This is a genomic window from Marinospirillum alkalitolerans (genome assembly GCF_045055655.1).
Taxonomy (GTDB): domain Bacteria; phylum Pseudomonadota; class Gammaproteobacteria; order Pseudomonadales; family Halomonadaceae; genus Marinospirillum; species Marinospirillum alkalitolerans.
Window position 1 is genome coordinate 1 of sequence record NZ_JBANFI010000010.1, and the last position, 47954, is coordinate 47954.

The window sequence follows — 47954 nt, forward strand, 5'->3', positions numbered from 1 at the left end:
TTAGCTTTCAGAGTTGAGATCAATGTCAGGCGCGACAATAGCCAAAACTCGAACAAGATTGTCCAAAGCTCGCAAGTAAGCCTTGCATTCATACCAACCAGCTAAGGTCGTTGGTATGTCCCCGTCACAAAGATACAGGGCCGGGTTCGTGGTGCGCGTAAGCCAGTTTAAAAGAGGAGCGTAAACTTTAAGGACGCCGACATAGTGCTGTCTGGACCTGCCAAACTCACTTACGCTCCGACAGGCATTTTTGCCTCGACCCTCAGCCAAGCTCTTAAGCACTTGGTAGTGCATACTGTTGAGCATCACCACCGGGATCAGGGTTATCTTTATGGCCGCCCAGAGCCAGCAGAAGATTGGCTGCAACGCTGGCAGAAGCAAGGTGGCTGTTAAGAACTTGGCTCAGTGCTGCGTCTATAACGTTGCAGAGCATAAACCACCAGCGCTTGAATAACGGCCACCACCACGAGCACAGGTGCAAAGGGTTGGTCCCAGATCAGCGCGAGGACCCAAGCCACCAGAAACGCTAGCCCGCTGAGCAGACTACTGAGCAGCAGAAAGTGGTTGTAGCCCCGTGCCAGCAAGGCGGCTGTCCAAGCGGGTAGCAGCAGACAAGCCAAGGCTGCGGGTAAGCCAAGCGTCATGCTGCCGAGGACCACCAGCATCAGACGCCAGCCTAGATCGACCAGACGGCCGCAGCGGTTGATGAGCTTTTGCTGGCGCTGATGCACACCAAGTTGGCTCCATAACCAGATGCGGTAAAGCCAGGGAAGCAGTAACAGGCTAATGAGGGCCAGGGTGAGTATCCAGAGAAGGTCATTCAGAGTCAGAAAATAGACCTGGCCTTCTGTCCAGCGAGCAGCCGCCAAACTGGCCTGAGAGAAATGACTGGCGAGCAGAGTCGAAGTGGCCAGAGCCAGCACAAAGATCACCAAGGCGAGGCGCTCCTGATCTTGGTAGCGCTGTAACACGCCCATCAGGATCGCTGCACACCCTAGCGCCGTGGGCACCAAAGGCCAGACTAATACACTCGCAACCAAGCCACCGGTTGATGCGCCTTGGGCCAGTGCTAGGCCTTGCCAGGCTGAGCCGCGTAGAAAAAAGGCGGCACCACCTAGCCCTAGCAGCAGAGACATCAATACACCACCCACGAAAGGCCAAAGCAGCAGGCTGTCTAGAGCTTCAGTCAACATGCGTTAGTTCCTCTATCGTCAGGGGTTGGGCACCACTGGCCTGAATAAAGTCTTGATCATGACTGGCCATCAATAGGCTTTGGTGAGGCTGGAGCTGGGAGAGCAAGGTCAGACTTTGGCTGCGGACTTTGGCATCCAAATGATTACTAGGTTCATCCAAAAGAATGACCTCGGCACCTGCAGCCAGCACTGAGGCCAGACGTAGCAACTGCCATTGGCCGCCACTGAGTTGATCTAGACGTTGATTGAGCAGGTGTTCTATCAAAGGCAAGTGACCAGGCTGAATCCCCATTGCCTGCAACCAATCGTGACCCTTGAGTGGCCAGAGTGCAGGACGCTGATGCTCTTGTGCTAGAAATACCCAGCGCACACCTTGGCTCCAGAGGCATTCACCGCCTATGGGGGTGAGTTGATCACTGAGGGTTTTCAAAAGCAGCGACTTGCCACTGCCATTCGGTCCATTCAATGCCCAGCGCTCACCGGCCTGTAACGACCAGCTGATGGGTTCCAGCAAGGGCCGCTGATAACCCAGTCGCAGTTGATCGAGCTGAAGATAAGTCTGCTTACTGGTATTCAAAAGCTTCAGCCCACTGAGTCATCAGATCGAGATAACCTTGCAATCCACTGCCAAGCGGTGGGTCCAGCGGTAACGCAAAGCTTGGCCATCCTAGATGCTGCTCTAAAAAGCGTGCACCGCGTGAAGGCTGATAACTGGCATAGAGTACTCTGCCTTGTTGGCCCTCGAAGTGACGCACCAATTGGCGCAGATGCGCTGAAGTGGGCGGCAAGCCGGGGATGGGTTCTAAATAACCGACACTCTTCACCGGTAGCCAAGCTTCTAGATAATCCAGATCTTCGTGATAAACAATGAACTGTTGATCAGGTTTGACCTGTTCAGCCAAGGCTTGTGCGTGGTCGCGCAACTGCTGTCCTAGCGCTTCCGCACGGGCTTCTAGCTCATCCGCTTGATCTGGGAAGAAAAACCCTAGCCGTCGCCCGATGACCTGAGCGATGCGTGCCATGCGATAGGGATCAATATTAAAGTGTGGATTACCTTCTTCATGTACGTGCCCAGAGTTCGGACCTTCGACTGTGATAGAAGGGCGCAGGCCTGTGAAATCTGAAGCGCGTAAATGCCCTGGGCGACCGTAGTTCACCCTCGGGTTGGCCGCATTCGCTGTGACGGCTGGTAGCCAACCTTCTTCCAGTCCCGCCCCCATTTCAATCAACAGATCGGCACGGCGTACCGCTGCCATAAAACTGGGGCGAGCATCCAGGTGATGTGCATCCCGATCCGGTGCTGCCAGTACTCTGACCTGTACGAGATCTCCACCGATTTCTTCAACGAGCATGCCCAGTGTTGAAGTGGTTGCGACCACACGAAAATGGCTGGCCCAACTGGTTGAAACCAGCAAGAGTCCACCAATCAGCAGCAGGCTATTGAGCCAGCATCTTTTACGCCAGCATCTCTTGTACATATCACCTCCTTGCATCGGTGAGGGCGAGAAATTTAGTAAAAAAGGGGACAGCCTGTCCCCAATGACCTTGTTGCCGTCTGTTCATATTCAAGCAGATTGAAAGATGCCGAGAGGTTTAAAAGGTGTGTGCACCATGCGCACCTAGTGCCACATTCACCTGCAGCATCAGTCCCCAGCCTTTATCACTGTGGCCATCCTCATCAGCAAAATCGTTATGGTTCACCTGAGCGCGCAGGAAGATGGGCTCAGCGGGACGGAAGGTGATTTGACCCGAGTAGCGGTAGGAGGTGTCCAAAGAATGAATGCGGTTAAAATGGCCTGTCAGCATCTCATTGGTGATGCCTAAGGCTTCTGCTCTTGCACCTAGCTCCCAGCGCGGTGCCACGCCATAAACTGCCTCTACATAGAAGCCATCCTGCTTTTCAGTATCGCTATTACGCTGCGACCAAGAGTCATCATGACCTTGTCGGTAGTGGGTCAGGCTGCGGCTCACATAGTAGTATTCGGCAGCAATACGAACATCCCCGTGGCCATGACTACGACCAGCTGAGTATTTATAGACTGCATCTGCGCCTGCAAACCAGCTATCACCCTCTTTAGAGTGGGCATGGTTGCCGTGATCATCAAAAACGACATACTGGCGAGCATAACCGGCGGATAGGCCAAATTGTGCTGCATGATCAGCACCCCAGTCAGGCCCTACTTTCAGGAAGGCCGTTGTCAGGCGTGGCCCCGATTTTTGATCCACCCGACCTTCATCAAAGCGATCAAAGCGATCACCTGCTCCTTGCAGTAGTTCCACCCCAACGAGTGTATAGGTGTCACTCGGAGCCAGCCAGGTTGCCTGAAGCCCAGTTTCTTGCAGGCCATGATCACCAAAGAGGTATTCATTGACCAAGGGGCGATCCACGAAGTCCCAGTCATGGCTGTGGCGGCTGTTGATATAACCTATACCGGATAGGAATTGCCCCCCTTTGAGCTGAAAGCCAGCAGGCAAGCTGCGTGTTGTGAGATAGGCTTCTTCCACTTCAATATGGTGGCGATCAAACCCTAGCATTAAAAAACCATCTAGCAGTTCGCCCAAGCTGGCCTCAAAGGAGAGCTCTGAATGCCCCAAGCTAAACCCTTCTTCTAAACCATGACTGTGGTCGTGCCCGTGGCTATGACTGTGTCCATGTCCATGATGGTGGTGATGTTCGCCACCAAATCCAGCTGGGCTCGCGTTTCCATGCCTGAGTTCATTGAAGTAAATACCTTCTAAAATCAATGAGACGCGTAGATCGAGCTGGTTCTCAGCTGCAAGTGCTGGTACGGCCAAGCTGGCCGCCACTGCGGCTGCAGCGATTTTTGAAGCAAACTTTTGCATTGTTTTTCCTCAGCTTTTGGTTAAAAGCAATATGTTATATCGTAACAGGCTGGGGATTCTGTCAGAGCCATATAAAGGCGTCAAGCGGCAGTGCCCAGTAGAAGCACTGCAGCAGGTCACCTGCTCCGCATCCTCAAGGGCACGCGGTTCTCAATCAGCGTTTTTTGACCTTGCCCTGTCGTGCTTTAAAGCGAGGGTTACTTTTACAAATCACATACAAGCGACCACGACGTTTGATGACCTGACAATCAGGATGACGCTTTTTGGCTGTTTTTAATGAACTCAGTACTTGCATGCTCAGACCCCCTTCGACTTTGTTAGACTGCGCTTGGCAAAACGCTGTTGAAAGCCAGCAACGCGTCCTTCAGCTTTTGCTTGGCGCTGCTCACCGGTGTAAATCGGGTGTGATGCACTGGAAACGTCTAAGTTAATCAATGGGTAGGTGTGGCCATCCTCCCAGACGATCGTCTCTTGAGAGGTGCAGGTGGAGCCAATTAAAAACATCTTGCCGCAACTGGTATCACGAAAAACAACCTTGCCATACTCGGGATGAATGCCTTTCTTCATAATGACCTCAATGTTATATCATCTCTAAAGAGAAGCTATTGAAACTCATTATCGTTTGTGAGTAAAGCTTTTTGACCCCGCCATCATTCTTGTGACTCCTTACGCATCATGGGCGAATAAAATTGACGAAACCAAGTGGCTCATCTAAAAGGTTAGGCCTTCACAGGCAGGGTTAAACCTTCTTGCCCCATTCAATGAAAAAACAGGCAAGGCTAGTCACATGATCTTTTTGTTTATTGCTGATTTCTTATTGCGTTTTTTAGCCATACTAGGCTTGCTCCCAGCCTTTGGTTTTTGGGCGGCGATGTGCGCTATGGGTACAGATTCAGGGACAAACAAGGCCAAACTCTATAGCCTACTGGCCTTTATTTTGGGCTGTGCCTTGGCTGGCATGTGGTTGTGGATGGCCATCTATCCCGATGTGGTGCAGGACTTGATCCCCGGTCCTTTTTGGCTGGGTGTGCTGCTGGTGAGGGGGCAGGTTTATGCTTTGGCGGCACTGCTGGGCTGGTTCTTTTTCAGGCAATGAATCCAATTAAGATAGGTCAGCGTTGATCTGACTATTACTGATCTGGCCTTCGCACCAGAAACACCTTGGGACAGAGGGCGCAATCCGCTAAGATAGCGCCCTTTTCTGTCTTCGCCAGAGGTGAGTTGATGTCGCGCAACACCCCTTCTTTTGCCCTAGGTCAGCGTTGGATCAGTGATGCTGAAGTGGAACTGGGTCTCGGTACCATCCTCCAATGTGATCCCCGTAGTGTCACACTCCTTTTCCTCAGTTCGGGCGAAACCCGTGTCTATGCTACTTCGAGTGCACCGCTGACACGGGTGATGTTCAGCGAGGGGGATCAGATTACCCATCAGGACGGCTGGACGCTGAAGGTTGAAGACACGAAGGAAGTTGATGGTTTATTCATCTATTTAGGTGAAAACAGTCTTGGTGAGTGGATCGAACTCCCTGAAACGCAGATTGATGCGGCTATGCAGCTCCAAGGTCCGCGTGAAAAGCTGATGACCGGCCAGTTAGATCGTAATAATGAGTTTTATCTGCGCGCGCTCAGTCGTCAGGCGCAAACACGTTTGGCGCAAGATCCCTTGCGTGGCCTGCGTGGCCCGCGCGTTGGCCTGATCCCGCACCAGCTGTATATCGCGCATGAAGTCGGGCGGCGTTTAGCCCCACGTGTGTTGCTTGCGGATGAGGTTGGCCTGGGAAAAACCATTGAAGCTGGCTTGATCCTGCACCAGCAGCTGATTACTGGCCGTGCTCAGCGGGCGTTGATTCTGGTGCCAGGTAGCCTGTGCCACCAGTGGTTAGTTGAGCTGCTGCGTCGCTTTGGTCTGCCCGTCACGTTGGTGGATGCGGATCGGGCTGCGGCCACTGAGGCCCCCTTTGCTGATGCGCAGATTGCGTTGGTCAGTCGTCATTGGCTACTCGGCACACCGGCTGCTTTGGAGCAGGCTGCGCAGGAAAGCTGGGATCTATTGATCGTCGATGAAGCCCATCATCTCCATTGGTCACCCGATGCGCCCAGTGCAGAGTATCAGCAGGTTGCCCAGTTGGCGCAGCAGATTCCTGGCCTGTTGTTATTGACGGCCACGCCTGAGCAGGCAGGCCAAGCTGGATTCTTTGCGCAGTTGCACCTGTTGGATCCAGCACGCTATCCAGATTTCGAACAGTTTCAGCAAGAAGAAGAGGGCTACCGAGCCAGCGCGGAGGCCATTCAGCGCTTGGCCGATCAACAGCCTCTTTCCTCGACTGAGCGAGCCGATTTAGAAACGCGCCTTGCCGCAGATAGTCTGGCTTTATTGGCGCTGTTGGAGCATCCAGAAACCAGCGATGCGCAACGCGATTCAGCGCGTCAGCAGCTGATCGAGCAACTGCTGGATCGCTATGGTACTGGGCGAGTTTTATTCCGTAATCGTCGTGCCAGTGTGGGTGGCTTTCCTGAGCGCCTGCTCCATGCTTATCCCTATGAGGCTCCAGAGGGCTACCAACAGCTGCTCAGTCAGTATGATCAACCCCATAAACAGATGATGGCTGAAGCCCTCAGTGGTCAGGCTTGGCCCTATGCAGGTCTTTATCCTGAGCGCTTGTATGCCGTACAGCAGCGCGATGCGGCTCCCTGGTGGGAGATCGATCCGCGTGTGACTTGCGTGCTGGAGTTGCTGGCCCAGTATCCTGATGACAAGCTGCTGGTGATCTGTGCGCATGCGGATACCGTGCTCGAACTGAGCGAAGCGCTGCGCCGCCAATCGGGAGTGTTGGCGGCCGTCTTCCATGAAGACATGCCGCTGATCGAGCGGGATCGCGCTGCGGCCTGGTTTGCCGATGAAGAGGATGGTGCGCCGCTGTTGATCTGTTCCGAAATCGGCAGTGAAGGGCGTAACTTCCAATTTGCACATCATCTGGTGCTCTTTGATCTGCCGGCCCACCCGGATTTACTCGAGCAGCGTATCGGACGTCTCGATCGGATCGGCCAGAGCCAAACCATCCATCTGCATGTGCCCTATCTGAGCGGCACGCCGCAAGAAGCTTGGTTTGCCTGGTGCCATCAAGGCTTGGATCAATTTAGTGCGCCGCGCCCTGTTGGGGCGAGCCTCTTTGCCGATTTTCAGGATGAACTCCAAACCTGGCTGGAATCACCGCTCTTTGGCGCGCCGGATGACGATGATCTGCTACAGCGGGTGGAAGCTGCGCGTGTCGCAGCAGAAATCGAGCTGGAGGCCGGTCGCCACCGTCTGCTGGAGCTGGCGTCGCATCGTCCTGCGGTCAGCCAAGAGTTGGTCACGGCCTTGGATGATCAAGAGATGGATCAGGCCCTGCGCCACTATCTTGAAATCGCGCTGGATGTGTACCGTGTGCATAACGAGGATCTGGATAGCCATACCTGGTATCTGAAGCCAGGGCGGGAGTCCGATACTGGTATTTTCCATGATGTGCATTTTGATTTGGAGGAAGGGAATTCTGGCACCTTCTTACGCTCGAAAGCGCTGGCACGGGATGATCTGCACTTTTTGACTTGGGAACATCCGCTGACGCGTAACTGCCTTGATGCGGCGACCACCACCAGTCAAGGTAACGCTGCCGTTGCCCTGTTAAAGAATCCGGCGCTGCCTGCGGGCACCTTGCTGATCGAAGCCTTCTACTGCTTAGAAGCACCGAAAACGGAAGGTCTGGAGCGCTATTTGCCGCCGCAAAGCGTCCGCTTCCTGCTGGATGCGCAGGGCAATGATCTGGCCGCGAAGGTTGGCTTTAAGGGCTTGAGTCGTCAGCTATTCAGGCTGAAGAAGGGCATGGCGCGTGATCTTGTGAAGCTGCGTCTTGATCTGATTCGCCAGTTGCTGGATCAGGCGGATCAGCTGGCCTTGGCCCGCTTACCCACCGAAATTGAAACCGCGCAGACCCGTATGCGCGCTGTGCTTGATCCTGAAGTGGCACGCCTAGAGGCGCTCAGTCAGCTGGACCCGCACCTGGCTCGTGGTGAGCTGGATTGGCTGCATCAGCAGCGTCAGCAGTTAGATCAGGCCTTGAACCATGCCTTGCTGCGTCTGGATGCCGTACGGGTGATTGTGGCGTCTGGTCCAGCCGACTAGACAAGAAAAGGGGCACTGGTGAAGAAAAGGGGCACTGTGATAGTGCCCTGCATTGTTCCGTATCTGGAAAGGTTGGCGACCTGAGCCTTGCACTTAATCGCAGATTTCTTGTAAGGCTTCTGGTAGTTGCGGATAGCGAAAATCAAAACCTTCTTTTTGCAAGCGCTGAGGCTGCATCTTGGCGCTCACCAGTAGCAGCTCCGCCATCTCGCCAAACAGCAGGTGCAAGACCTTCTCTGGCATAGGAATCCAAGCTGGGCGTTTTAAGGCTTTGCCGAGTGCGCGGGTGAAATCGACATTGCGCACTGGGACAGGTGCCGCTGCATTGTAAACACCCTGTGCCTGAGGCTGTTCGAGCAGCCATAAATAGATGCGGGCCATATCCTCAAGATGAATCCACGGAAACCAATGCTGTCCTGATCCCAGCGGCCCGCCCAAGCCAAAGCGAAACGCAGGCAACATCTTCTTCATCGAACCCCCTCCCTGCCCGAGAACGACGCCGGTACGCACAAGGCAGACCCGTGTTGACGTTGATGCGGCTTGCTGCGCGGCGGCCTCCCACTGCGCGCACAACTGATGGGTGAAGCCATCCACTGGAGGCGTGTCTTCAGTAATCAACTGCTCGCCCTGTTCACCATAGTAGCCAACCGCTGAAGCAGAGATCAAAACGCGCGGCGGTATATCCTGACGCTTGATCCACTCTACCAGTCGGCGGGTGGTCTCCACGCGAGAGGACACCAGCAAAGCCTTGCGTTCAGGACTCCAGCGTTGATCGGCAATACCCGCACCGGCCAGATTGATCACCGCATCATAGGAGACCTCAGGCAGTTCCTCTAGACGATGCACCCATTGGGTGACGCCTTGAGGAAGCTTGGGCTTGAGTTGTTGTGTCCACAGGGTGACCTGATAGCCCTTGGCGATCAACATGGGGGCCAGCCGATGCCCAATAAAGCCTGTGCCGCCAGTCATTAAAATATGCATGAGGTGACTCCTTCAGAAAACCTGATTATCACTATACAACACTTGTGCAAAAGTTGTGCTATTCTCGTGATCTGTCCTTATTTGAGCGCCCGAGCAAGAGCCAGACTCTTGATCAGGTCTGTCTCCAGCATAGTTGATGATCAACGGTAAAGCAGAATGAACAAACAACAAACAGCGGCTCCGCGTGTCGCGGTGATTGGTGCCGGCATGGCAGGGGTGATCTGTGCCGAGCGTTTGCAGGCGGCTGGCTGGTCGGTGACCTTAATGGATAAGGCACGCGGTACGGGTGGGCGTTTGTCATCCCGTCGCTTAGAAGGTGTCCCTTTTGATTTAGGGGCGCAGGTGATCCAAGCGCAACATGCTGATTTTGTGGCGCAGTTGGCTGAGTGGGAAGACAAGGGCTGGGTCCTGCCTTGGCCAGAAGAGCAGGGCTGGTGCGCTGTGCCGCGTATGAGTGGTTTAACGCGTCAGATCAGCGCTGGAGTGCCCTTTGAGCCGAGCTGCCGGATTGTGCGTATTGAGCGTGTCGAGCAGACCTGGCGGCTGGAGGATGATCAACAGCGCCTTTGGTCAGATTTTGATCATCTGGTGCTGGCGTTGCCTGCCCCGCAAGCTGCTGTCTTGCTCGAGAAGGTGGCCCCAGCCTGGGCGGCACAGGCGGCCTCGATTGCGCTACAGCCCTGTTGGACGGCTTATTTCAGGCTTGATCCCTCGGCGGCCCTGCCAGCTGTGTCGAGTCTGCCACGTGCGACCCCCTTGGCGCAGACCACGCCGTCCCCCGATGCGGGTGAGCTGGGTTTAAGGCGCTGGACCTGCCAAACGGCTAAGCCCAGTTGGCGTGAATCGACTGATGCTGCGCTCTGGGTCGTAGAGGCCAATGCAGCCTGGAGTGCCGCCCATCTGGAGACCCCGCCAGCGCAGGTGGCTGAGGCCTTATTTGATCTTTGGAAGCAGGTGGTGGGCCAGCCGCAACTGACACGGCCTGTTCATTTGGCGGCCCATCGTTGGCTCTATGCCTTGACGGCGAGCGTGTGTGCATCGCCCTATTGGTCGTCTTCTGTGCACGAGGTGGAGGTGGCGGCTGGGCTGCATCTGTGTGGTGATTATTTTCAGCGTACGGGTGTTGAAGGGGCCTATCTTTCTGGTCGGGCTTTGGCTGAGGCATTGATCGACGCCCAGCAGGGCTAGGAATAGCCTGCCAAGAGGTTGTACAATAGCTGTACCTTTTTGCGCTTTATCGGCTGACTATTCTTGAGGAGAAGGCGAATGCAGCGAGATCCAGAGACTTTGGAAAACAGTGGTCCGCTGTATCCGATTCGTGAAGTATCACGCCTTACGCAAGTGAATACCGTGACACTGCGCGCCTGGGAAAGACGCTATGGTTTGATCCAGCCCCAGCGCACTCCCAAGGGGCATCGCCTCTATTCTGTTGACGACATCGAACGGGTACACCGTATCCTTGAATGGCTTGAAAAGGGCGTCAGTGTCAGCCAAGTAGGCGAGTTGCTCGATCAGCCGCAGCCCACCAGCCCACCGGCGGCGCTTGATCAAGGCTGGCCGGATTGGTTGCAGCGCTGTCGGCGTGCTGTGCAACAGCTCGATGAAGACGCGCTTGAGCAACACTATGCTCACCTGTTTACACGCTGGTCGGCCTGCCAGTTGAACCAGCATCTATGGCAACCGCTGCTGGCACACTTGGCTGAAGATGAGGTGAGCTGTGCCTTTTTGGCACGTTTTCTGCGTACCCGCATCGGCGAGCGTTTAGCCCATCGCCATGCCGTGGCCACTGGGCCGCGTTTGGTGCTGGCAAGCCTTTCTCAGCAGGACCCCTGGCCGAGCTTACTGGCACTGCATAGCCTGCTTGATACTGATTTTCGCGTGCTCTGGTTTGATCAGCCGCTTAGTGGGCGCGCGCTCCTTCAGCTGGTGCAGCGTCTTCATCCGCGTTGGGTGTTTGTGCAGGGTGAGGTCGCTCAGCTACAAGAGCTGGTTATCGAGCTGCCTCCTCCTCAAGCCCATCAGCCGCAGTGGTTGACGCTGGCTTGTCAGGTGGAAGGATTAGAAAGCTGTGCCGAGCTGTCGCCCGCTGATTTGCAGCAGCGCCTGCGTCTGAGTTAATCCCGTCTGAGCTAATCAGGAGCTTTGGATGCCGCATCTTGTCTGGTTCCGTAGTGATTTACGTGTGCAGGATCATGCAGCACTCTGGGCGGCCTGCCAGCAGGATGCTCCTGTGGTGGCGCTCTTTGTGCTGACGCCTGAACAATGGCGCGCGCATGGCTGGGGGGCGCGGCGTGTGGATTGGGTCTTGCAACATCTCAAGGTGCTGCAAGCGCAGCTGGCTGAGCTGAATATCCCGCTGTTGACACTGGAGTGTGCCGATTTTGCTGCGCTGCCGACGCAGCTGGTGGCCTTCTGCCGTCAGCATCAGATCCAGCAGATCTATAGCCATGAAGAGTATGAGTGGAATGAGCGTCAGCGCGATCAGGCAGTGCGCGACGCCTTGGCGCACCACGGCATCAGTTGGTCCCAATGGGTGGATCAGGTGCTGGTGCCCCCCGGCGCGTTATTGACGGGCCAAGGGCGCTATTACACTGTCTTTACCCCCTTTTATCGCCAGTGGGCGCTGCGCGTTCAAGCCTCTCTTTCTGCTCCCTTGCCTGCCCCCTCAGCGAGAAAACGCACCTATCCGGCTCCGGCTTTGGCTCTCCCCAGCCTAGAACAATGGGGCTGGTCTACAGCCGATCTGGTGGCAACGCCAGCCGCTGGTGAGGCTGCCGCCTTGAAGGCGCTGGATGATTTTTGTGCACAAGGCTTGATGGATTATCAGCAGCAGCGTGATTTTCCTGCACTGGCTGGCACCAGTGGTCTATCGCCCTGGCTCGCTGTGGGCGCGTTGTCGATCCGCCAGTGTCTGGATGCGGCGCTCAAACACGCTGGTGATCTGTGCTGGGACAAAAAAAGCGGCCTGGGGACTTGGGTCAGCGAACTGGGCTGGCGCGATTTTTATCGCCATCTACTGGTAGGCTATCCCCGCGTGAGCCGTGGTCGTGCTTTTCAGCAGGCCACCGAAGCCTTGGCTTGGCGCTCGCTGGACAATCCAAAAGTCGCGCGTGATTTTGCAGCCTGGAAGGCTGGCCTCACTGGCTTTCCGCTGGTGGATGCGGCCATGCGTCAGTTGAATCAGACCGGCTGGATGCACAATCGCCTGCGTATGCTGGTGGCGATGTTTTTGACCAAGCAACTGCTGATTGATTGGCGACATGGTGAGGCCTATTTTATGACGCAGCTGCTGGATGGTGATCTGGCATCCAATAATGGTGGTTGGCAATGGGCGGCTTCTACGGGCGTGGATGCGGCGCCCTATTTCCGTATTTTTAATCCCTATAGCCAATCGCAGAAGTTCGATCCAGATGGCGAGTTTATCCGCCGCTATCTGCCTGAGCTGGCTGGTTATCACGCCAAGCAAATCCATCAGCCTCCGGTGGGGCAAGGCAATCTGCTTGGTGGTGATTATCCCGCCCCGTGTGTGGATCTGAAGCTGGCCCGTCAAAGGGTGATGCAGGCTTTTCAGGCTCTCAAAGAAGAGGGCTAGGCCGTTGTGGCCCAGCCCTTTTGGGGTGTGCTATGCCTTTTTGACAAACTCAGATTTGAGCTTCATCGCCCCTATGCCATCAATCTTGCAATCGATATCGTGATCACCCTCGACCAAGCGGATGTTTTTGACCTTGGTGCCGACCTTCACTACTGAAGAAGATCCCTTGATTTTCAAGTCTTTAATCACTGTCACTGTGTCGCCATCGGCAAGAGGCTGGCCGTGGGCATCGGTGATCACCTTGGTGTCTTCGCTGCTGGCTTCTTGTGGGTTCCATTCATGGGCACACTCAGGGCAGACCAAGAGTGGGCCGTCTTCGTAGGTATAAATAGAGGCACAAGCAGGGCAGGGCGGAAGTTGGCTCATATTCTTTTCTCTTCATCAATAAAAAAGGCCATCCATGAAATGCGAGATGGCCGAACCCCACTGATCATGCCAGAAAACCACTAAAAAGACCAGTTGGGCGAGTCATCCTGCCGGTAACTGCAGATAGCTGGCCGCCTGATATGCACGTTCGAGGGGAGAGAGGGCGGCCAGATGAGGCACCACACCCAAGCAAGGGACGCCTTGGCGATCAAAGTGCTGGCGCAAAAAGTCGATATTCTCTGCAGCCGCCTGCTGGTGGGGGTCGATTTGATTGGCGACCCAGCCGGCCAGCCGGCAACCAGAATGCGCAATGGATTGAGCGGTTAACAGGGCATGGTTGAGGCATCCAAGGCGCAGACCCACCACTAAAATCACCGGAAGATCTAAAGCCACGGCCAGCCTATCCAGCGTCTGTTCAGCATCAAAAGGCACGCGCCAGCCGCCTGCCCCCTCAATCAGATTAAAAGCGGCGTCAGCGGTTTCTAGGTTGTGCAGGCAAGCTTGGGTGAGCTGCTCTAGGGTGAGTGTCACGCCGTGGCGCTGTGCGGCCAGATGTGGCGAAAGTGGATCTTGAAAGCACCAAGGGTTATGCAGGCTCAGTGCATAGCGCGGCTGGCTGGTGGCCTGAAGCAGCAGGGCATCCAGATTGACCTCTGCAGGCAGGCTGCTGAATCCAGCTGCAGTCAGTTCATCCGCTGAGGCATAGCCAGCGGCAATCGGCTTGAGCCCAAAAGCACTGAGTCTTTGTTGTTGGGCTTGGATCAACAGCGCACTGCTGATGCAGGTTTTGCCGGCATCGGTATCGGTGCCGCTGACGAAATAGCGGGTCATGGTTGGGCTCCTTCAGATGGTGGCGATCTCAGATGCCAGCGCGCTCGCTCCTTGCTGGCGCGGCTGGGCGCGCCGTTGGGCGATCAGCCAACCAACCTGATAGGTCAGTGGAAAGCGGCCTTCGGCGTTGCGGGGATAAACCTCTTCCAGCCTGTGCAATGCCTGACGCCCCCCTAAGCCTGTGGCGCGTCCTGGTAGCGTATTGGTGGCACCGATGTCTTTGAGCTGGCGCAGCAGGCTACTGAGTTGATCAAATTCCTGTAGTAGGGTGGCGGTGTGCCAGCTGCAGAGCCTGAGCGGCAAATGGGCGAGCAGTTGGTAGAGCGCGCCGCTGGGCATAAAGTCCATCACATGAGGGCGATCATCCAATTGTTGCCAGGCTTGTTTGATTTCCTGCTGGGTGCCTGGCAGCAAGGTCGCGATGGCCAGATAGCCACCGGGTTGCAGTAAATCCGCCCAATGACGCAGGCTGAGTGCGGGTTGGTGGCTCCATTGCAGCATCAGGCTGGAGAAAATGCCGGAAAACTGAGCTGGTGCAAAAGGCAGCTGGTCTGCATCGGCCTGAACCAGTTGGATGGCTGGTTGGGCACGGGATTTGGCGATATCCAGCATGCCGGCGGCCAGATCAACGCCGGTAATCTGGTGCGCTCCGGCGGCTTGCAGGGCTGCGAAGTTCGCCCCTGAGCCGCAGCCAAGATCGAGCCAATGGCCTGTCAACGGACCGAGCTGTTCCAGCAGCTGAGCCGCAACCTGCTGTTGAATGCTGGCCGCTTGATCATAGGTGGCTGCCGCGCGGCTGAATTGCTGCGCCAGATGCTTTTTTGGCGCCAGTAAACCTGATTTGGCTGGAGGTGAAGCCGAGGTTAGGAGCATGGAGTGATCCTTGATGCGCCAGTGATGTGGCACGGCTGAGTCGAGGCTTGAATCCAGGCTGGATCCAGAAAGAAAACATGGCTGGTGCTCGTGCTGATCTGCGCATCCGCAAAGGGCTGACGGCAGAGGCGATCGCTCCCCGTTGCAGCCACCCAGCGCTGAATCGGCTCTGCAGGCTGGTTCCATTGGCTTGTTTCAATCTTGGCGAGCCAAGCCAGCCCAAGTGCTAACTGGGCCTGCTCCTGCTCGGTCTGGCCTGTCAGCTGAGCGCGAATCAGTTGCTGGCGCTGATGCAGGGCTTGAGGCGCCCCTTGGCAGCAGAGGCGAGCAAAATAAGCCAGGCTGCGTTGGGGGTGCGCAGCAAACTGGGCTTGAAAAGCGGCCAGATCCAATTCAGGCGCGGCAAAATCGAGCGTGCTGCCCAGCGTGATCAGCTGGGCTTGTGGTGCCAGGCCGCCCTGTGCAAAAACACCTTCTCCAACCCATCCTCCCAGCGACCAGCCGATCCACTGCGTGGCTCTTTGGGCGACAGGGTGCGCCAGAAGCCTTGCCACCAGCTGGGCAAACTCCTGTTCAGCTGCTTGCTGCTGAGGTGGCTGGCGTTGCCAATCCAGCCCCCAGTGTTCGCCAGGAAGCTGCTTGATCCAAGGCAAAAACACCTCAGGCATAAAGCTCCAGCCAGGCAGCCAGATAAAGCAGGGCAGGGCTGAAGCCGAGCCGTCAGGCTGAGGGCGGGTTGTGATCCAGCGCAGCATGGAGCGCCTCCACGAGTTGGGTGATGTGTTCTGCCTGATGGGCGGCGGTGAGCGTGATTCTGAGCCGTGCCTGTCCTGCTGGCACGGTGGGTGGCCGAATCGCCACCACTAAAAAGCCTTGTTGGCGCAGATGTTCACTGATCGCCAAGGCGCGTGCACTTGATCCCACCAGCAGTGGCTGAATCGGCGTGGCTGAGGGCAGCACCGGCAGGGTTGGTGTTAATGCGTGCCAGAGTTGAATATTGGCTTGCAAGGCGGCCTGACGCTGGGGGTTGATCAGCTCAGGCAGCTGCATGAGCATGGCCTCGGCCAGCGCTGGAGGCAGCGCAGTGGTATAGATCAGACTGCGGCTGAACTGGGTCAGGTAGTCGATCAGCTCTGCATCGCCTGCGACAAAAGCACCAAAACCACCGAGGGCTTTCCCCAGTGTGCCCATATAGACAGGGAGGTGTTCGGGGCTGAGCTGCCAGTGAGCCCGCGCGCCCCTTCCTTGACCCAGTACGCCCAGACCGTGCGCATCATCAACCATCAACCAGGCTTCATGGGCTTGGCAGAGCTGGCTGAGCGCGGCGAGATCGGCTTGATCACCATCCATACTGAAGACGCTATCGGTCGCGACCAGTTGGAGATGTGGAGCGGCCAGTGGTTGGGTCAAGCGCTGACGGAGCTGGGCCAGATCTAAATGTGCATAGCGCTGGCAGGTTGCACGACTGAGCAGGCCGGCATCAAGCAAGGAGGCATGATTCAGCTTATCTTGCAGCAGGCGATCACCGCGTTGGAGCAGCGCACTGATGACGCCGAGATTGGCCATATAGCCAGTCGAAAAAAGACGCGCACTGGGGTAGCCTGTCAACGCTGCCAAGGCGGCTTCTAAATCTGCATGCGCTTGGCTATGGCCGCACACCAGATGGGATGCGCCACTGCCCATCCCCCAGCGCTGAGCGGCTGTGGCCAGCCCTGCACCATCGGCAGCGAGGCCAAGGTAATCATTGCTGGAGAAGTTGATCAGACGCCGACCCTGCGCCTCGATCAGCTCGATGCCCTGCGCGGATTGATAAGCCGTACAGTGGCGCATCAAGTGCTGCTCTTGTCGTTTGTCTAAGGCGAGGCGCAGGCGCTGTGACCACATGGTGTTCTCTCATCAGGCATTCAGGCGAGCGGTCATCATAAGCTGTCTTGTCAACCTGTCAATAAATTTTGGTTTACAATAGGGCGTTTTGTTTTACCCTAGCAGGAGAAGGGTGAACGAGAGGAGGGGATATGTCTTTACCAGCAGGAATCAAATGGACTGAAGCCGAGACGGCTTTTGATCGGGATCATCTCTGGCATCCCTATAGTTCGATGGCCCAGCCAGCCCAAGTCTGGCCTGTCGCGCGTGCAGAGGGTGTGCGCCTCTATTTGGAAGATGGGCGGGTGCTGCTGGATGGCATGTCTTCTTGGTGGTCCGCCATTCATGGCTATCAGCATCCGCAGCTGGATGCCGCCTTGCAGAGCCAAATCAGTCAGATGAGTCATGTGATGTTTGGTGGGCTGACACACCAGCCTGCGGTTGAGCTCGGACGGCGGCTGGTCGCCTTGACACCACCAAGTCTGGATCAGGTCTTTATTGCCGATTCAGGGTCGGTCTCGGTGGAAGTGGCGCTCAAAATGGCAGTGCAGTACCAGCAAGCGCGTGGCTTGAAAGAGAAAACCAAGGTGGCTGCACTCTTGGGTGGCTATCACGGGGATACGCTGGGTGCCATGTCGGTCTGTGATCCGCAGCAGGGTATGCATCGCTTGTTTCGCGCTGGGTTGCCAGAGCAGGTGTTTGTGCCCCGCCCGAGCCTGGCCTATGGCGAGGTTTGGCAGGAAGAAGCCCTCGCACCTTTAGAGCAGCTGCTGCAAAACCAGCATCATCAACTGGCCGCCTTGATTCTTGAGCCAGTGGTTCAGGGTGCAGGCGGCATGTACTTTTATCATCCTGAGTACCTGCGTCAGGCGCGCTGGCTCTGTGATGCTTATGATGTGCTGCTGATCGCGGATGAAATTGCCACAGGTTTTGGGCGCACGGGGCATCTCTTCGCTTGTGAGATGGCTGGGATCGAGCCGGATCTGATGTGCGTGGGCAAGGCGCTGACGGGCGGTTATATGACGCTGGCCGCGACACTGACACGGCGTGATATCGCCCTCACCATCAGTCAGGGCGAGGCAGGTGGATTAATGCACGGCCCCACTTTTATGGCGAATCCGCTGGCATGTCGGGTGGCCTGCGCCAGTTTGGATCTCTTATTAGAAAATGACTGGGCGCAACAGGTCGCAGGTTTAGAAGCCGGATTAAAGGCGGGATTGGCTCCCTTGGTCGGCCATCCTGCGGTTGCCCAGGTGCGAGTTTTAGGCGGCATCGGTGTTGTACAAATGCATCAGCCGGTGGAGATGGCGCGCTTGCAGCCAGCTTGTGTCGAGGCGGGGATCTGGATTCGGCCATTTAACAGGCTGATCTATATGATGCCACCCTATGTGATGTCAGCTGGGGATCTTACGCAGCTGACAGCCAGTCTGGTGCAGGTGATTGAGCAGGTTTATGCTCCGACCGCTTCTGCAGTCGCGACAGCACCTTGACTGCCTTAAGCCCCGCGCCCTGAGCCACAAAAAAGCCAGAACCCGAAGGTTCTGGCTGGCTGGATGCCCCTCTTTGCAGCGACTAGGCGGTTGCCAGGTTCGGCTCAGAGAGGGTGCGGCGGCGTCTTTGTAGCAGGACGACCAGCAGGAACAGCCCAAGAGCAGGAACCCAGATCCATTCTTTGGTCCAGCGATCCGTTGGCGCACTTAACGCGATGATGCGCTGGTCAAACTCCAGTCCCAGATCAGCGGCTAAGCTACCAAAGGCCACGTTATCAATCATCATCTGGCCATTGTCTTCAAACAGCTCCAGCCCAAGTTTTTCTAGGCGTTGATCCACTTCATCGCCCTTGGGGACAGGCAGCAAGACAACAAATTCACGCAGATCACCAAAGGCATCCTCACCGGCAATGCGTAAACGCAGCACGCTTTCTGCATCCACCTGCTGAATCACTTCGACCAGCTCAATCGGATCAAAGTCTTCGTAAGGCTCATGGATCTTATCCATCCAATAGCCGGGGCGGAAGAGCATAAAGGCCACCAATAGCAGCAACAGGGTTTCGTACCAGCGATTTTTGACCAAGAACCAGTTTTGTGTCGCGGCAGAAAACACCAGCATCGCTAGGGTGGCGGTGATAAACACCAGGATCCCATGCCAGAAGCCCACATCGATCAACAGCAGATCGGTGTTGAAGATAAACAGGAAGGGCAGGATCACGGTGCGCAGACTGTAATAGAAGGCCTGAGCGCCAGTGAAGATGGGATCACCTCGCGAGATGGCTGCTGCGGCAAAGGAGGCCAGACCAACAGGAGGCGTGACATCGGCCATAATCCCGAAGTAGAAGACAAACAGGTGCACAGCGATTAAAGGCACGATCAGGCCATGCTGCTGACCAAGCGTCACAATGACCGGCACCATCAGGCTTGAAACCACAATATAGTTCGCGGTGGTCGGCAGGCCGAGACCAAGAATCAGGCTGAAGAGGGCGGTTAAAATCAGCATCAGCATCAAGTTGCCCATCGAGAGAAACTCGACCAGATCCGAGAGCACCAGCCCGACGCCTGTCTGGGATACGGCGCCGACGATAATGCCCGCTGTGGCGGTGGCAATACCGATACCGATCATATTGCGCGCACCACCAATCAGACCTTCACGCAGATCGATGATGCCATCGACAACGCCGCCATGATCATGCGGATGGGCGCTGCTGCGGCGCATCCAGCTGAGCAGGGGGCGCTGAGTCAGCAGAATAAAGATCAGAATCACGCTGCCCCAGAAGGCCGAGAGGCCAGGGGAGAGGCGCTCCACCATCAGACACCAGACCAATACCACCACAGGCAGCAAGAAGTGCAGGCCTGAGAGGAAAACCTGACGCGCATCCGGCAGGGATTCCAGTGGCTTGTTGGGATCTTCAGGCTCCAGAACTGGCTGGCTCACGGCGACTTTTAGCAGGCCGAGATAGACGGCGATCAACAGCAGCGCAACGCCAAAGAGTGAGAAGTCACCCATCAGGGGTTTGAGCCAACCCAAACCATAGTAAACCGCGAGAGATAAACCACTGATTAGTGCGGCACCAAAGGCAAAGCCGGTGATGCGGATCAGCCAGGGCTTGGGCGTGCGCTGGCCGATTGGCTGCATGCCCATTTTCATCGCCTCAAGGTGGACGATATAAATCAGCGCGATATAAGAAATGACCGCGGGTAAGAAGGCGTGCTTGATGATCTCAACATAGGGAATGCCGACATATTCGACCATCAGGAAGGCCGCCGCGCCCATGACCGGTGGCATGATTTGCCCATTGACCGAAGAACCCACTTCTACCGCTCCGGCCTTGTTGGCAGAAAACCCCACCTTTTTCATCATCGGGATGGTAAAGGTACCGGTGGTGACCACATTGGCAATGGAAGAGCCGGAGATAATGCCAGTAAAACCAGAGGCCACGACAGCCGCCTTGGCTGGACCACCACGATAGTGCCCTAGAAGACTAAAGGCCAGCTGAATAAAGTAGTGCCCTGCGCCCGCACGCTCTAAAAGTGCACCAAAGAGCACGAACAGAAAGACAAAACTGGTCGAGACCCCCAGCGCGATACCAAAGACCCCTTCTGCGGTGATCCACTGGTGGTTGGCCAGCGCAGCCAGGCTGACACCACGGTGGGCCAGAAAGCCCGGCATATAGGGGCCAGCCAAGCTGTAGATCAGAAAAATCAGCGCGATGATGGTCAGAGGTAAGCCCAGCGCTCGCCGTGTGGCTTCTAACAGCAGAGGGATGCCGATACAGGCCACCAGAATATCTTCAAAAGTCAGGTTGCTGGGTCTGAGCGCCAGTTGTTGATAAAAGATAAATAAATAAGCTGAAGTGGCTGCCGCAATCAACGCCAGTGCCAGATCAGCATAGGGGACCTTTTGTCTAGGTGAAGTTTTAAAGGCCGGGTAGGCCATGAACGCCAGCAGCAGGGCAAAAGTCAGGTGGATGGCGCGAGACTGGGTGTCATTAAAAGTGCCAAAACCGAGTAAAAAAGGCAGTGGAGAAGCAATCCAGAGCTGGAAGCAAGACCAAGCAAGAGCAATACCGGCCAGGGTTTTGGCCATCAGCCCTTCAAGCTGACGGCCACCTGTATCTTGCTCGAGGAGCTCTTTAACAGAAATATTTTTTTCAGGCATGGTGCGCACCTGTAGTCATCAATAAAATCGACTTCTGATCAAGAAGTCGCCTTGGCAGCCCGAAAAGGCACAAACTGAGCAGCCGCCCAGTCAATGGAAATACAAAAAGCAGGCTCAGCTTGTGGCTGTAACCTGCTTTTACAGTGCCAAGGTGAACTTGGCGTGAAAGGCTTATTCGATCCAGCCACGCTCACGGTAGTAGCGGGCAGCACCTTCGTGCAGCGGTGCAGACAAGCCAGATTGGATCATTTCCTGCTCAGAAAGATCGGCAAAGGCTGGATGCAAGCGGCGGAAGCGATCAATGTTGTCAAAGACCGATTTCACCAGCTGATACACCACTTCTGGATCGGTGGCTGTGGTGGTGGAAAGTACCGCGCGGCCACCAATAGAAGGGGTCGGCTCGTCATTGCCACGGTAGACACCACCGGGAATTTCGGCATAGGTGAAGTAGCTGCGCTCTGCGAGCAGACGGTCGATCGCTGGGCCAGTGATGGGGACAAAGACCGCATCCACGGTGGTGGTGGCTTCTTGGATCGCACCATTGGGGTGACCAACGAAGTAGGTCATCACATCAATGTTGTTATCGTTCAGGGCGCTGGCTTGTTCAGCGGGGCGCAGCTCAGTGGCGAGGGAGAAGGTACGACGTGTCCAGCCCTGCTCGGCCATGATCTCTTCTAAGGTGTCACGCTGGCCTGAGCCTGGGTTGCCCAGATTGACGCGCTTACCCTGGAGGTCTTCTAGGCTGTTGATATTGGCATCACGGCGTGCCAGAACGGTAAAGACTTCGCTCTGGATAGAAAACACTGAGCGCAGTTCAGGCATGGCACCCTGAGCCTCAAAAGGAGGCAGGCCATTCAATGCCTTATACTGGTGGTCAGACTGCATCACACCAAAATTGTACTCGCCGGAACGAATACCATTCAAATTGGCAATCCCGCCACCACTAGAAGGGGCATTACAACGAAGTCCGTGATCACTGCTGGTCCGATTAACAAAACGACAAATGGACTGACCTGCGGCATAATAGACGCCTGTTTGCCCGCCGGTACCAATGGTCATAAAACGATCATTCGCAACAGCTTGTCCACCAGTCAAGCTAACGCCTGCCAGGGTGGCGCATAGAGCCCATGCAAGGGTTTTTCCTTTCATCATGGGAGGTTCTCCTCGGTTAATTCATGAGTCAGCCAGGTATGGCTTCGGATGAGAAAAGTGATTTTCTACTCAGGGGCTGAACACTAGGCTGCAAAAGTCTTTTTCAGAGACCTAGCGCAAAGCTGGGCTTTGTCAGCTGTTTTGCATCCTAGCATCTGCTTTTAAGCTGAACAAGCTTGCTTGATGCCTGATGTCATTCTTTTGTCATCAGTAAATGATTGTTGCTCTAGCTGAAAAAGGTAAAACTAAGCATGAAAATTTCAACGCAGCTCCTGACGGCTGTGATTCTATTGATTCTTCTGATGTCGGCGCTGGCTGCGGGTGTTTCGATTCACCGTCAGCAGCAAGATATCCAGCAATACCTGCGTAGCGAGACACAGCGCATCCATGCCGGACAACTCCGTACACTGACCATCACCCACGAACTCCTGAGTGCGCAAGTGCGCGCCAGTCTGCGCCTGTTGCAGCTTGAAGCCCAGCGCCTAGGCCCAGCGGAGATAGATGGCGAGGCTTTTCTGCAGCAGCAGCGCGTGCCGCATTTGTATTTTGGGGCGCAATCCTTGATTGATCAGCACCAATTGGTGGATCAGGTCACACAAATACAAGAAGGTACGGCGACGATCTTTGTGCGCCGTGGTGAGGATTTTATCCGTGTGGCCACCAATGTGATGCGCGATGGCGAGCGTGCCATTGGCACCCATCTGAACCGTGATTCGGCGGCCTATCGTGCGCTGGCGGCAGGAGAGGATTTCTTTGGGCAGGTGGATATTCTCGGCCAGCCTTATATCACTGGCTATAGCCCGCTACGCAATGATTTGGGTGAGGTGATTGGTGCCTTGTATGTCGGCTATGCCGCTGAGCTGGCACCACTGCGCGAGGCAATTGAGAGACTGCGCGTGTTAGATGGTGGCTTTGTCGCGCTTTTAGATGATCAGCGGCGTGTGCAGATGCACTCGGCGCACCTCAGCCGTGAGCAGGTAGAACGTGCTCTCTCAGGCCGCGATCCTGCTTGGCAGTTAGCCCGTCAGACCTTTGCGCCTTGGGGCTATCAGGTCATCATCGCCTACTCGGATGATGAAGTGGCGGCTCGCCTGTGGCATAGCAGTGTGCAGCTCTTGTTGAGTATTCTGCTGGCCAGTGTGCTGCTATGTGGTGTGATCTATCTGCTGGTGCGTTATCTGGTCGCGCGGCCTTTACAGCGGGTGTTGGGCTCGATGCGTGATATTGCGCAGGGCGAGGGAGATCTGACGGTGCGTTTAGCGAGTCATGGCAAGGACGAAGTCGCTGAGCTGACGGGCTACTTCAATCAGTTTGTAGCCAAGATCGAAAGTCTATTGATTGGCGTGCGGGCATCCGCGCAGCAGATTCAAACGGCCACCCAAGAGATCGCTACTGGCAATACGGACCTTTCACAGCGTACAGAAGAGCAAGCGTCCAGCTTGGAGGAAACGGCTTCTAGCCTGGAAGAGCTGACTTCAACCGTGAAGGATAACAGCGACAATGCGCGGCAGGCACGGCAACTGACGCAAGAAGCGGCCCAGCAAGCGCAAGCCAGTCGCCAGGATGCAGAGCAGGTGATCCAGTCTATGCAGGCGATTCACCAGAGTGCCGAGAAGATGGCGGATATTATAGGTTTGATTGATAGCATCGCCTTTCAAACCAATATTCTGGCCCTCAATGCTGCGGTGGAGGCCGCGCGAGCTGGTGAGCAGGGCCGAGGTTTTGCGGTGGTGGCGGCAGAGGTACGCCAGTTGGCGCAAAGGTCCGCTCAGGCGGCAAAGGAGATCAGCCAGTTGATCAGCGCGGCCGTACAGCAAGCCAATACCAGCCAAGAGCAGGTGCAGGCGACAGGTCAAGGGATACGTCAGCTCGCGGACGCCATGCAACAGGTTGCGGCTTTGATCAGTCAAGTCGCGGTGGCCTCGGGCGAGCAGAGTGAAGGCATCGAGCAGATCAATCAGGCCGTGGTGCAGATGGACAGCGTGACCCAACAAAACGCGGCACTGGTTGAAGAAGCCGCGGCTGCCGCTGAGTCTTTACAAGAGCAAGCCCAGCAGCTCAGCGCAGCGGTGGGGGCTTTTCAGTTGAGTGAGCAGGAGGAGCCACAAGCCGCTCCCCGTGTTCAGCCCAGGCTGAAGGCGATGCCGCGTTTGCCGCGCCCAAGTTGATCCGCTATCCGCTCAGTCGCCTCTGATCAACGCAGTTGCATCGAGCCCAGCCGTTGATCAGAGGTTTTTTGGCAGCTTCTTTTCCCAGAACTCGGCCTGCCCCAGCGTGGGGTCGAGTGCATAGGGCGCAAAGCCCAAGCGCTGGTAGCTCTTTTGCGCTCCTGGATTCCCGCTGAGAACTTCGAGTGTGATTTTGCAGCACTGGCGCTGGCGTGCGATGGCTTCGAGCTTGGTGATCAGCGCTGCGCAGATTCCCTGCCCGCGAAAGTCAGGCGCAACATAGATGTCATGAATGTTGATCAGCGGCTGGCAGGCAAAGGTCGAAAAACCTTCAAAAGCATTCAGCAGGCCGATGGGTTCTTCACCGGCAAAAGCCAGTAGTGTCAGCGCATCAGGCCGCTTGGCTAAGGCGGGGACCAGTCCCGCTTGCACTGTGGCGGCCAAGGCTTCGCCACCGCCCATCGGATCTTGTGCATAGGCATTCAGCAGGGCTGGAATAGCACGTTGATGGGCTGGGTGTTGATAGTCAGCTTGCAAAATATGCCAAGATGTCATGGCCAGGTGTTCCTCTTTGGTGCCGTAACGCTGGTTGGAGACGGCAGGGTGAGTGAAGTAAAAAACCCTGCCGGAGCAGGGTTTTCTGTGATCGTTTGTGGTGGCTTAGAGCCAGAAGCCGACTACCAGATAGTAACAGGCCAGTGTCACGATCACGATTCCAGTGAGGTTGAGCATCGCCCCAGTGCGGATCATCGAGCTGATCTTCATGTGCCCTGTGCCGAACACGATCGCATTCGGTGGTGTCGCAACGGGCAGCATAAAGGCGCAGCTGGCAGCAATGGCCGCTGGCACGGTATAAAGCAGCGGAGACAGATCCTGCGCGACAGCCAGTGCGCCAAGCAGCGGCAAGAAGGCTGCGGCTGTGGCCGTGTTACTGGTGACCTCTGTCAGGAAGAGGATCACCGCCACCACCAAGGCAATGGTCAGCAACAGAGGGAGGGTGCTCAAACCACCTAAGCCGTTGGCGATCCAGACGGCCAGTCCTGAGCTGCTGATCATTCCAGCCAAGGCCAAACCACCCCCAAACAGCAGTAGTACGCCCCAAGGAATGGCATCCGCCTTATCCCAAGACATTAAGAACACGCGCTTTTTGATATCAACAGGAATCATAAACAGCGCAATCGCGGCTGCCATAGCAATGCCAGTATCGCTCAGCCAGGGCATCCAGGTGTTCAGCATAGGACGGACCACCCAAGCTAAAGCGGCGAGCACAAAGACCAGCGCGACCAGTTTTTCTGCCTTGGTCATGGGTCCCATCTTACGCAGTTCTTCTTGCAGCATGGCTTTGCTGTTCCCTTTGATATCAAAAGGCTTGCGGCTCAGCCACCACCAGGTGATCCCCATCATCAGAATACTGACAGGCAGGCCGATTAGCATCCACTCGCCAAAGCCAAGCTGAATGCCCTGATTGTCCGCCAGATAACCAGCCAGCAGTGCATTGGGTGGCGTGCCGATCAGTGTCGCCACACCGCCGATACTTGCGGCATAGGCAATCGCCAAAAGGAGAGCGGTTGCAAAACGCTCTAACTCAGCTTCATTATCCGATTCCATCAGGCTGATGATCGATAGACCTATAGGCAGCATCATGATGGCGGTGGCCGTGTTGCTGACCCACATACTGATAAAACCTGTTGCCAGCATGAAACCGGCAATCTGACGCGCGGGTTGATCTCCCACGGCCAGTAGAGTCAGTAGCGCAATCCGTCGATGGAGATTCCAGCGCTGCATGGCCAAGCCCAGCAAAAAACCACCTAAAAACAAGAAGATGATGGGATTGGCATAGGGCGCAGTGACATCGCGCAGACTCGCAATGCCCAGTGCGGGGACGAGAAGAATGGGCAGTAAAGAAGTGATCGGAATCGGAATCGCCTCCGTTGACCACCAGGTGGCCATCAGCAAGGTCAGACCGACAACCCGCCAAGCAATTTCGGACATGCCCTCAGGTGCAGGGAGGATAAAGGTCAGCAATAAGAATGCTGGGCCAAGAAAAAAGCCGATCCAGGCTGCCAGCGACATACTGTGCTGCGCTTCTTCCGTGTGATGGGGTTCAGCGTGACTCATATAACCTTGCCTTTTGTAGTCATTTAACAAAGGCCAGCATACTACAGGCCTTAGACCTTGGTTGGATTTATTCTTTAGTCTAATAAACTGGACTCAGAGGTGATTTTGTTTATTCAAATAAGGACTTAGCTAAACTTTTCAGCGTAGAAAAACAGGGTTTTTATTGATTTAGGTTCGTGTTCAGCAGGTCGCTCGGGATGGGGTTTGACCTTTCAAGAAAGAGAAGCTTTTTCCCTGAGATTCTGATCTTCGGTATAGTGGCAAGCTGCACATCAATCCCTTGAGGACAATGACGGATGAAGCCGATACTGCTACTGGGCCTGCTGCTGATGCTGACAGGCTGCTCTTTCTTAAAAGACACTGGCGCTTGGCAAGAGCCAGAGGTGCGTGTTGAACAGGTACGCCTGACCGGATTGAATTTTGAACGAGCGCAGTTTGCGGCCCATTTTGCGGTCACCAATCCCAACGCCTATGCCATTCATCTCGGTGCATTGGATTATCGTCTTGATGTGGCTGAAGCCCAGCTGGTGGCGGGGCGTCAGGTACAAGGCCAACGCTTGGCCGCAGGACAAACACAAACCGTGACGCTGCCTTTTGAAGTCGAGTTTGCGCAGTTGCTGCATCTGGCTGATACCTGGCAGGAGGCCACGCGGATTCCTTATCGTCTAGAAGCAGGCATGCGTTTTGAGCTTCCTTTGGTGGGTGATTTACGTGTGCCGGTGCGTCACCAAGGTGAAATCCCAAGGCCACGTTTGCCTCAGGTGCGTTTGATTGCGCTGGAGCAAGAAGCGCTGAGCCTCAGTGGTGTGAGCCTGGTACTGGTGTTGGGTGTACGGAATCTCAATGATTTTCAGCTCAATATTCAGCGTTTGAATTATGGCCTGCAGCTGAATGGACAGGCCGTCGGGCAGGGTGCCCTAGAGCCTGATTTAGCACTGCGCAGTGAACAGGAAACCCAGTTGCGTATTCCGCTTCGAGTCAGCAGTAGCCAAGCCGGTCGCGCACTGATCGAGAGTTTGATGCGCGGTGGTGAGCTGGATTATCGTATTGATTTTCAGAGCCAGATAGGTTCGACCTTGCCTTTGTTGCAAGCCTTTCCCTTTGCTGCCCAGCGCGAAGGGCAGATCCGACTCAGCCGTTAAAAGGAGACAGAAGATGGCCGATTTCTTGATTGTAGGTGGCGGTGTGATCGGTATGATGCTGGCGCGTGAGCTGGCTGATGCAGGTGCAGATGTCACACTGGTTGAACGTCGCCAGTGTGCACAAGAATCCAGCTGGGCTGGGGGTGGTATTGTCTCGCCACTCTATCCTTGGCGCTACCCTCAAGCCATCACTGCCTTGGCAGATTATTCGCAAGGCTTTTATCCACAGCTTGCCGCGCAATTAAAAGAAGAGACGGGGATCGATCCTGAGTTGCGTCAAGATGGCTTGGTGTTCTTGCGTGTTGCTGATCAGCAGGCCGCATTAGACTGGGCGGCGCAGGGTCAGCGGCGTCTAGAAAAGGTGGATGCCGCCTTTTTATATGAGACAGAGCCCGATGTGGCTCCAGGTTTTAGTGAAGCGCTATGGATGCCGGATGTGGCCAGTATCCGCAATCCACGCCTTGGTCAGGCTTTACGGGCCTCCTTGCAAAAGCGAGCCAATATTCGCCTGCTCGAAGAGACGGATGTGGTGGATCTTTATCATGAAGAAGGTGAGGTACTGGGGGTGCAGGGCAAGCAGATGGTGTTGGCTGCGCGCCACACGATCTTGTGTGCAGGTGCCTGGACGGGCCTTTTATTGAACAAGTTGGATCAAACGACGGCGATTAAACCTGTGCGTGGGCAGATGATCCTGTTTAAAGCGCCGAAAGGCTTGTTGAATCGCGTAGTGCTGATGGATGGTCGCTATTTGATTCCACGTAATGATGGCCGAATTCTGGCTGGATCAACCTTGGAATATGCCGGCTTTGATAAGCACACGACTGAAGATGCCTTGATCTCCTTGCGCGACACGGCCTATCAGATTATGCCGCGTCTGCGGGATTATGATATCGAACATCATTGGGCTGGTTTGCGCCCCGGCAGCTTGGATGGTATTCCCTTGATGGGCCCTGTACCTGGCTACCGTGGCTTATCGATCAGTGCGGGACACTTTCGCAATGGGTTGGTGCTGGCACCGGCTGCAACGCAGGTGATGGCGGATCAGCTGCTTCAACGCCCCCCGAAGATAGATCCGGCGCCCTATCAGCTGTTGGCTGATTAACATCCAAGGCTACTGATCGGCTTCAAAAGCCTTTTGATGTTCTTTACAGCAAAAATGGTAGGGTTCGGCGTGAATCGCGCTGCTTTCAGGAAGATGGACACCACACTGAGCGCAGCGCACCATGCTTTCTGAATCCAGATGAGGCTTCTTCTCTTGCCCAAGGTGTTCTTGTCCCGCACCCTGCTTGCGCTCCCAGACACGCCAGAGTTGCCAGCCAGCCCAAAAGAGCAGCAAAAATACAAGCAGGCGAACAATGAGTAGACTCATGCTGATTTCTCTTGTGATTGGATTCACCTCTCAAGCCTTGTTCGGATGAGTCGATCAAGGCGCTGGATGGAGAGGGTCGAGCAATAGATTTGCGCTTGCTATCCAGTGTTCTTAGACTAGCGGTTTTCAGCGCTGCTTGTCTAGTCAAGCCCCTTTGCTAGCCCAGTGCCGAGGCCCATCTTTGATTGATTTGCATTTCTAGAAGGATAAATACATCGTGTCGAGCCTGAGAATCTGTGCTGCGCAGTTGAATGTTGTTGTTGGCGATCTGCAAGGTAATACATCGCGCTTGATCCAGCTGGCTCAAGAAGTGCATCAGGCTGGATCGGCCGACCTGCTGCTCTGTCCTGAACTGCTATTAACTGGATACCCACCAGAAGATTTGCTGCTGCGCGCAGAACTACAAGAGCGAGTGGAAGCTCAGTTGGTGCGCTTGGCACAAGAATGTCCTCAGGATCTCGCGCTGGTGGTGGGGTATCCGATCTGGCGTCAAGGGCGGTGCATGAATGCGGCAGGTGTCCTCTGGCAGGGCGAGTGGATCGCTGAATACCACAAGCAGTGCCTGCCTAATGAGCAGGTGTTTGACGAGCAGCGTTACTTTAGTGCGGGGCAAGACTCTTGCGTGGTTGAGATTCAGGGGTGTCGTCTGGGTATCCTGATTTGTGAAGACCTCTGGCAGACCGGCCCCGCCGAGGCCTGTGTGCAAGCTGGTGCGCAAGGTGTGCTGCTGTTGAATGCCTCACCTTGGCATCAGGGCAAGCAGTATGAGCGCCAAGCCTTAGTGGCTCAGGTCTGTCGTCAGCTAGAAGTGCCTGCTGTCTATGCGAATCTGGTCGGGGGGCAGGATGAGCTGCTGTTTGATGGTGCCTCTTTTGCGCTGAATGCGCAGGGTGAACTGATGGCGCAAGCCCCCGCTTTGCAAGAAGCGCAGATGACCGTGGTCTGGGAGCTGCAGGGGGCTGGCTGGCAAGCTCAGCTGGGCGAGATTCATCCCTGGCCAGATGCCGAGGCTTATTTATATGGAGCACTGGTTTTAGGCTTGCAGGACTATGTGAATAAGTCGGGTTTTGCAGGTGTGGTGTTGGGCTTGTCTGGCGGTATTGATTCGGCTCTTTCCTTAGCGATTGCGGTGGATGCTTTGGGGGCGGATCGGGTGCGGGTGGCGATGCTACCCTATCACTACACATCGAGCATGAGCCAGGAAGATGCCGCCGATCAAGCGCAGCGCTTGGGTGTGCGCTATGACGTTTACTCGATTGCACCGATGGTTGAAGCCTTTATCAGCAGTCTGGCAGACACCTTTGCTGGCACTCAGCGTGATACCACTGAAGAAAATCTGCAAGCGCGCTGCCGAGGCACGCTATTGATGGCGCTGTCGAATAAGCTGGGCTTAATGGTGCTCACAACGGGCAATAAAAGTGAGGTCGCCGTGGGTTACTGCACCCTGTATGGCGATATGGTGGGTGGCTTTAATGCCTTAAAGGATGTCTACAAAACGCAAGTCTTTGCCTTGGCGCGTTGGCGTAACCAGCAGGGAGAGGTGATCCCTCAGCGAGTGATTGATCGCCCACCATCAGCTGAGTTAGCACCAGATCAGAAGGATGAAGACTCTCTGCCGCCCTATGCTGAGCTAGATGCGTTGCTGCGAGCTTATCTCGAAGAGGGCGCCACGCAGGCCGAGCTGGTCGCGGCTGGGTTTGCACCTGAGGTGATCAGTCAGGTGGTACGGCTGGTCGAGCGGAGTGAGTACAAGCGCCGTCAGGCAGCGCCTGGAGTGCGGGTTTCGACCTTGGCTTTTGGCAAGGATCGGCGCTATCCGCTGGTTAACAAATGGCCGGTGTTATAGTTTGGGCATTGCTGGATAGTAGCAGCATAACAAAAGACCCGACATGCCAGAGGCAGAGATCGGGTCGGATTCGGTTCAATTAAGACCTTATTGTAGTAACGGCTCTCACCCCGGATAACCACAATAAGGTGGATGATACCCAGAACTTTTCAGGAAGGAAAGTCCATGAGTTCCAATCTTTGTCAGCAAGTCCCTTACACCCTTGGTCTGGATATCGGTGTTGCATCCGTTGGTGCTGCATTGTTATCTGATAGCCACATTCTTGGCCTGCATGTTCGTACCTTTGATAAGGCAGAAACAGATAAGTACGGCGAGTCACTGAACAAAATACGTCGGGATGCCAAATCAGCCCGCAAACGCCTGCGCCGCAGAAGCCATCGGTTATTGCGTCTGCGTCGTTTGTTCAAACGCGTGGGTCTGACCGATACAAACTCCCCGAATGCTGTCATCACCAGAATTTCGCCCTGGCAACTCAGAGCCGAAGGGTTGGATCGCTTGCTGGAATCAGATGAATGGGCGGGTGTGCTTTACCATCTGCTGAAACATCGGGGTTTTCAATCCACGCGCAAAAGTGAACTGAAAAACGATGAAAAAGCCGGGCAGATGCTGAGTGGCGTAAAAAACAATCAGCAGTTAATGGCTGCTGAGGGTTACAGAAGCGTGGGTGAGCTGGCGGCAAAGCATGAAGATTTTGCAGCAGCAAAAAGGAACAAGGGTGGCAGCTACAGTCATACCTTTGCGCGAGCAGACATTGAGCAGGAGCTTCGCCTGTTATTTGAAACGCAGCGCACGCTGAGCAATCCCTTTGCCACCCCTGAAATTGAACAGCAGGTACATACCCTGCTGATGCAGCGACGCCCCGCTTTAACGGATGAAGCCATGTTAAAAATGCTGGGTCGCTGTACTTTTGAGCCAGATGAGTACCGTGCACCCAAGGCCAGTTATTCAGCCGAGCGTTTTGTCTGGTTAACAAGGTTGAATAATCTGCGCCTGAATGGTCAGGGGGAAACGCGTGAATTGACCCCAGATGAAAGAAACCTGCTGCTGGAGTTGCCCTTTACTCAGAGCAAGCTGACTTACAAGCAGGTACGTAGCAAGCTGGAACTGGATGCTGGCTGGCGGTTTATTGGCCTGCGTTATCCACGTGAAGCAGATACAGGCAAAAACCCGGAGGATGCAGCCTTGTTTGAAGCCAAGGGCTTTCACATCCTGGGCAAGGCATACAAAAATGCAGGGTTAAAACTGGAATGGCAAAGGGACAGCCAGAACCCTGAACGGCTGGATCAGCTGGCTTATGCACTGACGGTTTATAAAGAAGACCACAAGGCAGCTCAGTGGCTGCTGGATCAGGGAATCGAACAGCCGGTGATTGATGCCGTGTTGAATGAATCCTTCTCTGATTTTGTTCGCCTTTCCAGCAAGGCACTGCAAAAAATCCTGCCATTTATGCAGGCAGGCAAACGCTATGATGAAGCAGTGCAGTTAGCCGGTTATGAGCACCACAGCCAACTGCCAAAAAGTCAGCAATCCCGCTATATCCCACGTTTTGGTAAAACCTTTGTTGCCAACCCCGTGGTGGCAAGGGCGCTGAATCAGGCACGTAAACTGGTTAACGCCATTATTCGTGAGTACGGCACACCCAGAGCCATTCACATTGAGCTGGCAAGGGATTTGAGCCGATCCTTCAAGGAGCGCAAGGAGATTGAGCGGGAACAAGGCAAATACCGGGATAATAAGCTGGAGGACATTGCCGAATTTGAAAAAACCTTCCGCTTTACCCCCAAAGGACTGGACTTACTGAAATGGCGGTTATACCGCGAACAGAACAGCCAGTGTGCCTATAGCCTGAAACCGCTGGACTTAAACCGGTTGTTTGAAGCGGGTTATGTTGAAGTCGATCACGCCCTGCCTTATTCACGCAGTTTTAATGATGGCATGAACAACAAGGTGCTGGTGCTCACCGAAGAAAACCGCAACAAGGGCAACAGAACACCCTACGAGTATCTAGATGGACAAAACGAAACAACCCGCTGGAAAGCCTTTGCAGCCGCCGTCAGCGGTAACCCCAAATACCGTGAAGCCAAGAAGCGCAATCTGCTGCGCAGGGATTTCAGCAAGGGAGCAGCAGAAGAGTTTCGGGAACGTAACCTGTCTGATACCCGCTACATTGCCCGTTCGTTTAAAACCCTGGTGGAAAACCACCTGCAACTGGAAGATAAAAACTGCGTGGTGGTTTCCGGCCAGTTAACCGCCTTTTTGCGTACTCGCTGGGGGCTGTTAAAAGTGCGTGAAGACGGTGACAAGCACCATGCGCTGGATGCGGCTGTGGTGGCTGCGTGCAGCAGAAGCCTGGTTAAGCGCCTGTCGGATTATTCCCGTCGTAAAGAGCTGCAGCAAGCCAGACAGAATCTGGTAGACCCGGAAACAGGCGAGGTGCTGGATCTTGCCACCCTCAGAAAATTGGAAGCACACTTCCCTGAGCCCTGGCCGCATTTTCGTCATGAGCTGCAAGCACATTTGTCGGCGACCCCGGCACACTACCTGCAAAGGCTGGATCACTACACGCCGCAACAGGCACAAAATGTTCAGCCGCTGAGAGTTTCTCGTGCGGCAACGCGCCGTGGCCTGGGGCAGGCGCATCAAGAAACGATACGCTCAGCAAAACTGCTAGATCAAAACCTCAGCAGTGTACGTACCCCGCTGGAAAACCTGAAACTGAAAGACCTGCCGCGCATGGTAGGGTACGAAGATCCGCGCAACCAGGCACTGGTTGAAGCACTGGAACAAAGGCTGCAAGCCTTTAAGGATGATGGCAAAAAAGCCTTTGCTGAACCCTTCTACAAACCTGCTGCTCAGGGTAAACAAGCGCCTTTGGTGCGCAGTGTTAAGCTGACCACGGTACAAAAAAGTGGCCTGCCGGTGCGTCACGGCATTGCCAGCAATGGCGATATGCTGCGGATTGATGTTTTCAGCAAAGGCGGGAAATACTTTGTTGTGCCGCTCTATGTTGCAGATGCAGTCACCGCAACCCTGCCCTGTAAAGCAGTGGTTGCTGGCAAACCAGAAGATCTCTGGGATGTGATGGATGACAGCTATGCGTTTTTGTTCAGCCTTTACCCCAATGACTGGGTACAGGTGGAGCTGAAAGGGAAAGTGGTTGAGGGTTATTATGCTGGGATGAACCGTTCAACCGGCGCAATCAATCTCTGGGCACATGATCGGAACCAGGCGATAGGGAAAAATGGACTGATAGAAAGCATCGGCATCAAAACAGCTAAAAGCCTCACCAAGTACCATGTGGATATACTGGGGCGACTGCACCGCGTCGAGCAAGAACCCCGTCAGCCACTGGTAAGGGGTTAGGTATCATGGGCTGGCGTAGTGTGATAATCAGTCAGCCGGGTTATCTCAAGCTCAAGGATCAGGCTTTAACCGTTGAGCAGCAGGATGGCAGTGTGCGTATTCCACTGGAAGACATTGCTGTGCTGCTGCTGGATAACCCCCAGATCACCCTCACCGCTCCCTTGTTATCGGCCTGTGCCGACCAACAGATTGCGGTGATCACCACCGGAGCAGACCATCACCCCAATGGTTTGTTATTACCCTACTCACCTCATAGCCGCAGCCTTAAAGTGCTGCGTCAGCAATTGGCGCTCAGTCAGCCAAGGCGCAAACGCCTGTGGCAAACGCTGGTGCAACAAAAGATACTCAATCAGGCGGCAGTGTTGCAGCGGTTTGAGCAGCCGTTAATGGCAAGAAAGCTGGAAGCGCTGGCGCGTCAGGTTAAATCCGGTGACAGCGATAATCAGGAAGCCCTGGCCGCACAGTTGTATTTCCCTGCCTTGTTGGGTAAGGGTTTTACACGCCAGCAAACCAGCTTTCACAATGCGCTGTTGAACTATGGTTATGCAGTGATCCGTGCGGCCTTGGCAAAACATCTGGTCAGCTATGGCTTTCTTACCCCGCTGGGGCTGCATCATTGTAACGAGCAAAATGCCTTTAATCTGGCCGATGACCTGATTGAACCTTTTCGCCCACTGGTGGATGCTTATTGCCTGACACACCTTCTAGCAGAGGATCAGCAGGATATGACAACAGCCCATAAAGTAAAACTGGTGGGCTTGTTGCATCAGGATATCAGCACAGTCGATATTCAGGGTGAACTGACGCAGCGTACTGTACTGGCGGCCTGCGAGGCATTGGTGATCAGCTTGGTGCAGCGCCTTGCTGATCAGGATAACCGTTTGCACCTGCCGCTATTGCAAGCTTAGGAATCAACACATGAGCAAGGAGACACGGCGATTCATGCGATTACTGGTCTTTTTTGATCTGCCAACCACCAGTGCTGCGGCCAAGCGAGCCTATGTATTGTTTCGCCGTTTCTTGCTGAAAGACGGTTACGACATGCTGCAATGGTCTGTTTATGGGCGGGTGGTGAATGGTTTTGATGATATGGAAACGCACCTGAACCGGCTGAACATGAACCTGCCACCGGAAGGGTCAGTGCGTTGCCTGACTGTCAGCGAAAAACAGTTTGCAGCCATGAAACTGCTGGTGGGGCCACCCAGAAAGCAGGAAAAAAAGGTCAGTGCCCAGCAGTTGGTGTTGTTATAAGCACGAAAAAATTGCCCTCAAACTCCAGCCAGCACAGTGCTGACAAGGGTTTGAGGGCAAGGTATTGTAGCCATCCGGGGTGAGAGAGGGAACTACAACTCCAGACGGGTGACGTTGTGAGGCTCAGAGATTGTAGCCATCCGGGGTGAGAGAGGGAACTACAACCGAGTACCGAGCGTTGCAAGCGTGCGTCTGATTGTAGCCATCCGGGGTGAGAGAGGGAACTACAACATTACGTTGAGTCTGGCTGATGTCGGGCACATTGTAGCCATCCGGGGTGAGAGAGGGAACTACAACGCTGGTATTCATGTGCGTGCAAACCTTGCCATTGTAGCCATCCGGGGTGAGAGAGGGAACTACAACCATTGATCTGGTGCTCCTGATCGTTGAGCCATTGTAGCCATCCGGGGTGAGAGAGGGAACTACAACTGAGGTTCCAGTACAGGTGCCTTGCAAGGTATTGTAGCCATCCGGGGTGAGAGAGGGAACTACAACCTGCTAGTCGATCTTGATTTGCTGCGGCTGATTGTAGCCATCCGGGGTGAGAGAGGGAACTACAACAGTATTCTTCTGGCACCTCGCCGCTGGTGCATTGTAGCCATCCGGGGTGAGAGAGGGAACTACAACTTTAGAATCGCAATCCAGTACTCCCGATTTATTGTAGCCATCCGGGGTGAGAGAGGGAACTACAACGACGTTCAAGGCTGGGTGCCACCAAGCGACATTGTAGCCATCCGGGGTGAGAGAGGGAACTACAACTATCACCTGAATCTCCAGTTATTCCACATTATTGTAGCCATCCGGGGTGAGAGAGGGAACTACAACGACTTTTAAGGATTGGGCCCGCCGCTTCACATTGTAGCCATCCGGGGTGAGAGAGGGAACTACAACATCGATGCTTCTGAGCTCAACGACCTCGGCATTGTAGTCATCCGGGGTGAGAGAGGGAACTACAACGTCGCTGTGACCGACACTGCTGACCCCAGCATTGTAGTCATCTGGGGTGAGAGAGGGAACTACAGCTTGATTAGCGGACGCGGCGACCACCGAGAAGATCAAACGTCAGGATCTGCAGCAGGGTTTTATCAGGCAGGTCGGCTGGATGAAGCTCAACAAAACGCCCTTGGCTGGCCAACTGGGGATGATCAGGCGCAAGCTCAGCGAGTAGATTTTGCAGACGCTGGGCTTGCTCTGCTTGATCCAGATGACGATAGCCTTCAATCATCACGGCCAAGGCATCGGGAACAGAGGGGGTGTCGGCATAGGCTTCGAGCACCTCGCGTCCACGGTTGATGGCGGCGATAGGTGCCCCACGGCGCAGATAAAAGCGGCCGATATAGACCTCTTGTGCCGCCAGCAGGTTCTTTAGATAGCGCATTCTTTGCAGCGCATCAGGCGTATATTCGCTGTCTGGAAAGCGGCTTGTCAGGCGCTCAAAATCGGCGTAGGCCTCGCGTGTTGCACCTGGATCACGCTGAGAAAGATCACTCAGGCGCAAGCCTTCTAAAGCATGGCGGCCCGCTTCCCAAGCAGCTAAACCACTCATGTAGAGGGCGTAATCGACTTGGGGATGTTCGGGGTTGAGCCGAATAAAGCGTCTGGCGGTGGCGCGTGCGGCTTCGGTTTGATTATTGCGATAGAGGGCGTAGATGAGTTCGAGCTGCGTTTGTTCGCTGTATTCGCCAAAAGGAAAGCGACTCTCTAAGGCTTGCAGGCGTTCAATGGCGGTTAAATAGCGCTCACGATCCAAGGCTTCTTGAGCTTCTTGATAAATCTGCGCTTCTGTCTTTTGATCATCAGGAATGCGTGTGGCGCAGCCAGCGAGGAGCGAAAGGCAGATCAGAAGCAGCAGTGCGGTGAGGGTCGAGCGGTGTTGATCAATCAAAAAAGCACGCATAGGTATCTCTAAGTCGTCTAAAACCAGTGAGATCGAGCTTGAATCTCTTCTGGATGCTAGAATAACGAAAACAAGCATGAAGTTCGAGTCAATTTAAAAAGGCGCTGATATCAGCGCAGTGATTCTTCACTCTCTCTACTTAAGATCAGGTTTATGACCCAGAAGATTGCCCAGCAGGCTCCCGTTCCTATTCATCTTGCCGGTAAGCGTGCCGATCAGGCCGCTGCTGAACTCTTTACTGATTTCTCGCGTGCCAAATTACAGCAGTGGCTTAAAGAAGGCGCCTTGTTGCGTAACGGTGCCCCTCTCAAGCCGAAGGACAAGGTGATGGCAGGCGATCTGCTGGTGATTGAAGCCCAGCAAGAGATCCAGACACGCGATGTCCCGCAACAGATCGCCTTGGATATCGTGCATGAGGATGATGCGTTACTGGTGATTAATAAAGAAGCGGGTATGGTCGTGCATCCAGCAGCAGGTCATGCGGATGGCACCCTGCTGAATGCCCTGCTCTATCATTGCCCTCAGCTTGAGGATTTACCACGAGCAGGGATCGTGCATCGTCTCGATAAAGACACCTCCGGCCTGATGGTCGTGGCCAAAACACTTCAAGCACAAACCTCGTTGGTCGCTCAGTTGCAAGATCGCTCTATGGGGCGTGAGTATGATGCGGTTGTACTGGGTTCTTTGATCAGTGGGGGCACGATCAATGCCCCGATTGGCCGTCATCCGAAAGATCGTCAACGTCAGGCAGTGGTGGTTTCTGGTGGTAAGCCTGCCGTGACGCACTATCGTGTTGTCGAGCGTTATCGTGCGCACACCCATGTGCGCTGTCAGTTGGAGACAGGCCGAACCCATCAGATTCGGGTGCACCTGTCTCACTTAAAGCACCCTTTGGTGGGTGATCCTCAGTATGGCGGGCGTTTGAAGTTACCTGCTGGCGCTGGTGAAGAGTTGAAGCAGTTTTTGCGTGCCTTCCCGCGCCAAGCGCTGCATGCTCGTAGCCTCAAGCTCCTTCACCCTGAACATCAGCAGCCTCAGCAGTGGCAAGCGCCGATGCCTGAGGATATGCAGCTACTGCTGGCCCTGCTGGCGGAAGACACACGCGAGGCTCGTTAATCATGAAGACACAAGGCGACGCGACTGGCGCAGCGCTCCATGCTCTGTCACCCGCTCGACTCTATCCACAATGGCCAGCTCCTGAACAGGTGAAAGCCTGGGTGACCACGCGTGAATATGGCCCGAGCCAGCCTCCTTACGATGGATTCAATCCTGCCGATCATGTTGGTGATGATCCGCAGCAGGTGGCCTTGTGTCGACAACAGCTGGTTGATGCAACAGGCGGGCGGCCACTCAACTGGCTAGAGCAAACCCATTCCACTCAGGTGTTGAGCCATTTTGCGCCTGGCTCGCAGGCCGATGCAGCCATTGCGCGCAGCGGTGATTACGCCTGTGTTGTGCTGACAGCAGATTGCCTGCCGGTCTTTTTTTGTGATCGCCGTGCCACGGTTGTCGGTGTGGCCCATGCGGGTTGGCGTGGGCTGGCCGCTGGCGTGCTCGAAAATACAGTGGCTGAAATGGCGGTGCCGCCTGAAGAACTGCTGGTCTGGCTAGGGCCAGCGATTGGCGCGCGGGTGTTTGAAGTCGGTGCAGAGGTGCGTCAAGCCTTTGTGGATGGGCATCCAGAAGCTGCCGCCGCTTTTGTGCCCAGCCCTTATCGCTTGAAACACTATATGGCGGATCTCTATCGTCTCGCGCGGCAGCGTTTGCAGGCTGTTGGTGTGACGCAGATTTTTGGCGGCAACCTGTGCAGTTTTGTGGATGCAGAGCGCTTTTACTCCTACCGACGCGATGGTCAGGCGACGGGCCGGATGGCGAGTGTGATCTGGTTGGATACCCCTTAGACTGAAGCCAAGGGCAGGGTTTGATCTAGGACAAATGAGACCGAGTCGGCGGAGAAATATCCTGCCCGAGCGCTTGAATCTGCGTGCTTGACCCCCACCTTAATCATCAGATGCAAACATCACACCAGTTCTGCTGGTGATGTCCATGAAGTGATTGAGGTAAAAACCATGCGTATCGATCGTTTAACCAGCAAAATGCAAAATGCCTTTGCTGATGCCCAGTCTCTGGCCGTTGGTCAGAGCCATAATGAATTGGCCCCTGTCCATCTCGTGCTGGCTTTGCTTGATCAGCAAGGCAATCCCCTGTCGCCTTTAATTAAACAAGCGGGGAGTGATGTCACTCGCGTGCGGAGTGAGTTGAAGAAGCTGCTCGCAGACCTCCCAACAGTGAGCCATTATGATGGCAATGTGCAGGTTTCTCAGACTCTGGGGCGCCTGCTGAATCTGGCTGATCGTGATGCTCAGCAACGTGGTGATCAATATATCTCCAGCGAACTGGTGCTCCTGGCGGCGCTAGAGCTGAAAGATGCCACCAGTCAGGCGCTGGAAAAAGCCGGCCTGAATAAAAAGCGTCTTGAAGCCGCGATTGATCAGGTGCGTGGCGGCGAGGCGGTCGACGATCCGAATGCTGAAGAAAAGCGTCAGGCGCTGGAGAAGTTCACCATCGATCTGACTGCACGCGCTTTAGAGGGCAAGTTGGACCCTGTGATTGGCCGTGATGATGAAATTCGTCGCACCATTCAGGTGTTACAGCGCCGCACTAAAAATAACCCCGTGTTGATTGGTGAGCCAGGTGTGGGTAAAACCGCGATAGTCGAAGGCTTGGCGCAGCGCATCGTCAATGGTGAAGTCCCCGAGGGCCTCAAAGATAAACGAGTCTTGTCTCTGGATATGGGCGCGTTGATTGCTGGTGCGAAATTCCGTGGTGAGTTTGAAGAGCGCTTAAAAGGTGTTTTGAATGAGCTGGCGAAAGAAGAGGGCCGCGTCATTCTCTTTATCGATGAGCTGCATACCATGGTCGGTGCCGGCAAAGGTGAAGGCTCGATGGATGCGGGCAATATGCTCAAGCCTGCGCTGGCGCGTGGAGAGCTGCATTGCGTTGGGGCCACCACGCTAGATGAATATCGTCAGTATATTGAGAAGGATGCCGCGCTGGAGCGTCGCTTCCAGAAGGTGCTGGTCAGCGAACCCAGTGAAGAAGATGCGATTGCGATTTTGCGGGGCCTGAAAGAGCGCTATGAGGTCCACCATGGTGTCGAAATTACCGACAGCGCCGTGATTGCGGCTGCGCGTCTTTCTAACCGTTATATCTCGGATCGGCAACTGCCGGATAAAGCCATCGACCTGATGGATGAGGCCGCCAGCCGTATCCGTATGGAGATCGATTCCAAGCCTGAAGAAATGGATCGTCTCGAGCGGCGTTTGATTCAGCTGAAGATCGAACGCGAAGCCCTCAAAAAAGAAACAGATCCTAATACGGTGAAGCGCCTTGAGCATCTTGAAGAGCAAATCACGGATCTGGCTCGTCAGTATGCGGATCTTGAGGAAATCTGGACCTCTGAAAAATCCAGCCTCCAGGGTGCTCAGCAGATTAAACAGCAGCTGGAGCAGGCGCGTCTTGATTTAGAAGCCGCACGTCGTAAGGGCGATTTGGCGCGGATGTCAGAAATACAGTACGGCATTATTCCTGACTTGGAGCGCAGTTTACAGATGGCCGATCAGCTTGATTCAATCGAGCACCAGCTATTGCGCAACCGAGTCACGGATGAAGAAATTGCCGAGGTTGTGGCGCGCTGGACGGGCATTCCAGTTAGTAAGATGCTGGAGTCAGATCGTGAAAAACTGCTGCGCATGGAAGATGCCTTGCATGATCGCGTGATCGGCCAAGATGAAGCGGTTCTGGCCGTCGCCAATGCCGTGCGTCGCTCGCGAGCGGGCTTGGCTGATCCGAACCGGCCCAGCGGCTCCTTCCTCTTTTTAGGGCCAACCGGTGTGGGTAAAACAGAGCTGTGTAAATCTCTGGCGCACTATTTATTTGATACTGAAGAAGCCATGGTGCGCATTGATATGAGTGAGTTCATGGAGAAACACTCAGTCGCGCGATTGATTGGTGCGCCCCCTGGCTATGTTGGCTATGAGCAGGGCGGTTATCTGACAGAAGCTGTGCGCCGGCGTCCTTATTCAGTTCTGCTGTTAGATGAAGTTGAAAAGGCGCATCCTGATGTCTTCAATATTCTGCTCCAGGTGCTTGAAGACGGCCGCCTGACAGACGGTCAAGGGCGTACGGTGAATTTCCGTAATACGGTGATCGTCATGACGTCGAATCTGGGTTCAGATTTGATTCAGCGCATGGCAGGTGAAGAGCAGTATGAAATGATGAAGTCCGCTGTGATGGAAGTGGTGGGCAATCACTTCCGCCCAGAGGTCATCAACCGCATAGATGAAGTGGTGGTTTTTCATCCGCTGCAAAAAGAGCAGATTCGCGGTATTGCCGAAATACAGCTGGCGCGTTTGCGTACACGCCTGCTTGAGCAGGATCTCCAGCTGAGCCTGAGCGATGAGGTGATGAACAAGCTGGTTGAGCAAGGTTATGACCCTGTTTATGGAGCCCGCCCGCTGAAACGCGCAATGCAACGTATGCTGGAGAACCCCTTGGCGCAGGAGTTGCTGGCTGGACGCTTTGCACCTGGTCAGACGATTCGCGTTGGCCTGCATGCGGATCAGCTGGTGTTCAGCGTTTAAAAACTCTTGTTGCTGTCTTCCTCTCAACTCGGTGTCTGTGGACGCCGAGTTTTCTTTTTTTAGCCATTTTAGCGCATGAAAAGATAAGTGACTGAAAGGTCAGCGCATTATTATTGCTTTGTTCCTTTGCTTGCTTGACAAAAAAAACCTTTTGTTAGAGTCTTGAGCCTTCCTGATCGCCGCAGGCCATCGAGAGACCCTCATTGGCTTGCACTGAGCACAGTGCTCAGCATCCAGGACTTCCAGACCTATTTATCCTCTGGTCAGGCTAGGCCCCGCTTCACATTCAAACAATGTGATCAGAGTGCAGGCCCCATACACGGGCCTCTTTTGCCATAACACGGCAAGCATCAGGTGCTGATGACTTCCGACCAGCGGCGAGTCTTGTATCAGCGGGCTGAGATGGGTGTTAGCAACATCTTGGCCATCACCGGAGCTATCATAGGGGTAGCTCTTTGCACTCGAATTGTTTTTAGGGGGTTCACGAAAGTGGAGTTACTCTCAGGCGCAGATATGATCACCCGCTTTTTAGCGGATGAGGGCGTTGAATATATTTACGGCTACCCAGGTGGGGCCGCTTTGCATATTTATGATGCGATTCATCGCCAAGATAAGGTACAACACATCCTGGTTCGTCATGAGCAGGCGGCGACCCATATGGCCGATGGTTATGCGCGTGCAACGGGTAAGCCCGGTGTCGTGCTGGTGACCTCCGGCCCCGGAGCGACCAATGCGGTCACTGGGATTGCGACAGCCTATATGGATTCGATTCCGATGGTGGTGCTCTGCGGTCAGGTGATGAGTCATCTGATCGGTGAAGATGCCTTTCAGGAAACCGATATCATTGGCGTGACGCGCCCCATCGTGAAGCACAGCTTTAGCATCAAGCACCCAGCTGAGATTCCGATGGTGCTGAAAAAGGCATTTCATATTGCCTCAACAGGTCGTCCTGGCCCGGTGGTGGTCGATATCCCCAAGGATATGACTGCACCAACTGAGAAGTATGAATATGTCTATCCCAAGAAGGTCAAGCTCCGCTCTTATACGCCTGTTGGTCGTGGGCACTCAGGCCAAATTCGTAAGGCCGTTGAGTTGATGCTGAAAGCCAAACGCCCAGTGCTCTATGGTGGTGGTGGTTTGATTCTGGGTGGAGCAACAGAGCTGTTCACCCAATTAGCTAAAAAACTCAACCTGCCGGTGACCACCTCTTTAATGGGGATCGGTGCTTATCCGCAAACGGATGCACAGTCACTGGGCTGGTTGGGTATGCATGGTAGCTATGAAGCCAACCAAGCGATGCACCATAGTGATTTGGTGGTCTGTATTGGTGCGCGCTTTGATGACCGGGCCACTAACAACACAGCGAAATTCTGTCCGACTGCGAAGATCGTGCATGTCGATGTCGATCCATCGTCAATTGGTAAAACGGTCAGAATCGATGTACCGATTGTGGGTACGGCCAGCAGCGTTCTCGAAGAGATGCTGTCTATGCTGGGTGAGCAGAAGCAGATCAACAATGATCTGAGCGATTGGTGGAAGCAAATTCAGGACTGGCGCGCGAGTCGTCAGGGACGCTTATACGAGCCAGCGGCTCCCGGTGAGGCAATGAAGCCCCAGCAGGTCGTCGAAGCTGTCTGGAAGATCACCCAAGGTCAGGCCTATGTCGTCACCGATGTCGGCCAGCATCAGATGTTTGCCGCGCAATACTATAAGTTTGATCGGCCTAACCGTTGGATCACCTCGGGTGGTTTAGGCACGATGGGCTTTGGTTTTCCGGCCGCAATGGGCATCAAGCTGCATAAGCCTCAGGAAGAAGTGGTGCTCTTTACAGGAGAAGGAAGCTTCCAGATGATGATGCAGGAGCTTTCAACCTGCAGCCAGTTTGGTATTCCAGTGAAGATTATCAACCTGAATAACCAGTCTCTGGGCATGGTACGCCAGTGGCAGGATCTGAACTATAGTGCACGCCACGCTCAGTCTTATATGCAGTCCTTGCCTGATTTCCAGAAGTTGGTTGAATCTTACGGGCATGTGGCCTTTAAGGTTGAAAGAGCAGAAGACCTTGAAGCAGCTTTAGAAAAAGCCTTTGCGATCAAGGATCAGCTGGTGTTCATGGATATCTATGTCGATCCACGTGAGCATGTGTATCCGATGCAGGTCCCGCAGGGCTCCATGAAAGATATGCTCTTATCAAAAACGGAGAGGACATAAGCCATGCGACATATCATCTCGATCCTGATGGAAAACGAGGCCGGTGCCTTGTCGCGGGTAGTGGGCTTGTTTTCGCAGCGTAACTTCAATATCGAAACGCTCAATGTTGCACCAACGGATGATCCGACGCTATCACGTTTAACCGTGACCACCAATGGCGATGAGCGGGTGATTGAGCAGATTACCAAGCAGTTGAATAAACTGATTGATGTCGTCAAGCTGGTCGATTTAACCGAAGGTCAGCATATCGAGCGTGAGCTGTTGCTCGTGAAGGTGAAAGCCGTCGGTGCTCAGCGTGCTGAAATCCACCGCACAACAGAAATCTTCCGTGGACAAATTATTGATGTCACCCCCAGCATCTATACGATTCAGCTGGCTGGTGCCGCCGATAAACTGGATGCCTTTGTCAGTGCTCTGGGTGCCAGTACGATTTTGGAAGTCGTCCGCACAGGTGTCTCAGGTATTGCTCGCGGTGAGAAGGTGCTGAGCCTTTAATCCCGATCACTGAGATCCTGCGTGATGAACCCCAGCTGCGGCTGGGGTTTTTTATGGGTGCTCGGCAGGCTCATCAATTAAATCCCAGAAGGCCTGAATAAGCGGGTTGTGCAGCTTGCGCTTCAGCAGCGCGACACCAACGTCATAGGCCGCCAAATGTGGCGTGACAGGAAGAATCTTGACACGGTCAATCAACGGACTGTTATCCAGTACGATCTGTGGCACAACACCAACACCCAGCCCAAGACTCACCATGCTGACAATGGCTTCATTACCACTGACTTGAGCATAAATCTTGGGTTTGAGCGCTTTCTGCCTAAACCACGCATCGACGCGTTGGCGTCCTAAACCTTGCTCAGACAGAATCATGGGCAGCTGCGACCAATCAATATCTTTCAGTTCTTGCCCTAGCAGTCGATCGATCATCGGCTCTTGGCGGGGGGCAATAAATACCAGCGGAGAGAGGCCGATAGAGCGAAACGCCACAGCTGGAGGGAGTTGATCTGGGCGCGCGGCAATGGCGATATCTTCTTCGCCCTGGATCACGTGCTGTAATGCCACAGCGGGATCACCTGTATGGAGTTTGATCTCGACCAAGGGGTAGCGGGCCCGAAAGCGATCGAGTAGTGGATAAAGGAAGCTATAGCTGGCAGTGACAGAGCAATAAACACTGATTTCACCTTGTAGCTCTTGCGCCTGCGCCTGTAAGCGATTTTTTAAACTGTCCCACTGATGTAATGCATCACGGGCATATTCAGCACAAAGGCGGCCTGCTGGAGTCAGCTCAACATGGCGATTATCGCGCACAAAGAGTTGGGTCCCAAGCCGCGCTTCGAGTTGTTGAATCGAGCGACTTAAAGCAGAGGGGCTCAGGTGCACCATTTCGCTGGCGCGTGAAAAGTGCAGCGTTTCGACCAGGGCTAAAAAATGGCGGAGCAGACGATGTTCCATCGGGTTGATTCCATTGCCGGTGCATTAAGGTAGGGCTGTACAGAAAAAAGCGAGTGTTGCGTTTTATGCAATATTGCATTGTGAATATAACATTTTACGCAAGAACAAAAAAAGCTTAGTCTGAACCCAAGCTCAAAGAGCCAGCAATATCATTCTAATATCAAGAGGATTTCACTATGGCAATGCCTGTTTACTACGATAAAGATTGTGACTTGTCGATCATCAAAAGCAAAAAAGTGGCCGTCATTGGCTATGGCTCGCAAGGCCATGCTCATGCCTGTAACCTGAAAGACTCGGGTGTTGATGTCACCGTGGGTCTGCGTGCAGGTTCTTCATCACGTGCCAAGGCAGAAGCCCACGGCTTGAAAGTGGCGGATGTACCTGCTGCCGTTGCTGCCGCCGATGTGGTGATGATTCTGACGCCGGACGAGTTCCAAGGTCAGCTTTATAAAGAAGAGATCGAGCCTAATATCAAGCAGGGTGCCACCTTGGCTTTTGCCCACGGCTTCTCGATCATTTACAACCAGATTTCGCCACGCAAAGATCTGGATGTGATCATGATTGCTCCTAAAGCACCAGGCCATACCGTGCGCTCTGAGTTTGTCGCTGGTCGTGGTATTCCAGATTTGATCGCGATTGAGCAAGATGCAACCGGCCAAGCGCGCGCCACGGCACTGTCTTATGCCTCAGCGGTAGGTGGTGGCCGTACCGGTATTCTTGAAACCACCTTCCGTGAAGAGTGTGAAACCGATTTGTTTGGTGAGCAGGCAGTTCTTTGCGGTGGCGCGGTTGAGCTGGTCAAAATGGGCTTTGAAACTCTGGTTGAAGCTGGCTATGAGCCAGAAATGGCCTACTTTGAGTGCTTGCACGAGCTGAAACTGATCGTAGACCTGATGTTCGAAGGTGGTATTGCTAACATGAACTACTCCATCTCAAACAATGCTGAGTATGGCGAGTATGTGACTGGGCCGCGCGTTATTAATGAGGAATCGCGTGAAGCTATGCGCGATGCCTTGGCCAATATCCAGTCTGGCGAGTATGCCAAGCAATTCATTCTTGAAGGTCAGGCAGGCTATCCTTCGATGACTGCGCGTCGTCGTCAAAATGCAGAGCATCCGATTGAACAGGTTGGTGAAAAGCTGCGTGCGATGATGCCTTGGATTGCTGCTAATAAGATCGTTGATCAAAGCAAGAACTAAGCTGAATCTGATCGATCCTTTTGAAGCGCCCCTTAAGAGGGGCGTTTTTTATGCGGCTTGCTCAACCACCTCTCATCTGGATGGGCATTCAAATCTAGAGGCGAGAGGGTGTAGAATGGATGCCACACTTGGATAAACAATGAGCACCCTATGTCACAAGATACCAGTAAAGCATCCACGTCTTCGCAGGCTGCTGATTTAGCCGCATCACCGTCAGAGTCTCAGGCGAGTGATCCAGCTCTAGATTCAGCGACACAACCTAAAGATGAAGAGTTTGCACGTAAAGCACACCGTCTGGCAGAAGAAGTCTTTGAAGAAGTGGTAGAAGAGAAAGAGGTGAATGGCCGTAAGGTCAAGCACAAGGGGATTTATCTCCTACCTAACCTGTTTACAACAGGGGCCTTGTTCTCCGGTTTCTACTCCATTATTGCAGGAATGAATGGTGATTTTAGTGCGGCAGCGATTGCGATTTTTGTTGCGATGATTCTAGATGGGCTTGATGGGCGCGTTGCACGGTTGACCGGCACAGAAAGTGCTTTTGGTGAGCAGTATGATAGTCTTGCCGATATGGTGTCCTTTGGTGTAGCTCCAGCTCTGGTTGCTTTTACCTGGATGTTGCAAGATCTGGGGCAGTTTGGATGGATCGCCGCTTTTGTCTATGTGGCGGGAACTGCTCTCAGACTAGCGCGCTTTAATGTGCAGGTTGGCTCGGTTGATAAAAAATGGTTTATTGGCCTACCTAGTCCTTCTGCGGCTGCTATTGTAGCGGCACTGGTTTGGGTTCTGCATGATTTCGCTTTGGAGTCTGCTTTAATACAGATCTTGGTGGCTGTTGTGATCGCCGCGGTTGGCCTGTTGATGGTGAGTAACGTCCGCTATTACAGCTTTAAGGATATCGATCTCAAAAATCGAGTGCCATTTATTGCACTGCTGATTTTGGTGTTGGTGATTTCGATTATTGCCCTCGAGCCGGGTGTGATGCTGCTGTTACTCTTTTTAGGCTATGGCTTCTCTGGCCCAGTGCGCTCAGTCGTGCGCCGTCAGACCTTGGTAGAAAAGAAGAATGCTAAAGGAGAAGGTACGCGCTAAAGCATGGCAGAGGTGGATGTAGCCTAGCCCAAACAGGGTGTGAGCAGGAAAAAGTAAAAAAGTTTGGCAAAGGGGTTGCGCTTTAAAAATAGATCCCTATAATACGCAGCTCTTGTGAAGGCGACCTCGGAAACGCGGTTGGATAGAAGCCTTGGCAAGAGTTGCAAGGTTTTGTTTTTTCTTGGGTTTTTAGAAGCCTCTTCG

General features: G+C 54.4%; 41 protein-coding genes and 1 CRISPR repeat array. Of the genes, 21 read left to right on the forward strand and 20 right to left on the reverse strand.

The features are described from left to right. The first annotated feature begins 204 nt into the window (after positions 1 to 204). Positions 205 to 393 carry a hypothetical protein gene (locus V6U78_RS12165; RefSeq protein ID WP_405341288.1) on the forward strand — a complete coding sequence of 63 codons (189 nt, stop codon included), beginning with the start codon at positions 205 to 207 and terminating at the stop codon, positions 391 to 393. On the opposite strand, the gene V6U78_RS12170 is transcribed toward V6U78_RS12165, so the two are convergent. The 6 genes from V6U78_RS12170 to V6U78_RS12195 form a co-directional block, all read right to left on the reverse strand. Beyond that, entirely contained in the window at positions 390 to 1193 is an 804-nt protein-coding gene (locus V6U78_RS12170) for a metal ABC transporter permease (RefSeq protein WP_405341291.1), read from the reverse strand. The genes V6U78_RS12165 and V6U78_RS12170 overlap by 4 nt on opposite strands. Further along, on the reverse strand, positions 1183 to 1770 hold the full coding sequence (locus V6U78_RS12175; protein WP_405341294.1) for an ATP-binding cassette domain-containing protein: 588 nt from the start codon (positions 1768 to 1770) through the stop codon (positions 1183 to 1185). Before V6U78_RS12175 ends, V6U78_RS12170 begins: the two co-directional genes overlap by 11 nt. After that, positions 1757 to 2671 carry a metal ABC transporter substrate-binding protein gene (locus tag V6U78_RS12180; RefSeq protein WP_405341297.1) on the reverse strand — a complete coding sequence of 305 codons (915 nt, stop codon included), beginning with the start codon at positions 2669 to 2671 and terminating at the stop codon, positions 1757 to 1759. The genes V6U78_RS12175 and V6U78_RS12180 overlap by 14 nt, the downstream gene beginning before the upstream one ends. Positions 2672 to 2786: 115 nt before the next feature. Next, positions 2787 to 4037, reverse strand: a complete 1251-nt coding sequence (locus V6U78_RS12185) for a TonB-dependent receptor (protein ID WP_405341300.1) — start codon at positions 4035 to 4037, stop codon at positions 2787 to 2789. Between the two features lie 154 nt (positions 4038 to 4191). Beyond that, complete coding sequence (gene ykgO, locus V6U78_RS12190; RefSeq protein WP_405341303.1) at positions 4192 to 4332, reverse strand: type B 50S ribosomal protein L36; 141 nt, start codon at positions 4330 to 4332, stop codon at positions 4192 to 4194. Positions 4333 to 4334: 2 nt separating this feature from the next. Beyond that, on the reverse strand, positions 4335 to 4604 hold the full coding sequence (locus V6U78_RS12195) for a type B 50S ribosomal protein L31 (RefSeq protein WP_405341306.1): 270 nt from the start codon (positions 4602 to 4604) through the stop codon (positions 4335 to 4337). A 220-nt stretch (positions 4605 to 4824) separates the two neighbouring features. On the opposite strand from V6U78_RS12195, the gene V6U78_RS12200 reads away from it, so the two are divergent. After that, positions 4825 to 5133 (forward strand): hypothetical protein, encoded by a 309-nt coding sequence (locus V6U78_RS12200; protein ID WP_405341309.1) that lies wholly within the window; start codon positions 4825 to 4827, stop codon positions 5131 to 5133. A 128-nt stretch (positions 5134 to 5261) separates the two neighbouring features. After that, positions 5262 to 8198 (forward strand): RNA polymerase-associated protein RapA, encoded by a 2937-nt coding sequence (gene rapA, locus V6U78_RS12205; protein ID WP_405341312.1) that lies wholly within the window; start codon positions 5262 to 5264, stop codon positions 8196 to 8198. Positions 8199 to 8291: 93 nt separating this feature from the next. Here the strand turns inward: rapA and V6U78_RS12210 are convergent, their stop codons facing one another. Further along, positions 8292 to 9179: a TIGR01777 family oxidoreductase gene (locus V6U78_RS12210; protein ID WP_405341315.1), complete on the reverse strand. Its 888-nt coding sequence runs from the start codon at positions 9177 to 9179 to the stop codon at positions 8292 to 8294. A 156-nt stretch (positions 9180 to 9335) separates the two neighbouring features. Between V6U78_RS12210 and V6U78_RS12215 the strand changes: the two genes are divergently transcribed. From V6U78_RS12215 to phrB, 3 genes are all read left to right on the forward strand, one after another. Next, complete coding sequence (locus V6U78_RS12215; protein WP_405341318.1) at positions 9336 to 10367, forward strand: NAD(P)/FAD-dependent oxidoreductase; 1032 nt, start codon at positions 9336 to 9338, stop codon at positions 10365 to 10367. A 78-nt stretch (positions 10368 to 10445) separates the two neighbouring features. Further along, positions 10446 to 11297, forward strand: coding sequence for a MerR family transcriptional regulator (locus tag V6U78_RS12220; RefSeq protein ID WP_405341321.1), 852 nt, complete (start codon positions 10446 to 10448; stop codon positions 11295 to 11297). Between the two features lie 28 nt (positions 11298 to 11325). Further along, a complete protein-coding gene (gene phrB, locus V6U78_RS12225) occupies positions 11326 to 12771 on the forward strand; it encodes a deoxyribodipyrimidine photo-lyase (protein WP_405341324.1) in 1446 nt (481 codons plus the stop codon). A 30-nt stretch (positions 12772 to 12801) separates the two neighbouring features. Here phrB and V6U78_RS12230 read toward each other — a convergent pair whose 3' ends face one another. The 5 genes from V6U78_RS12230 to bioF form a co-directional block, all read right to left on the reverse strand. Next, positions 12802 to 13137: a zinc ribbon domain-containing protein YjdM gene (locus tag V6U78_RS12230; protein WP_405341326.1), complete on the reverse strand. Its 336-nt coding sequence runs from the start codon at positions 13135 to 13137 to the stop codon at positions 12802 to 12804. A 102-nt stretch (positions 13138 to 13239) separates the two neighbouring features. Next, positions 13240 to 13968: a dethiobiotin synthase gene (bioD, locus tag V6U78_RS12235; RefSeq protein ID WP_405341329.1), complete on the reverse strand. Its 729-nt coding sequence runs from the start codon at positions 13966 to 13968 to the stop codon at positions 13240 to 13242. A gap of 12 nt (positions 13969 to 13980) precedes the next feature. Continuing rightward, positions 13981 to 14841 carry a methyltransferase domain-containing protein gene (locus V6U78_RS12240; protein ID WP_405341332.1) on the reverse strand — a complete coding sequence of 287 codons (861 nt, stop codon included), beginning with the start codon at positions 14839 to 14841 and terminating at the stop codon, positions 13981 to 13983. Further along, complete coding sequence (locus V6U78_RS12245) at positions 14832 to 15596, reverse strand: hypothetical protein (RefSeq protein ID WP_405341335.1); 765 nt, start codon at positions 15594 to 15596, stop codon at positions 14832 to 14834. The genes V6U78_RS12240 and V6U78_RS12245 overlap by 10 nt, the downstream gene beginning before the upstream one ends. Further along, complete coding sequence (gene bioF, locus V6U78_RS12250; protein WP_405341338.1) at positions 15562 to 16725, reverse strand: 8-amino-7-oxononanoate synthase; 1164 nt, start codon at positions 16723 to 16725, stop codon at positions 15562 to 15564. The genes V6U78_RS12245 and bioF overlap by 35 nt, the downstream gene beginning before the upstream one ends. Positions 16726 to 16856: 131 nt before the next feature. Between bioF and bioA the strand changes: the two genes are divergently transcribed. After that, complete coding sequence (bioA, locus tag V6U78_RS12255) at positions 16857 to 18194, forward strand: adenosylmethionine--8-amino-7-oxononanoate transaminase (RefSeq protein ID WP_405341341.1); 1338 nt, start codon at positions 16857 to 16859, stop codon at positions 18192 to 18194. Positions 18195 to 18276: 82 nt separating this feature from the next. On the opposite strand, the gene V6U78_RS12260 is transcribed toward bioA, so the two are convergent. Both V6U78_RS12260 and V6U78_RS12265 read right to left on the reverse strand, forming a co-directional pair. After that, positions 18277 to 20856 (reverse strand): TRAP transporter permease, encoded by a 2580-nt coding sequence (locus V6U78_RS12260; RefSeq protein ID WP_405341344.1) that lies wholly within the window; start codon positions 20854 to 20856, stop codon positions 18277 to 18279. Positions 20857 to 21027: 171 nt separating this feature from the next. After that, the gene (locus V6U78_RS12265; protein ID WP_405341403.1) at positions 21028 to 22005 is read right to left on the reverse strand and encodes a TAXI family TRAP transporter solute-binding subunit; all 978 of its coding nucleotides are present in this window, start codon (positions 22003 to 22005) and stop codon (positions 21028 to 21030) included. Between the two features lie 254 nt (positions 22006 to 22259). On the opposite strand from V6U78_RS12265, the gene V6U78_RS12270 reads away from it, so the two are divergent. Next, the gene (locus V6U78_RS12270; protein ID WP_405341347.1) at positions 22260 to 24176 is read left to right on the forward strand and encodes a methyl-accepting chemotaxis protein; all 1917 of its coding nucleotides are present in this window, start codon (positions 22260 to 22262) and stop codon (positions 24174 to 24176) included. A 57-nt stretch (positions 24177 to 24233) separates the two neighbouring features. Here the strand turns inward: V6U78_RS12270 and V6U78_RS12275 are convergent, their stop codons facing one another. Both V6U78_RS12275 and V6U78_RS12280 read right to left on the reverse strand, forming a co-directional pair. Then, positions 24234 to 24731, reverse strand: coding sequence for a GNAT family N-acetyltransferase (locus tag V6U78_RS12275; protein WP_405341350.1), 498 nt, complete (start codon positions 24729 to 24731; stop codon positions 24234 to 24236). A gap of 105 nt (positions 24732 to 24836) precedes the next feature. Then, the gene (locus V6U78_RS12280) at positions 24837 to 26294 is read right to left on the reverse strand and encodes an SLC13 family permease (RefSeq protein WP_405341353.1); all 1458 of its coding nucleotides are present in this window, start codon (positions 26292 to 26294) and stop codon (positions 24837 to 24839) included. A gap of 296 nt (positions 26295 to 26590) precedes the next feature. Between V6U78_RS12280 and V6U78_RS12285 the strand changes: the two genes are divergently transcribed. Together V6U78_RS12285 and thiO are read left to right on the forward strand one after the other, a co-directional pair. Beyond that, on the forward strand, positions 26591 to 27436 hold the full coding sequence (locus V6U78_RS12285) for an LEA type 2 family protein (protein WP_405341356.1): 846 nt from the start codon (positions 26591 to 26593) through the stop codon (positions 27434 to 27436). Positions 27437 to 27449: 13 nt separating this feature from the next. Then, positions 27450 to 28538 carry a glycine oxidase ThiO gene (gene thiO, locus V6U78_RS12290; protein WP_405341359.1) on the forward strand — a complete coding sequence of 363 codons (1089 nt, stop codon included), beginning with the start codon at positions 27450 to 27452 and terminating at the stop codon, positions 28536 to 28538. A gap of 9 nt (positions 28539 to 28547) precedes the next feature. On the opposite strand, the gene V6U78_RS12295 is transcribed toward thiO, so the two are convergent. Next, positions 28548 to 28805: a PP0621 family protein gene (locus tag V6U78_RS12295; RefSeq protein ID WP_405341362.1), complete on the reverse strand. Its 258-nt coding sequence runs from the start codon at positions 28803 to 28805 to the stop codon at positions 28548 to 28550. A gap of 217 nt (positions 28806 to 29022) precedes the next feature. On the opposite strand from V6U78_RS12295, the gene V6U78_RS12300 reads away from it, so the two are divergent. The 4 genes from V6U78_RS12300 to cas2 all read left to right on the forward strand — a co-directional run bounded on the left by V6U78_RS12300 (position 29023) and on the right by cas2 (position 35265). Beyond that, a complete protein-coding gene (locus tag V6U78_RS12300) occupies positions 29023 to 30651 on the forward strand; it encodes an NAD+ synthase (protein WP_405341365.1) in 1629 nt (542 codons plus the stop codon). Positions 30652 to 30816: 165 nt separating this feature from the next. Further along, a complete protein-coding gene (gene cas9 / locus V6U78_RS12305) occupies positions 30817 to 34014 on the forward strand; it encodes a type II CRISPR RNA-guided endonuclease Cas9 (protein ID WP_405341368.1) in 3198 nt (1065 codons plus the stop codon). 5 nt (positions 34015 to 34019) lie between these two features. Next, on the forward strand, positions 34020 to 34922 hold the full coding sequence (gene cas1 / locus V6U78_RS12310; protein WP_405341371.1) for a type II CRISPR-associated endonuclease Cas1: 903 nt from the start codon (positions 34020 to 34022) through the stop codon (positions 34920 to 34922). 34 nt (positions 34923 to 34956) lie between these two features. Then, positions 34957 to 35265 (forward strand): CRISPR-associated endonuclease Cas2, encoded by a 309-nt coding sequence (cas2, locus tag V6U78_RS12315; RefSeq protein WP_405341374.1) that lies wholly within the window; start codon positions 34957 to 34959, stop codon positions 35263 to 35265. 63 nt (positions 35266 to 35328) lie between these two features. Continuing rightward, positions 35329 to 36288: direct repeats of the CRISPR family, unit length 36 nt; unit sequence ATTGTAGCCATCCGGGGTGAGAGAGGGAACTACAAC. A 4-nt stretch (positions 36289 to 36292) separates the two neighbouring features. On the opposite strand, the gene V6U78_RS12320 is transcribed toward cas2, so the two are convergent. Beyond that, a complete protein-coding gene (locus tag V6U78_RS12320) occupies positions 36293 to 37162 on the reverse strand; it encodes an outer membrane protein assembly factor BamD (protein ID WP_405341377.1) in 870 nt (289 codons plus the stop codon). A gap of 153 nt (positions 37163 to 37315) precedes the next feature. Between V6U78_RS12320 and rluD the strand changes: the two genes are divergently transcribed. The 5 genes from rluD to ilvN all read left to right on the forward strand — a co-directional run bounded on the left by rluD (position 37316) and on the right by ilvN (position 44511). Then, on the forward strand, positions 37316 to 38278 hold the full coding sequence (gene rluD, locus V6U78_RS12325; protein WP_405341379.1) for a 23S rRNA pseudouridine(1911/1915/1917) synthase RluD: 963 nt from the start codon (positions 37316 to 37318) through the stop codon (positions 38276 to 38278). Positions 38279 to 38280: 2 nt separating this feature from the next. Further along, entirely contained in the window at positions 38281 to 39063 is a 783-nt protein-coding gene (gene pgeF / locus V6U78_RS12330; protein WP_405341382.1) for a peptidoglycan editing factor PgeF, read from the forward strand. Between the two features lie 168 nt (positions 39064 to 39231). Beyond that, positions 39232 to 41805, forward strand: a complete 2574-nt coding sequence (gene clpB, locus V6U78_RS12335) for an ATP-dependent chaperone ClpB (protein ID WP_405341385.1) — start codon at positions 39232 to 39234, stop codon at positions 41803 to 41805. A 489-nt stretch (positions 41806 to 42294) separates the two neighbouring features. Further along, positions 42295 to 44016, forward strand: coding sequence for an acetolactate synthase 3 large subunit (locus tag V6U78_RS12340; protein WP_405341388.1), 1722 nt, complete (start codon positions 42295 to 42297; stop codon positions 44014 to 44016). A 3-nt stretch (positions 44017 to 44019) separates the two neighbouring features. After that, complete coding sequence (ilvN, locus tag V6U78_RS12345; RefSeq protein WP_405341391.1) at positions 44020 to 44511, forward strand: acetolactate synthase small subunit; 492 nt, start codon at positions 44020 to 44022, stop codon at positions 44509 to 44511. A gap of 51 nt (positions 44512 to 44562) precedes the next feature. Here the strand turns inward: ilvN and ilvY are convergent, their stop codons facing one another. Then, complete coding sequence (gene ilvY / locus V6U78_RS12350; RefSeq protein WP_405341394.1) at positions 44563 to 45462, reverse strand: HTH-type transcriptional activator IlvY; 900 nt, start codon at positions 45460 to 45462, stop codon at positions 44563 to 44565. Positions 45463 to 45644: 182 nt separating this feature from the next. Between ilvY and ilvC the strand changes: the two genes are divergently transcribed. Together ilvC and pssA are read left to right on the forward strand one after the other, a co-directional pair. Further along, positions 45645 to 46661, forward strand: coding sequence for a ketol-acid reductoisomerase (gene ilvC / locus V6U78_RS12355; protein ID WP_405341405.1), 1017 nt, complete (start codon positions 45645 to 45647; stop codon positions 46659 to 46661). A 150-nt stretch (positions 46662 to 46811) separates the two neighbouring features. Beyond that, the gene (gene pssA / locus V6U78_RS12360) at positions 46812 to 47750 is read left to right on the forward strand and encodes a CDP-diacylglycerol--serine O-phosphatidyltransferase (protein ID WP_405341397.1); all 939 of its coding nucleotides are present in this window, start codon (positions 46812 to 46814) and stop codon (positions 47748 to 47750) included. Positions 47751 to 47773: 23 nt separating this feature from the next. On the opposite strand, the gene V6U78_RS12365 is transcribed toward pssA, so the two are convergent. Then, on the reverse strand, positions 47774 to 47954 hold a 181-nt coding region (locus V6U78_RS12365; protein WP_405341400.1), incomplete at its 5' end, for a hypothetical protein.

Coding starts and splice junctions, on each gene's coding strand:
- V6U78_RS12210 (WP_405341315.1), bottom strand. CDS start 9,179: ATGCATATTTTAATGACTGGCGGCACAGGCTTTATTGGGCATCGGCTG.
- V6U78_RS12215 (WP_405341318.1), top strand. CDS start 9,336: ATGAACAAACAACAAACAGCGGCTCCGCGTGTCGCGGTGATTGGTGCC.
- ilvY (WP_405341394.1), bottom strand. CDS start 45,462: ATGGAACATCGTCTGCTCCGCCATTTTTTAGCCCTGGTCGAAACGCTG.
- V6U78_RS12285 (WP_405341356.1), top strand. CDS start 26,591: ATGAAGCCGATACTGCTACTGGGCCTGCTGCTGATGCTGACAGGCTGC.
- V6U78_RS12270 (WP_405341347.1), top strand. CDS start 22,260: ATGAAAATTTCAACGCAGCTCCTGACGGCTGTGATTCTATTGATTCTT.
- V6U78_RS12180 (WP_405341297.1), bottom strand. CDS start 2,671: ATGTACAAGAGATGCTGGCGTAAAAGATGCTGGCTCAATAGCCTGCTG.
- cas9 (WP_405341368.1), top strand. CDS start 30,817: ATGAGTTCCAATCTTTGTCAGCAAGTCCCTTACACCCTTGGTCTGGAT.
- V6U78_RS12195 (WP_405341306.1), bottom strand. CDS start 4,604: ATGAAGAAAGGCATTCATCCCGAGTATGGCAAGGTTGTTTTTCGTGAT.
- cas2 (WP_405341374.1), top strand. CDS start 34,957: ATGCGATTACTGGTCTTTTTTGATCTGCCAACCACCAGTGCTGCGGCC.
- bioF (WP_405341338.1), bottom strand. CDS start 16,725: ATGTGGTCACAGCGCCTGCGCCTCGCCTTAGACAAACGACAAGAGCAG.
- pgeF (WP_405341382.1), top strand. CDS start 38,281: ATGAAGACACAAGGCGACGCGACTGGCGCAGCGCTCCATGCTCTGTCA.
- V6U78_RS12230 (WP_405341326.1), bottom strand. CDS start 13,137: ATGAGCCAACTTCCGCCCTGCCCTGCTTGTGCCTCTATTTATACCTAC.
- V6U78_RS12320 (WP_405341377.1), bottom strand. CDS start 37,162: ATGCGTGCTTTTTTGATTGATCAACACCGCTCGACCCTCACCGCACTG.
- ykgO (WP_405341303.1), bottom strand. CDS start 4,332: ATGCAAGTACTGAGTTCATTAAAAACAGCCAAAAAGCGTCATCCTGAT.
- V6U78_RS12295 (WP_405341362.1), bottom strand. CDS start 28,805: ATGAGTCTACTCATTGTTCGCCTGCTTGTATTTTTGCTGCTCTTTTGG.
- V6U78_RS12245 (WP_405341335.1), bottom strand. CDS start 15,596: ATGCTGCGCTGGATCACAACCCGCCCTCAGCCTGACGGCTCGGCTTCA.
- V6U78_RS12240 (WP_405341332.1), bottom strand. CDS start 14,841: ATGCTCCTAACCTCGGCTTCACCTCCAGCCAAATCAGGTTTACTGGCG.
- rapA (WP_405341312.1), top strand. CDS start 5,262: ATGTCGCGCAACACCCCTTCTTTTGCCCTAGGTCAGCGTTGGATCAGT.
- cas1 (WP_405341371.1), top strand. CDS start 34,020: ATGGGCTGGCGTAGTGTGATAATCAGTCAGCCGGGTTATCTCAAGCTC.
- ilvC (WP_405341405.1), top strand. CDS start 45,645: ATGCCTGTTTACTACGATAAAGATTGTGACTTGTCGATCATCAAAAGC.
- bioA (WP_405341341.1), top strand. CDS start 16,857: ATGTCTTTACCAGCAGGAATCAAATGGACTGAAGCCGAGACGGCTTTT.
- V6U78_RS12260 (WP_405341344.1), bottom strand. CDS start 20,856: ATGCCTGAAAAAAATATTTCTGTTAAAGAGCTCCTCGAGCAAGATACA.
- V6U78_RS12280 (WP_405341353.1), bottom strand. CDS start 26,294: ATGAGTCACGCTGAACCCCATCACACGGAAGAAGCGCAGCACAGTATG.
- V6U78_RS12200 (WP_405341309.1), top strand. CDS start 4,825: ATGATCTTTTTGTTTATTGCTGATTTCTTATTGCGTTTTTTAGCCATA.
- ilvN (WP_405341391.1), top strand. CDS start 44,020: ATGCGACATATCATCTCGATCCTGATGGAAAACGAGGCCGGTGCCTTG.
- V6U78_RS12170 (WP_405341291.1), bottom strand. CDS start 1,193: ATGTTGACTGAAGCTCTAGACAGCCTGCTGCTTTGGCCTTTCGTGGGT.
- V6U78_RS12220 (WP_405341321.1), top strand. CDS start 10,446: ATGCAGCGAGATCCAGAGACTTTGGAAAACAGTGGTCCGCTGTATCCG.
- rluD (WP_405341379.1), top strand. CDS start 37,316: ATGACCCAGAAGATTGCCCAGCAGGCTCCCGTTCCTATTCATCTTGCC.
- clpB (WP_405341385.1), top strand. CDS start 39,232: ATGCGTATCGATCGTTTAACCAGCAAAATGCAAAATGCCTTTGCTGAT.
- V6U78_RS12275 (WP_405341350.1), bottom strand. CDS start 24,731: ATGACATCTTGGCATATTTTGCAAGCTGACTATCAACACCCAGCCCAT.
- pssA (WP_405341397.1), top strand. CDS start 46,812: ATGTCACAAGATACCAGTAAAGCATCCACGTCTTCGCAGGCTGCTGAT.
- thiO (WP_405341359.1), top strand. CDS start 27,450: ATGGCCGATTTCTTGATTGTAGGTGGCGGTGTGATCGGTATGATGCTG.
- bioD (WP_405341329.1), bottom strand. CDS start 13,968: ATGACCCGCTATTTCGTCAGCGGCACCGATACCGATGCCGGCAAAACC.
- V6U78_RS12265 (WP_405341403.1), bottom strand. CDS start 22,005: ATGAAAGGAAAAACCCTTGCATGGGCTCTATGCGCCACCCTGGCAGGC.
- phrB (WP_405341324.1), top strand. CDS start 11,326: ATGCCGCATCTTGTCTGGTTCCGTAGTGATTTACGTGTGCAGGATCAT.
- V6U78_RS12185 (WP_405341300.1), bottom strand. CDS start 4,037: ATGCAAAAGTTTGCTTCAAAAATCGCTGCAGCCGCAGTGGCGGCCAGC.